This is a genomic window from Williamsia sp. Y853, from assembly GCF_056786495.1.
In genome coordinates, this window is sequence record NZ_JBXCJC010000001.1 from 396,918 (window position 1) to 454,588 (window position 57,671).

Annotated in this window: 51 protein-coding genes and 1 pseudogene (2 of these 52 cut by a window edge); 25 read left to right on the forward strand and 27 right to left on the reverse strand. The window is 63.3% G+C overall.

Annotation, left to right across the window (positions count from 1 at the left end; genetic code table 11):
• The 10 genes from AC1TPF_RS01985 to glf all read right to left on the reverse strand — a co-directional run.
• Window positions 1–370, reverse strand: partial view of an LLM class F420-dependent oxidoreductase gene (locus tag AC1TPF_RS01985; protein WP_482136770.1) — the 5' end (the start) only. Its footprint begins 626 nt before the window's first position; only the first 370 of its 996 coding nucleotides appear in the window; it begins with the start codon at window positions 368–370; the stop codon falls past the left edge of the window.
• 123 nt (window positions 371–493) lie between these two features.
• Window positions 494–1,468 carry a cutinase family protein gene (locus AC1TPF_RS01990; protein WP_482136769.1) on the reverse strand — a complete coding sequence of 325 codons (975 nt, stop codon included), beginning with the start codon at window positions 1,466–1,468 and terminating at the stop codon, window positions 494–496.
• Window positions 1,469–1,481: 13 nt separating this feature from the next.
• Window positions 1,482–2,021: a DUF732 domain-containing protein gene (locus tag AC1TPF_RS01995; protein WP_482136768.1), complete on the reverse strand. Its 540-nt coding sequence runs from the start codon at window positions 2,019–2,021 to the stop codon at window positions 1,482–1,484.
• 94 nt (window positions 2,022–2,115) lie between these two features.
• Entirely contained in the window at window positions 2,116–3,969 is a 1,854-nt protein-coding gene (locus AC1TPF_RS02000) for an alpha/beta hydrolase-fold protein (protein ID WP_482136767.1), read from the reverse strand.
• 223 nt (window positions 3,970–4,192) lie between these two features.
• Window positions 4,193–5,170 (reverse strand): alpha/beta hydrolase, encoded by a 978-nt coding sequence (locus AC1TPF_RS02005; RefSeq protein ID WP_482136766.1) that lies wholly within the window; start codon window positions 5,168–5,170, stop codon window positions 4,193–4,195.
• Window positions 5,171–5,566: 396 nt separating this feature from the next.
• Window positions 5,567–7,507, reverse strand: a complete 1,941-nt coding sequence (locus AC1TPF_RS02010) for an arabinofuranosyltransferase AftB family protein (RefSeq protein WP_482142422.1) — start codon at window positions 7,505–7,507, stop codon at window positions 5,567–5,569.
• Window positions 7,494–8,420, reverse strand: coding sequence for a decaprenyl-phosphate phosphoribosyltransferase (locus AC1TPF_RS02015; RefSeq protein ID WP_482136764.1), 927 nt, complete (start codon window positions 8,418–8,420; stop codon window positions 7,494–7,496). The genes AC1TPF_RS02010 and AC1TPF_RS02015 overlap by 14 nt, the downstream gene beginning before the upstream one ends.
• A complete protein-coding gene (locus AC1TPF_RS02020; RefSeq protein WP_482136763.1) occupies window positions 8,417–9,010 on the reverse strand; it encodes a phosphatase PAP2 family protein in 594 nt (197 codons plus the stop codon). Before AC1TPF_RS02020 ends, AC1TPF_RS02015 begins: the two co-directional genes overlap by 4 nt.
• Window positions 8,991–10,919, reverse strand: coding sequence for a glycosyltransferase (locus AC1TPF_RS02025; protein ID WP_482137310.1), 1,929 nt, complete (start codon window positions 10,917–10,919; stop codon window positions 8,991–8,993). The genes AC1TPF_RS02020 and AC1TPF_RS02025 overlap by 20 nt, the downstream gene beginning before the upstream one ends.
• Window positions 10,920–10,942: 23 nt before the next feature.
• Window positions 10,943–12,163, reverse strand: coding sequence for a UDP-galactopyranose mutase (gene glf, locus AC1TPF_RS02030; RefSeq protein WP_482136762.1), 1,221 nt, complete (start codon window positions 12,161–12,163; stop codon window positions 10,943–10,945).
• Window positions 12,164–12,332: 169 nt separating this feature from the next.
• On the opposite strand from glf, the gene AC1TPF_RS02035 reads away from it, so the two are divergent.
• The gene (locus tag AC1TPF_RS02035) at window positions 12,333–12,665 is read left to right on the forward strand and encodes a hypothetical protein (RefSeq protein ID WP_482142424.1); all 333 of its coding nucleotides are present in this window, start codon (window positions 12,333–12,335) and stop codon (window positions 12,663–12,665) included.
• 88 nt (window positions 12,666–12,753) lie between these two features.
• On the opposite strand, the gene AC1TPF_RS02040 is transcribed toward AC1TPF_RS02035, so the two are convergent.
• Complete coding sequence (locus AC1TPF_RS02040; RefSeq protein ID WP_482137309.1) at window positions 12,754–13,263, reverse strand: RNA polymerase sigma factor; 510 nt, start codon at window positions 13,261–13,263, stop codon at window positions 12,754–12,756.
• Between the two features lie 124 nt (window positions 13,264–13,387).
• On the opposite strand from AC1TPF_RS02040, the gene AC1TPF_RS02045 reads away from it, so the two are divergent.
• The 3 genes from AC1TPF_RS02045 (at window position 13,388) to AC1TPF_RS02055 (ending at window position 17,795) form a co-directional block, all read left to right on the forward strand.
• Entirely contained in the window at window positions 13,388–15,220 is a 1,833-nt protein-coding gene (locus AC1TPF_RS02045; protein WP_482136760.1) for a dynamin family protein, read from the forward strand.
• Window positions 15,217–16,650: a dynamin family protein gene (locus tag AC1TPF_RS02050; protein ID WP_482142425.1), complete on the forward strand. Its 1,434-nt coding sequence runs from the start codon at window positions 15,217–15,219 to the stop codon at window positions 16,648–16,650. Before AC1TPF_RS02045 ends, AC1TPF_RS02050 begins: the two co-directional genes overlap by 4 nt.
• Window positions 16,651–17,210: 560 nt before the next feature.
• The gene (locus AC1TPF_RS02055; RefSeq protein WP_482142427.1) at window positions 17,211–17,795 is read left to right on the forward strand and encodes a hypothetical protein; all 585 of its coding nucleotides are present in this window, start codon (window positions 17,211–17,213) and stop codon (window positions 17,793–17,795) included.
• 298 nt (window positions 17,796–18,093) lie between these two features.
• Here the strand turns inward: AC1TPF_RS02055 and AC1TPF_RS02060 are convergent, their stop codons facing one another.
• The 4 genes from AC1TPF_RS02060 to AC1TPF_RS02075 all read right to left on the reverse strand — a co-directional run bounded on the left by AC1TPF_RS02060 (window position 18,094) and on the right by AC1TPF_RS02075 (window position 20,354).
• Window positions 18,094–18,552: a hypothetical protein gene (locus tag AC1TPF_RS02060; RefSeq protein ID WP_482142429.1), complete on the reverse strand. Its 459-nt coding sequence runs from the start codon at window positions 18,550–18,552 to the stop codon at window positions 18,094–18,096.
• Between the two features lie 138 nt (window positions 18,553–18,690).
• On the reverse strand, window positions 18,691–19,062 hold the full coding sequence (locus AC1TPF_RS02065; RefSeq protein ID WP_482142430.1) for a PLDc N-terminal domain-containing protein: 372 nt from the start codon (window positions 19,060–19,062) through the stop codon (window positions 18,691–18,693).
• A gap of 52 nt (window positions 19,063–19,114) precedes the next feature.
• Window positions 19,115–19,522 (reverse strand): PLD nuclease N-terminal domain-containing protein, encoded by a 408-nt coding sequence (locus AC1TPF_RS02070; RefSeq protein ID WP_482136755.1) that lies wholly within the window; start codon window positions 19,520–19,522, stop codon window positions 19,115–19,117.
• 298 nt (window positions 19,523–19,820) lie between these two features.
• The gene (locus AC1TPF_RS02075) at window positions 19,821–20,354 is read right to left on the reverse strand and encodes a hypothetical protein (RefSeq protein ID WP_482142432.1); all 534 of its coding nucleotides are present in this window, start codon (window positions 20,352–20,354) and stop codon (window positions 19,821–19,823) included.
• A 242-nt stretch (window positions 20,355–20,596) separates the two neighbouring features.
• Between AC1TPF_RS02075 and AC1TPF_RS02080 the strand changes: the two genes are divergently transcribed.
• Window positions 20,597–20,914 (forward strand): hypothetical protein, encoded by a 318-nt coding sequence (locus tag AC1TPF_RS02080; RefSeq protein ID WP_482142433.1) that lies wholly within the window; start codon window positions 20,597–20,599, stop codon window positions 20,912–20,914.
• Entirely contained in the window at window positions 20,902–21,303 is a 402-nt protein-coding gene (locus AC1TPF_RS02085) for a hypothetical protein (RefSeq protein WP_482142435.1), read from the forward strand. The genes AC1TPF_RS02080 and AC1TPF_RS02085 overlap by 13 nt, the downstream gene beginning before the upstream one ends.
• Before the next feature lie 321 nt (window positions 21,304–21,624).
• Here AC1TPF_RS02085 and AC1TPF_RS02090 read toward each other — a convergent pair whose 3' ends face one another.
• Entirely contained in the window at window positions 21,625–22,335 is a 711-nt protein-coding gene (locus AC1TPF_RS02090; protein ID WP_482136751.1) for a winged helix-turn-helix transcriptional regulator, read from the reverse strand.
• A gap of 241 nt (window positions 22,336–22,576) precedes the next feature.
• On the opposite strand from AC1TPF_RS02090, the gene AC1TPF_RS02095 reads away from it, so the two are divergent.
• Both AC1TPF_RS02095 and AC1TPF_RS02100 read left to right on the forward strand, forming a co-directional pair.
• On the forward strand, window positions 22,577–23,665 hold the full coding sequence (locus AC1TPF_RS02095; RefSeq protein WP_482142436.1) for a class I SAM-dependent methyltransferase: 1,089 nt from the start codon (window positions 22,577–22,579) through the stop codon (window positions 23,663–23,665).
• A gap of 92 nt (window positions 23,666–23,757) precedes the next feature.
• Window positions 23,758–24,117, forward strand: coding sequence for a nuclear transport factor 2 family protein (locus AC1TPF_RS02100; RefSeq protein WP_482136749.1), 360 nt, complete (start codon window positions 23,758–23,760; stop codon window positions 24,115–24,117).
• A gap of 70 nt (window positions 24,118–24,187) precedes the next feature.
• Here AC1TPF_RS02100 and AC1TPF_RS02105 read toward each other — a convergent pair whose 3' ends face one another.
• On the reverse strand, window positions 24,188–24,934 hold the full coding sequence (locus AC1TPF_RS02105) for a TetR/AcrR family transcriptional regulator (RefSeq protein WP_482142438.1): 747 nt from the start codon (window positions 24,932–24,934) through the stop codon (window positions 24,188–24,190).
• A 91-nt stretch (window positions 24,935–25,025) separates the two neighbouring features.
• Between AC1TPF_RS02105 and AC1TPF_RS02110 the strand changes: the two genes are divergently transcribed.
• Together AC1TPF_RS02110 and AC1TPF_RS02115 are read left to right on the forward strand one after the other, a co-directional pair.
• Complete coding sequence (locus tag AC1TPF_RS02110) at window positions 25,026–26,522, forward strand: MFS transporter (RefSeq protein ID WP_482142440.1); 1,497 nt, start codon at window positions 25,026–25,028, stop codon at window positions 26,520–26,522.
• Between the two features lie 143 nt (window positions 26,523–26,665).
• Window positions 26,666–29,836 carry a multicopper oxidase family protein gene (locus AC1TPF_RS02115; RefSeq protein ID WP_482142442.1) on the forward strand — a complete coding sequence of 1,057 codons (3,171 nt, stop codon included), beginning with the start codon at window positions 26,666–26,668 and terminating at the stop codon, window positions 29,834–29,836.
• A gap of 43 nt (window positions 29,837–29,879) precedes the next feature.
• Here the strand turns inward: AC1TPF_RS02115 and AC1TPF_RS02120 are convergent, their stop codons facing one another.
• Together AC1TPF_RS02120 and add are read right to left on the reverse strand one after the other, a co-directional pair.
• Window positions 29,880–30,638 (reverse strand): GntR family transcriptional regulator, encoded by a 759-nt coding sequence (locus AC1TPF_RS02120; protein ID WP_482142444.1) that lies wholly within the window; start codon window positions 30,636–30,638, stop codon window positions 29,880–29,882.
• Window positions 30,639–30,659: 21 nt separating this feature from the next.
• Window positions 30,660–31,769, reverse strand: coding sequence for an adenosine deaminase (gene add, locus AC1TPF_RS02125; RefSeq protein ID WP_482136744.1), 1,110 nt, complete (start codon window positions 31,767–31,769; stop codon window positions 30,660–30,662).
• A 406-nt stretch (window positions 31,770–32,175) separates the two neighbouring features.
• On the opposite strand from add, the gene AC1TPF_RS02130 reads away from it, so the two are divergent.
• The 10 genes from AC1TPF_RS02130 to AC1TPF_RS02175 all read left to right on the forward strand — a co-directional run bounded on the left by AC1TPF_RS02130 (window position 32,176) and on the right by AC1TPF_RS02175 (window position 43,425).
• Window positions 32,176–33,189, forward strand: a complete 1,014-nt coding sequence (locus tag AC1TPF_RS02130) for a BMP family ABC transporter substrate-binding protein (protein WP_482142445.1) — start codon at window positions 32,176–32,178, stop codon at window positions 33,187–33,189.
• A 48-nt stretch (window positions 33,190–33,237) separates the two neighbouring features.
• On the forward strand, window positions 33,238–34,773 hold the full coding sequence (locus tag AC1TPF_RS02135) for an ABC transporter ATP-binding protein (RefSeq protein WP_482142447.1): 1,536 nt from the start codon (window positions 33,238–33,240) through the stop codon (window positions 34,771–34,773).
• Entirely contained in the window at window positions 34,766–35,863 is a 1,098-nt protein-coding gene (locus tag AC1TPF_RS02140) for an ABC transporter permease (protein ID WP_482136741.1), read from the forward strand. Before AC1TPF_RS02135 ends, AC1TPF_RS02140 begins: the two co-directional genes overlap by 8 nt.
• Entirely contained in the window at window positions 35,860–36,816 is a 957-nt protein-coding gene (locus tag AC1TPF_RS02145; protein ID WP_482142448.1) for an ABC transporter permease, read from the forward strand. Before AC1TPF_RS02140 ends, AC1TPF_RS02145 begins: the two co-directional genes overlap by 4 nt.
• The gene (locus tag AC1TPF_RS02150) at window positions 36,813–37,940 is read left to right on the forward strand and encodes an acyl-CoA dehydrogenase family protein (RefSeq protein WP_482136739.1); all 1,128 of its coding nucleotides are present in this window, start codon (window positions 36,813–36,815) and stop codon (window positions 37,938–37,940) included. The genes AC1TPF_RS02145 and AC1TPF_RS02150 overlap by 4 nt, the downstream gene beginning before the upstream one ends.
• Complete coding sequence (locus tag AC1TPF_RS02155; protein WP_482136738.1) at window positions 37,937–39,313, forward strand: LLM class flavin-dependent oxidoreductase; 1,377 nt, start codon at window positions 37,937–37,939, stop codon at window positions 39,311–39,313. Before AC1TPF_RS02150 ends, AC1TPF_RS02155 begins: the two co-directional genes overlap by 4 nt.
• A 31-nt stretch (window positions 39,314–39,344) precedes the next feature.
• Window positions 39,345–40,094 (forward strand): maleylpyruvate isomerase family mycothiol-dependent enzyme, encoded by a 750-nt coding sequence (locus AC1TPF_RS02160; protein ID WP_482136737.1) that lies wholly within the window; start codon window positions 39,345–39,347, stop codon window positions 40,092–40,094.
• A 144-nt stretch (window positions 40,095–40,238) separates the two neighbouring features.
• Entirely contained in the window at window positions 40,239–41,072 is an 834-nt protein-coding gene (locus tag AC1TPF_RS02165) for a VTC domain-containing protein (RefSeq protein WP_482142450.1), read from the forward strand.
• Window positions 41,069–41,746 carry a DUF4956 domain-containing protein gene (locus AC1TPF_RS02170; protein ID WP_482142452.1) on the forward strand — a complete coding sequence of 226 codons (678 nt, stop codon included), beginning with the start codon at window positions 41,069–41,071 and terminating at the stop codon, window positions 41,744–41,746. Before AC1TPF_RS02165 ends, AC1TPF_RS02170 begins: the two co-directional genes overlap by 4 nt.
• Entirely contained in the window at window positions 41,746–43,425 is a 1,680-nt protein-coding gene (locus AC1TPF_RS02175) for a CotH kinase family protein (protein WP_482142454.1), read from the forward strand. Before AC1TPF_RS02170 ends, AC1TPF_RS02175 begins: the two co-directional genes overlap by 1 nt.
• Here the strand turns inward: AC1TPF_RS02175 and AC1TPF_RS02180 are convergent.
• The 5 genes and pseudogenes from AC1TPF_RS02180 to AC1TPF_RS02200 form a co-directional block, all read right to left on the reverse strand.
• Window positions 43,418–43,873: a hypothetical protein gene (locus AC1TPF_RS02180; protein ID WP_482144096.1), complete on the reverse strand. Its 456-nt coding sequence runs from the start codon at window positions 43,871–43,873 to the stop codon at window positions 43,418–43,420. The two genes, AC1TPF_RS02175 and AC1TPF_RS02180, sit on opposite strands and share 8 nt — an antisense overlap.
• A 23-nt stretch (window positions 43,874–43,896) precedes the next feature.
• A pseudogene (locus AC1TPF_RS02185) lies at window positions 43,897–43,971 on the reverse strand (hypothetical protein); the annotation flags it as partial.
• Between the two features lie 129 nt (window positions 43,972–44,100).
• Window positions 44,101–45,069: an antibiotic biosynthesis monooxygenase gene (locus tag AC1TPF_RS02190; protein WP_482136732.1), complete on the reverse strand. Its 969-nt coding sequence runs from the start codon at window positions 45,067–45,069 to the stop codon at window positions 44,101–44,103.
• Between the two features lie 33 nt (window positions 45,070–45,102).
• Window positions 45,103–47,823 carry a molybdopterin-dependent oxidoreductase gene (locus AC1TPF_RS02195; RefSeq protein WP_482142455.1) on the reverse strand — a complete coding sequence of 907 codons (2,721 nt, stop codon included), beginning with the start codon at window positions 47,821–47,823 and terminating at the stop codon, window positions 45,103–45,105.
• Window positions 47,820–48,644, reverse strand: a complete 825-nt coding sequence (locus AC1TPF_RS02200; protein ID WP_482142457.1) for an FAD binding domain-containing protein — start codon at window positions 48,642–48,644, stop codon at window positions 47,820–47,822. Before AC1TPF_RS02200 ends, AC1TPF_RS02195 begins: the two co-directional genes overlap by 4 nt.
• Before the next feature lie 228 nt (window positions 48,645–48,872).
• Between AC1TPF_RS02200 and AC1TPF_RS02205 the strand changes: the two genes are divergently transcribed.
• From AC1TPF_RS02205 to AC1TPF_RS02220, 4 genes are all read left to right on the forward strand, one after another.
• The gene (locus AC1TPF_RS02205) at window positions 48,873–49,334 is read left to right on the forward strand and encodes an SgcJ/EcaC family oxidoreductase (RefSeq protein ID WP_482136729.1); all 462 of its coding nucleotides are present in this window, start codon (window positions 48,873–48,875) and stop codon (window positions 49,332–49,334) included.
• Between the two features lie 117 nt (window positions 49,335–49,451).
• Entirely contained in the window at window positions 49,452–49,856 is a 405-nt protein-coding gene (locus AC1TPF_RS02210; protein ID WP_482142458.1) for a hypothetical protein, read from the forward strand.
• 253 nt (window positions 49,857–50,109) lie between these two features.
• A complete protein-coding gene (locus tag AC1TPF_RS02215) occupies window positions 50,110–52,167 on the forward strand; it encodes an Hsp70 family protein (RefSeq protein ID WP_482142459.1) in 2,058 nt (685 codons plus the stop codon).
• Window positions 52,168–52,303: 136 nt separating this feature from the next.
• Window positions 52,304–53,278, forward strand: coding sequence for an FUSC family protein (locus tag AC1TPF_RS02220; protein WP_482142460.1), 975 nt, complete (start codon window positions 52,304–52,306; stop codon window positions 53,276–53,278).
• A 20-nt stretch (window positions 53,279–53,298) separates the two neighbouring features.
• Here the strand turns inward: AC1TPF_RS02220 and thiD are convergent, their stop codons facing one another.
• The 3 genes from thiD to AC1TPF_RS02235 form a co-directional block, all read right to left on the reverse strand.
• The gene (thiD, locus tag AC1TPF_RS02225; protein ID WP_482142462.1) at window positions 53,299–54,111 is read right to left on the reverse strand and encodes a bifunctional hydroxymethylpyrimidine kinase/phosphomethylpyrimidine kinase; all 813 of its coding nucleotides are present in this window, start codon (window positions 54,109–54,111) and stop codon (window positions 53,299–53,301) included.
• 69 nt (window positions 54,112–54,180) lie between these two features.
• Window positions 54,181–55,470 (reverse strand): APC family permease, encoded by a 1,290-nt coding sequence (locus tag AC1TPF_RS02230; protein WP_482143995.1) that lies wholly within the window; start codon window positions 55,468–55,470, stop codon window positions 54,181–54,183.
• 47 nt (window positions 55,471–55,517) lie between these two features.
• Window positions 55,518–57,152 carry a SpoIID/LytB domain-containing protein gene (locus AC1TPF_RS02235; RefSeq protein WP_482136723.1) on the reverse strand — a complete coding sequence of 545 codons (1,635 nt, stop codon included), beginning with the start codon at window positions 57,150–57,152 and terminating at the stop codon, window positions 55,518–55,520.
• Window positions 57,153–57,461: 309 nt separating this feature from the next.
• On the opposite strand from AC1TPF_RS02235, the gene AC1TPF_RS02240 reads away from it, so the two are divergent.
• Window positions 57,462–57,671, forward strand: the 5' end (the start) of a protein-coding gene (locus tag AC1TPF_RS02240) for an N-acetylmuramoyl-L-alanine amidase (RefSeq protein WP_482136722.1). The gene runs 1,785 nt beyond the window's last position; only the first 210 of its 1,995 coding nucleotides appear in the window; its start codon is at window positions 57,462–57,464; its stop codon lies beyond the right edge, outside the window.

The following is a 57,671-nucleotide window of genomic DNA, read 5'->3' on the forward strand; positions in this document are numbered from 1 at the left end:
ACTCGATGCCGGCCTTGTCGAACTCCTCTTTCATCCATCCCGCCCCGATACCGAGCTCGAGGCGACCCTTCGACAGCACGTCGATGGTGGTGGCCTCCTTGGCCAGCAGCGCGGGATGACGGTAGCCATTGGCCAGCACAGAGGTCGCGAGGCGGATCCGGTCGGTGGCCTGGCTCAGGGCACCAAGGGCCGCAAGCGGACCGACCTGGTTACCGAGGTGATCTGGCACCGCGAAGGTGTCGAAACCGTACTCCTCGGCGGTCTGCGCGAGTTTGACGAACTTACGGGCACCACCCTCGTCACGGTTGCCCTCGCCGCCTGCTCCGAATCGGAACTTGCGCAGACCGGAGTCCGCCGCAGCTGAAGTCATCTCTTCTCCTACCTATTACGCATTGCCCGCGGCCATCGGCTCAACCCGACGCCGCGCGGTTCGGCGTCACACGTTACTTCCGCAGCCAGGCGGTTCAAAATGGGCCGGACAGGGCAGGACGGGCTACTCGTGCTTGGGGAACGGCGCGTCGTCGATCACGCCGCGGGCCCAGTCGGTCATCCAGACCGTCGCGGGCTGACCGTCATCACTCCAGTACTGCGTTGTGTTGTACATCGCGTGTATCGGATTGTTGATGGCCCCCATCAACTTGTTGATGCCTTCGAGGGGGTTGGAAATCGTCGGCGCGTCACAGATCAGATCGCCGGGCGCGCACAGCGAGTACGTGCGATCGGTGAGTTCACCGAAACCACCGGGCCGTGGACCGGTCAGATCGATGCCGGGGATCGGCAGGATGTCGAGGGCGATCTCGGCCCCGACCCCGGACGGGTTGGGTCCGACGTTCTCCGCCTGGTTGGGCTGCCTGCGACCGTCGGCGATCAGGCCGACGCCGAGAACCATGTCCTGGGCGATGGGGCCATTGCCGTTGCCGATCTCGGAGGCGATGTCACCCACGATCACCGCACCCTGCGAAAAGCCCATCAGCACAAAGCTGGTCAACGGGCACTGCTCATTGACCTCCGCGATTTTCGCCCGGGTCTTCTGCGTACCCTCGGCGCGTGAGACGTTGTAGTCGGCCTGCCGGTCCTGCAGGTTCGTCGGATTCCGGAACTGCGCGACGTAAGGCACGGTGTAGACGTCCGCACGTGACGCATCGAATTCATTCGACAGCGGTCCAGAAACCTTGAGCATCAACGACTGCGGATTCGCGGTCGGGTTATAGGCGTCGTCGTCACTCGCCGACTCCCATGTGCCCGGGACCGAGATCACCTGCACATCGGGACAATCGGCCGGTTGCGCCGTGGGACGCGGCACCGAACTCGTCTGGGTCTTCGTCGGGCCTTCCGGCCCAACGGGTTCCGGCTTGAGCAGGTTGATGATCAGGATCACCACGAGGATGACCGCGATGATGCTCAGTATCGCCAGACCGAGGATGGCGAAGAGCAGCAGTTTGCCCCGCTTGCGTTTCTTGGGTGTCATCGAAGTCGGCCGGTCAGCAGAGCTTCGACTCGGCGGCCTTGATCACCTTGTCGGCGTCCGAGTTGGCCTTGGCCTCATCAGTCGTACCCGACCCGACGATCGGCACCACGAAGATCTTGACGCTCGCGGGCGGAGTCCCCTGCTTCTTGCCTTCACAGACGGTCTGGCCCGCACTGAGCGCCAGCGCGTTGTCGGGGTCGTTCGGGATCTGGACGCCCTGCTTCTTCAGTTCGGCCAGGTACGCCTGCGTCTTGTCGTCGGCGTCGACGCCGACGGGAACCTGCGCGGAAGCGGGTCCGGTTGCCGGCAGGCCCTCGGTGTCGTCGGGCTGTGCCTTGCTGGTCACCTGTGTCGACGTCACTGCTGACGACGGGGCACTCTCACTCGGTGAGGGCTCCGCACTGTTGGTGGCGCTGACCGGGCCGCTGGAGGTGCTCACCGCACTGGTGGGCGCCGAAGCGGTCGAGTCGTCGTCACCACATCCGGTGGCCAGCGCTGCTGTCATCAGCAGTGCTGCGCCCACGGTCACGGCCCGAATGATGTTGCCTGTCATGTCACTTCCTTCTCCGGCGCCCCTCGCGGGAGCGTCGTCTGTGCGGTCTGGTGCCCGAAGGCCTCCGCCAGGCTACCGAAACGATCTGAGGGAATTATTTGACCGTGACAACGCCGTTGACGTTCTCGATGGAACCACCCTCGAAACGCACCCTGGTCCCGCCGGTGATCGGCTCCTCGTCGCTGATCGGGTAGCCGAGCTTTCCGTTCTCGTAGCCGGCCTTGCCCCACGCATCGAAGATCGGTCCGGGTGCGATCGCGAAGGCACCCTTGGCCGGGGTCCAGTAGATGTTGCCACCGTCGAATGCGTTGAGCTTGCCGCCCGCCTTGAGACCGATCTCATTGGTGGTCGGGAAACCCAGCCAGCCACCTTCGTGACCGAGCGCAAGGTACTTGTCAAAGATCATGCCCTGCACCGAATGCGCGCCATTGGCCGGATTCCAGTAGTACGCACCGATCTGGAAGGCCTGCACGCGACCCTTGCCACCCGGGGTGTCGATCTCGTCACCGGTCGGGTACTTCAGCGGTCCGCGTTCATAGCCACTCTTGCCCCAGTCGGCGAGAATCGCGCCACCGACAGCATGGGCACCGGTCGTCCGGGTCCAGTAGATGTTGCCGTTCTGGAAGCGGTTGAAGCGACCCACCTTGTCCGGCGTGGCCAGTTCACCACTGGTCGGGAATCCGAGCCAGCCACCGGGACCACCTGCGGCCACATAGGCTCCGCCGATGCCGCCGCCCACAACCTGGGCGCCGGTCTTGGCCGACCAGATGATCCGGCCGCCACGGAAGTCCTGAGCGCGGCCACCGGGCACGTCGTATTCCGGGGTGAGGCATTCTCCGAGTGAAGACTTGTTCGCCTTGTACACCGGCGCGATCGCACCACTGGTGCTGCACGCCGGACGATCGGCGGCAAGTCCGAGAGCTCCGGCCGCCTGCGGCCATGCCTGTTCCATCTCGAACTGCCAGTACGGCCAGGTATGTGTTCCCGAGTCGCGGTAGACGGCTTGCGCACGGATACCGAGCTGGTTCAGACGGCTCGCGAACTGCTGCGAGGTCACTCGCGAGAGCACCTCGAGTCCCACACCCGCGTAGTTGGTGGCCAGGCCGGGGATCGTCGACAAGGTGTCGTACTGGCCGACGAGCCCGTTGCCCGACGACACGTAGAGACTTGTGTCGGCCAGTTTTTCGGCCAGCACGTACGGGTCATGTTCTTTCCAGGCCGGATTGGTCGGCGGCCCGAACATCTTGGAGGCGTCGTAGCCGCCTGCATCGTTCACCGCGAACTGGATGGCCTGCGGCATACCGAACGAGCTGAGCTGAAGGATGCCGGAGAACGACGCGGCGAACTTGAAGAAGCCGGGGTTGCGCGCAGCGAGCATCATCGCCGCCGAACCGCCCATGGACAGCCCTTCGACGCCCCTGACATCCGTCGAACGCCATTGCTTCTCGAGGATCGGCGGCAGCTCCTTCGTGAGGAAGGTCTCCCACTTGTAATTCTTGCCGTTGTTCGGCTCTTGCCAATCGGTATAGAAGCTGGACTCACCGCCGACGGGCAGGACGACGTTGACGTTCTTGTCCTTGTAGAAATCCTCGACGTTCGTGTTGATGATCCAGCCGTTCTGGTCTTCCTGCGCGCGCAGACCGTCCAGCATGTACATCTGCGGGAACGTGTTCGACGGCCGGTAGTTCCAGTCCCGCGCCAGCAGCAACTGCACCTGGATGTTGGTGCCCATCGCGGGCGAGTAGACCCACATCGCGACGCGGCGGTCGGAGTACCAGAAGGTGTTGGTGATCTTGACACCCGGAACTTCGACAGCGGGAGCGCTGTACACCGGCCCAGGAGCCGCATGGACAGGCGCGGCGGCCGCGGTCGATGTTCCCAGCACTGCGGACACTGCCACTGCGCCGGCGATCAGTCCCATTGCGCCGCGCACAAATCTCTGCCGCATGTACCTCTACTCCTCAAGTCACGATCAAAACCAGATCTCTGGCGGAACTCCGCTGCGCACCTGCTTCGCACACCGGGTCGAACTCCGTCTCGCTACGTCTCCGAATACCGGTGAGCAGAAAAAACAGAACGCCCTACGTGCTTCTTACACGTAGGACGTTCTGTTTTGAGGTTGCCACACCTGTTACTGGTGTGATTTTTGTGACCAGAGGGTCACAGGCGAACTATCCGCGGAACCATCCCTCGTTCAGTGCGCGCCACATCATGTCCTGCCAGTAGCCCCACGCGTGAGTGCCCTGGAGCGGGTAATCGGTGGTGAGCTTGACGCGGTTGACGAAGGCTTGGACCTCGAACGCACGGGTCTGCGCCAGCGCAAGCGTTTCGAGCGGCACGCCCTGCACGATGCTGACCAAATTCTCGTTGACGTTGTGCACACCCGGGATACCGGTACCGGAGCCGACGCGAACATTCAGACCTTGCATCTTGGTGATCTGCACGAACGGGTCGTTGTCGTACCAGCGGGTGCTCCACGGCGGACCCCACATGCTGTCGGCGTTCCACGGTCCGCCGTCGCCGTCGAGGAGTGCAACACGGATGGCCGACTTCATACCCGGCGCCGAGAGGTTCAGGTAGCCCGACATCGAGAAGGCGTGGGAGTAGTTCTGCTTGTTGTTCGCGGCGACGACCAGGGCCGCGTTGCCGCCCATCGAGATTCCGGCGATTGCGTACTTGCCCGAGGGCCCACGCAGTCCGCGCTCATCCATCCCGTTCACCAGCGAACGCGTGATCACGCAGTTCCACTTGTAGGCGTAATCCTGGCCATTGAAGTTGCTGGGCGCATTCCAGTCGCTGTAGAAGCTCGCGGCGCCACCGATGGGCATGACCACGTTGACGCCACGGTCGACCATGTTCTGAATATTGGTCTCGTGCTCCCAGCCACTGACGTCGTTGGTTGCGCGGAGGCCATCGAGCATGACAACGGTCTTGTAGTTGCCGGGCTTGGTCCACGACCGGACCTTCACTGCACCGGGCATACCGCATCCGTCCGCATACCACTGCGAAAAGCCTGATCCGGTGCCCCAGGCGGCGGCGGTTCCGGTACCGGCGACAACGCCGACTCCGGAGATGGTCGCCACTGCGGCGAAGGCAGCGACGAATCGCTTACCGAATCCCGCTCGCCCGAAAGGTCTGCGTACGCGCATCGAATGTAACTCTCTTTCTGTCCAGCACCGCAGCCATCGGCTGGGGTGCCTTGGAAATCAATCGGCCACGAGCACTCCGGTGGACCACCAGGCCCCTCAGCTGCTACACAGCTTGGCGACACATGGGTCTCGCACTCCGGCAACGAACGGAGCCTATTGGATAGGCCCCGGCCTGACAAACCCTACTGCTGGATTCATCGCGCCCCGAACTACCTCGCGACCTGCCAAAATTCAGGTTCTCCATCATTATCGCGCCAGCAAAACACGGCGTTACAGTTCCGAGACCTTGCGTTGGGTCACAATCGGGGCCCGCTCGCCCTACCTGCTTGGACGCTGATATTCACAGGTCACATTCAGGTAACGATTCGGCGAGCCCACAGTTTCTGATTGTCACGATCAGGGCACAGGGGGTGGAATCGGCAAATTACAGCGCTGGAGTTCGTACAACGGGTTCCGGTCGATCCGATATGACGTGAACCCGGCCGCCTGCCGAACGTTGTTCCGGAACCGCTCGAACGTCCACGGCGCCGAGTACGACGCGATCAGATCCTGCGTGGGCTTACACGTCAGCGCCACCTGCGCCTGCCGGACCCCGTCCTGACTGATGAAGGGCGGCAACACCGGGTACCGCGGGTAAGCGCCCGATTCGGCGACCACCCACTCCGGGTCCAGATCCTTGTCATGACCGATCCGGCCGTCCGGAAGACGGTCCGAATGGGCGGCGATCGGGTAGGCCAGGCCCATCTGGTCGATGACCCGCACATCGAGCGGCGCATTCATGCTGGTCATACCGAGGTTCAGGTAGTACACGGTCAACTGCTTGACCACGTTGTCCGGAGGTGGCACCGGCAGCGGATCGAAGTACCACTCGTTGTAGTTCGGCGAAGGCAACAGAACACCGCCGGTGTCCTGATGCTCGGCGATCGATTCGACCATCGCCCGGACTCTCGGATAGTTCAGATAGTCCTCGGCGGTGATGGGATGTTCGATACCGATGTTCTGTATGTAATAGCGCCGTTCGTCGACGATGCCACCGCGACCGATCTCCGTGCCGTTGGTCATGCCGGCTACGTGTGCGGTCGAGACGGCCCACACAACGGTGGTCACCCAGAGAACGGTCATCACGCCTGCACCGACCCAGCCGGCGATCTGGTCGCGGCCCAGCGCGGTCGGGATGACGATCGGGATGACCATCACCGGGAGCATCAGCAAGAACAGCGGCACCAACAGCACGCGCGCATGCATGAAGTCGCCGCCCTGGCGAACCCAGTAGAGCGCCTCAACCAACCCGGTGACGATGATCAGGGCGACCACGGCCGTCGGGGTCTGCAGGCTGCGGCTGACCCTGGCGATCCGGGCCCGCCATCCGCTGCGCTGGTCGTCAACGTCCGAACCGGCCGCGGAATCAACCTGCCGACTCCGCAGGTACCAGGCCGCTGCGGCTGCGATCACTGCAACGATGAGCGGCAGTAGTAATAGATACGGACTGAACATGTTGCCCAGGTATCGGAAGCCCTGGTCGAACTTCGAGCCGCTGGCATCCTTCGCCACCGCCGTGTTGGGGACCAGCAGGCCGTAGTAACCCATCCGGAAGATCTGGTAGGCGACCGGGACCACACCGGCGACAGCTGCGAATGCCAGTCGCATCCGCCATGTCATCGGCGCACAGACCACGAGCAGCAGTGCGCATCCACCGACAAGCGTCAGTTCCGGCCGGATCAGCGGTGCCAGACCTGCCGTGAATCCGAGCAACAGCGTGGTGATGGTCTGTTTCCGGTCAAGGCGTCCGGCCTGTGTCGCTCGCTGACTCCACGCGATCAACTGACACCACAGCAGGGCAGCCCAGAAGATACAGAGCGAGGTCTCCAGACCGCTGGTCGCGAAGTCGCGAGCCGGCGGCAATGCGATGTAGACGAGTGCACCGAGCGGGAGCAGCAACATCCAACCGCGGTTGACCGCGCCACGGCCCTTGTCGATGCGGTACAGGCGCCCGGTTCCGTACATGGCCAACGGGAGGGCGGCGACCGACAGGACGAGTGCGATCCACAGCACCACATACTCGGTCCGGGCGTCGGTCACCCAACTCCAGAACCAGATCAGGTAGGTCCACACAGTCGAGGTGTTCGCCTCGACCCGCTCCCCCTTGTTGAAGACCGGCCCGTTGCCTGCCAACAGGTTGCGGACCGTCCGGAGGACGATCAGTCCGTCGTCGGCGATCCAGCGACGCTGCCATGCTCCGTAACCGAAGATGGCGCCGACCACGACCGCACTGATGGACAGTGAGATCGTGGCCGGATTGATCCTGCGGCCCAAAACCGTTGGTTCAACTGATGGCATAGACCGCGACACCCACGCATACTAACCAGGCAATGGCCAGCAGCTGGAGAACACGGTCACCGAGCGCGATTTCTTCGGGTTCGCCCGCTTGACCACCGTCAACATCCACGGCGTAGCGAAGGATTGCGATGGTGAAAGGCACCATCGACAGGGCATACCAAACGTTGTCGTCGTGTCCGCTGTCCGCGTCGAAAGCCCACATGCCGTAACAGAGCACGACGGCGGTCGCCGACAACGTCCACACAAATCGCAGGTACGTCGTTGTGTAGTACTCGAGGCTCTTACGGATCTTGGCGCCGGTGCGCTCGACCAGCTGGAGCTCGGCGTACCGCTTGCCTGCCGCCATGAACAGCGATCCGAACGTCATGACCAACAGGAACCACTTGGACAGACCTTCGGGCAGTTCGGCAGCCACGCCACCGGCGATGGCGCGCAGCAGGAAGCCGGACGACACGATGCAGATGTCGATGACGGGCTCGTGCTTGAGCCCGAAGCAATAGCCGAGCTGGATCACCAGGTAGACGCTGATGACAACCGCGAGCTGCCAGTTCGCCAGGAACGAGATACCGATGGACGCCGCGCCCAGGACCGCGGCCAGCATGAATGCCAGTCGCACCGGAACCACTCCGGCCGCAATCGGACGGAACCGCTTGGTCGGGTGGTTTCGATCGGCTTCGACGTCAAGGGCGTCGTTGATCAGGTAGACACACGACGCAACCAGGCAGAACGCGACAAACGCGATCGCTGTCCGGCCCAGGACGTCGCCTTCGTCGACCGCGCCTGCGGCCAACGGTGCAGCCAGCACCAAAAGGTTCTTGATCCACTGCCGTGGCCTGACCGCCTTGACCAGGCCTGTTGCCAAATTCTTCGGCGGCCCACGCAACGCGCCGTGCTCGATCGGCTCCTCGCTCACTGCACTCCTCGGTTCTCAGTTCGGATCAGTCTTTCACCTGTGGTCAGCGCGGCCGCACAGGTGGCACCGATCAGTGCCCCACCGATCACATCGGTCGGATAATGAACGCCCAAGACCAGCCGCGACATCAGCATCGGCGGCACCAGTACCGCCGGAAGGGCAGCGACCGGAAGACCCGCCGCGCGGCCCAGCAGGATCGCGGCCGCGGTGGTCGATGTCGCATGACTCGACGGGAAACTCAACTTACTGGGGGTACCGACACCGATCTCGACCCGCGGGTCGTTCGGACGGCGGCGGCGAACCACCCGCTTGATCACGACGGAGGCGGCATGGGCACCAAACGCCCCGACCCCGGCGGCGATCCACTTGTCGCGTCCGGACTTGTCACCGCGCAGCTGCGCGATTGTCCCGCCGGCGGCGGCCAGAGCCAGCCAGCCCAGGGAGTGCTCACCGAAATGCGAGAGCCCCCGGGCAGCGGTCACCGCTCCCGGTTTGTTGATCAGCGCACGTTGGATGCCGACCAGAATCTTGGTCTCGCCACGCAATACACCGATGGGACTCAGCTCGACCTCAATCGATTCCGAAGACACGCTCCCAGCTTTCTTTACTGGTCAGGTCCGCATGCGCGGATCGGTAGGTTTCTCGCATCTCGGGGAAGCGAGCGCGGAGTTCCTTGATCAGGGCGGCTGATTCCTTGGCCAGCTCGATCATCTTGTCCCGGTCCCGCTGGCGGTACACGACTCCGCGACCATCGGCGGTGGTCACGGTGACGCCGTCAACCCGGCCGAGGCTGAACCAACGCGCTTGCAGCGGCGGGTAATTGGCCTGCGGGACCTCGTGATGGCGCGGATCGGCCGGGCGGAGGTTGTTCACAACCGCAGCGCCGAGTGACCGGATCTTCGAGATCGGGTTGGTCGGGATGTTCATCCCGAAACGTGTTGCCTCCCCGGTGGTCCGGGGCAGTTCGGTTGCCGAGGGAAGAACCACCGCATCGGGGTACTGCTTGCGCATGGCCGCGATCTTCGGCAGCGCCGTCGGCAGCAGGTCCCGAACATGGTCGGGTCCGGCCAGGAAGTCACGGATGGCTTCATTCTGGATGGCGACCGTCGAATACTCCAGGCACAAAAGATGTTTGGCCGTGGCCTTGGTCATCGACTTCAGGATGCCACTGATCGAACCCTCGTGGTGGATCGAGGCGACCACCAACCGGTTACGGAGGTGGAAGTACGCCTGCCAGTCGATGGCGTCGTCTTTGTCACTCCAGGCCATGTGCCAGATGGCAATACCCGGGATGGTGGCCGTCGGATAGCCGGCCTTACCCGCACGCAGCGCGTATTCCCAGTCGTCCCACTTGATGAACAGCGGCATCGGCAGGCCGATCTTCTCCGCGGTCTCACGCGGGATCATGCACATCCACCAGCCGTTGCCGTCGACGTCGATGCGCCGGTGCAGATTCTTGGAGTTCTCCCGGTCACGCAACGGGTACTCGGCAAAATCGTGGTCGTATTCGACGTACGGCGCACTGGTCCACATGAAGTTGCTGTGGTCGATGACCTCACCCATGCAGTGCAGGTGACTGCGGTCCTGCAGGTTGAGCATCTGCCCGCCGACGAGCATGGGTGACTTGGCGAATCGCGACAGCGCCAGCGCGCGCAGGATCGAATCCGGCTCGATGCTGATGTCGTCGTCCATGTAGAGGACGTACGGGCTGTCGGTCTGCTTGAGGGCCTCGTACATGATGCGTGAATAACCGCCCGAGCCACCGAGGTTGCCCTGCTTGAACATATGCAGCCGGTCGCCGAGCGCGGCGGCGGCCTCGGCGTAGCCTGGCTCTTCCTTGACCAGCTTCGTGCCCTGATCAGGCATCATGACCGCGTCGATGACCTCATCGACCAGCGGGTCGGAGGTCAACGCGCGCAGCGCATTCACTGCATCGGTGGGTCGGTTGAACGTCGGGATACCAATGGTCACCCGCTTGGTCTCCGGACCGGTCGGCGCATCGATCGGGGCGTACCAACCAGCGGCGCGCACCTCCACATCGGTGTCGGTGGTGATGTCGAACCAGATCCAGCCACCGTCTTCGAACGGCTCGAGGCCGACCTCGAATTCGATGACACCGTCACCGTTTTCGTCGATCGGAACCAGGTTGCCGTCGACCGCGATACGGGATCCATCGATCTTCGACCGATAAACGTCGACACGGCAGGCGCCGGTCACCTCGATCCGCAACACAACGGACTTCAGGATGCTCCAACGGCGCCAATACGACGCAGCGAAAGCATTGAAGTAGGTCAGGAAGCTCACCTCGGACTCGGCACCGAGCAGCACCGAGGTCCGGGTCGGCGCATGTGCGCGTCGAGCGTTGTTCTCGGACTCCACCAGGTAGAGCGACCGGACGTCCAGCGGTTCACCCTGTCGCGGGAGAATCACGCGTTGCAGCAAGGTTTTTGCCGCGTCGTGTGTCTGCGGGCTCTGTGACTGCTCGGCTTCCGTTGTCACTGTCCCTGTTGTTGTTGTCCCGGTCACTGTTCCACCTCTGTCGCCAGTGGCGCACCGGACTTCAGGTGCGGCGCAAGCGTGTTCTCGTACATCGTCAGGGCGCTGGCGATTGCCATGTGCATGTCGAGGTACTGATAGGTGCCCAAACGGCCACCGAACAGCACCTTCGACGAAGCCGTCTCGGCATTCGCCCGCGCGCGATAAGCATTGAGCTTCTCGCGATCCTCAGGTGTGTTGATCGGGTAGTACGGCTCGTCGTCGTTCTCGGCGAAACGGCTGTACTCGCGCATGATGACCGTCTTGTCGGTCGGGTACTCCCGCTCGGGATGGAAGTGCCGGAACTCGTGGATGCGGGTGTACGGCACGTCCGCATCGTTGTAGTTCATCACCGGTGTCCCCTGGAAATCTCCGGTATCGAGTACCTCGGTCTCGAAATCCAGTGTTCGCCAGCCGAGTTCACCATCGGCGTAGTCGAAGTAGCGGTCCAGCGGTCCGGTGTAGATCACGGGCGCGTCGGGGCTCTGTGCCCGCAACTCGTCCCGGACGTCGAACCAGTCGGTCTCCAGACGCACATCGATGAGGTCGCTCGCCGCCATGTTCTCGAGCCAGGCGGTGTAACCGTCGGTCGGCAGACCCTCATAGGTGTCGTTGAAGTAGCGGTTGTTGAAGTTGTAACGAACCGGGAGCCGGGCAATGTTCGCCGCAGGCAGCTCCTTGGGGTCGGTCTGCCACTGCTTGGCCGTGTAGTGCTTCACGAACGCCTCGTAGAGTGGGCGGCCGATCAGGCTGATGGCCTTCTCTTCGAGGTTCGTCGCCTTGGCGGTATCGATCTCACTGGACTGCTCGGCGATCAGAGCGCGTGCCTCGTCCGGCGTGAAGTAGCGGCCGAAGAACTGCGAGACCAGGCCAAGGCCCATCGGGAACTGGTAGGCCTGTCCCTGGTACATGGCGAAGACGCGGTGCTGATACCCGGTGAAGTCGGTGAACTTGTTGACGTAGTCCCACACCTTCTTGTTCGAGGTGTGGAAAAGGTGTGCGCCGTACTTGTGGATCTCGATCCCGGTGGTGGGTTCGGGTTCGGAATACGCATTGCCGCCGAGGTGGTGACGCCGGTCGATGACCAGGACGCGTTTGCCGAGCTCGGTGGCCACCCGTTCTGCAACAGTCAGTCCGTAGAATCCCGATCCGACCACAATGAGGTCATAGCCGGACGCGGCATCAGGGCTGGATTTGTGGGGGGTCACGGGTGTTCAGGGTAACCGAACCGTTGAGCTACTCCGATTCGCCGGGCACGTACACCGCCAAACACATCGTGACCGTGCGGGAACATTTCGGGGTCGGCGGGACTCCTATCACTGACAAACCGGCGACCCATCTTTTCGGCGGACGCACCCTCGACCCAGGAGAAGTACCGTGACCAGCCCAGATGACCAGCTCGACGGGATCTTTTCCCAGATCGCGGCGCAGGACCAGGTTGATCCGGCGGTCTTCGATCAGACCCTCGAAGCCGCATTCGACTACACCGGATCCGGCTTCGACGACCTGATTCCAGAGACCGAAAGCACACTGCCGGACGATCCCGAGGACGCCACCGACGACCTGTTTGTCGGCGATACCACCGATGACTTCGACAGTGACGACACCGACGACACCGACGACACCGACGACGCCGACCCGTCCGACTTCACGGACCACACGGACTACTCAGACCACACGGACACGACCGGAGACGACCTACTCACCTGACCCGACCCCCCGATGATGTGCCCTTTTGGCGAGCGAAAGCCCAGGTGGTGGCCGCCAAAAGGGCACATCATCGGGGTGCGGCAGGGGGTCAGGAGAGGGTTTCGAGGAGTTTGGAACGGGCCCGGTTGATCCGGCTCTTGACGGTTTGCACACCAACGCCCTGCTGGTCGGCGATCTCCTGATAGGACAGATCACCGAATTCACGCAGGACGATGGCCTCGCGGAACTCCAGCGGTAACAGTGCCAAGGCCGCGCGCACGCGGTCGACATCGGCCACCTGGGCATCGACGCGCGGTGCCGAGGATTCGAACTCGGGAGGTCCGTCCGCCGACGTGTCGAGCCGCTTGCGGACGACGGCCAGCGCCGCGTTGGCAGCGATCCGGTACATCCAGCTGGTGAACTTCGAATCGCCGCGGAATTTGCCGATGTTCTGCCAGCCGGCGATCAGCGCATCCTGCAGCGCATCCTCGGCGTCGTACTTGTTGGCGGTGATCCGCAGGCAGACCGCCCAGATCTGATCCCGGTTCCGGGTGACCAGCTCACCAAAGGCCGCTTGATCGCCCTCTTGGCTGCGCAAAACCAGGTCGCGCTCGCTCATGTCAGTCACTTGAACAATGTCGCAGACCAGGGTGGATGCGGCAGAGTCATTTGTGGAGAAACCGTCCCTTCGACTGACCCTGCCCCGCCGTTGCCCCTGCCCCACTGATGATCTGGGAGTGATCGTGACCACTCGTGCCAACGCCGATGCGATCGAGGCGCTGGGCGCCGCCACCGAGGCGCTGCGGAAGTACGGACAGCCCAAGGCGGCCGACCTCGCCCAATCGCGCTTTCACGCCGCCGATTCCGGTGGTGCTGTGGTGTTCGTCGGCGAGGTGAAACGCGGCAAGAGCACCCTGGTCAACGCGTTGCTCGGACGACCTCTGGCTCCGGTCGGTGTCGACATCACCACCAGCGCCAGTGTCTGGTTCACACCGCCGGATGAGACCCTCGCGGCCGGCTCGGCGCTTTTGGACTTCCCCGACGCCAACCGCGTGATCCCGCTGGCCGAATTGCCCGACTGGGTGACGATGGGCGGGCGGTATGTCCAGGATCCCACCATCGAGGCCCTGCCCACCGAAGCCGTGGTGGCCGCCGATCCCCTGCATCTGCCCGGGATGACGCTGGTCGACACCCCGGGGGCCGGTGGTCTCGACCCCCGGCACGCCCGGCTTGCTCTGACCGCCGCTCGCCGGGCCGGGGCCATCGTGATGGTCTGCGACAGCGCCGCGCCACTGACCGCGCCCGAGGTCGAGTTCTTGCGGACTGCCACCGAGACCTCCGGGTCGGTGGTCGTCGCGATGACCAAGATCGACAAGAACCGCCGCCATTGGCGCACCATCGCCGAGGAGAATCGCTCGATCGTGCGCAGCGAGCTCGGCCGGACCGCCACCGTGATCGGGGTGTCGGGCACTCGGGCATTGGCGGCTCTCGAACAGGACCCCGCACACCGTGAGGAGATTCTCGCCGCCTCCGGGATCGGAGCCCTGCGCGATGCAATCAACGAATTGCTCGAGTTCGGCGAGATCTCCCCGATGCTCGACGGACTGCAGGTGTGCCGCAGCGGCATGCACCGGATGAAGGCCCGTCTTGACACCGAAATCGCACTGGTTCAAGGTGATTCGTCTGCGCTAGATGATCTGAACAAGAAGAAGGCGCGGCTCAAGGAGCTTCGCGACCACGGCACCGAATGGGATCAGCACCTGTCCCGCGACATCACGCTGGCCCGGCAACGGGCGACCGCCCAGTTGGACGGCGACCTGAACCGGATCAAAGAGGACTGGACCGGTCGCATCAACGGTGAGGGCTGGCGGGTGCTGCGCAAGCAGCCCCAGGTCTTCACCGCCGCAATCACCTCCGATCTGCAGGCCGCCGGTGCCCGGTCCTTCGACACCTTCGCCTCGGCGTTGCACGACGTGGTGGCACAACTGTTCGGCAACGACGAACAGTGGGAGGACATCATGAACTCGGTGGCCGCCACGTTGGTGGCCGAGGACATCAATTCGCCTGAGGTGCAGAAGAAGTGGAAAGATGTGGTGGACCCCAGCGCGATGATGATGGGGTTCATGGGGGCCAATCTGCTGACCGGCGGCATGGTCGGCGGCGCCATCTTCGGAAGTCTTGCGATGGCCGCGGTGTTGCCGATCGGGCTGGTCGCCGGCGGCGTCTGGTTGTCGGTCAATCTGGGGTACCGCGCGATGCGCAACGGCCGTCAGCATCTGATCACCTGGCTTCGGGAAACGTTGGGACTCACCAGCAAATCGACCCTGCGGGTGATCGACCGAACCGTCGCCACCGCGCGCCCAGAAATCGTGGTGGCGTACCGACGGCACCTCCGCGGCCAGACCGAGGAGATCAGCGAACAGATCAGCGCCGGCGCAGAGGCCGCCAAGGAGGACAAGGCGACCCGGGACAAGCGCGTGCGCGGACTCACGCGCCGCCAGACCGAGATCGTCTCGCTCATCGAACAACTCGACGCCGCGATCGGCGGACTCAAGAAGGCGAGCGCACCCCTGTGACGCGGCCACCGGTCCGGCGTACCCGGCCCCATGCCCTGCGTGACCAGCTGACCGGTGCCCTCGCCCACATCGCACAGATCGACCGGCCACTGGCGCAGGCCACTGCACGCATCCGTGATGACCTGTGGGCTCCGCCCCGGGTGGTGGTCGTCGGGCGGGTCAAGGCCGGGAAATCAACGCTTGTCAATGCACTGATCGGCGACCGGGTTGCCGATACCGCCGCCACCGAATGCACCAAAGTTGTTGCTGTTTACCAGGATGGCGCGCCTTCGCGGGCCGAGGTCGTCACCGTCGGAGGAGTCCGCCGCAGCGCTCCGTTGTCTGACGGCCGGGTCACCGAACTCGGAGTTGCCGCCGAAGACGTGGCCTACCTCAACCGCTACCTCCCGAGCCGGTTGCTGCAGAGCATGATCCTGATCGACACCCCGGGTCTGGCGACCATCACCACCGGCAACGAGCAGGCCACCCGCCGGGCGTTGATCGACGGCTTCGGACAGACCCGCGAGGCATCGGTCAACGCCGATGCGGCGATCTTCCTGTTCGACGCCACACCCCGGGCCGACGAGGTGCAGTTCTTGCACGACCTCGGCTTCTCCGCAGTCAACACGATCGGGGTGCTGGCCAAGGCAGATACCCTCGGCGAGGGCGCCTTTGGCGATGTCGATCCGATCGAAGAAGCGCAGAAACAGTCCCATGCGATCGCGGCATCGTTGACTGCCGGTCTCCTCACCGTGCAACCGGTGGCGGGCCTTCTGGCCCAGACCGCGCAAACCGGTCAGTTCACCGAATCCGACGCCGATGCCCTGGCCGCGCTCGCCGGTCTCTCCGACCTGCAACTGGAGCGCTGGCTCGAATCCCCGACACCATCGATCGGCACCGACGCGCAACGCGACCGATTGCTGGACCTGTTGGGCGAGTACGGCCTCCGGCACGCACGCGGCGTGGCCACCCGCGGCGCGCACGCTGTCAACGCCTGGCTGCAACAACATTCGAGGGTCGACGAGCTGCGCGCCAACATCGACGTCAATCTGACCCGATCGGTGCTGATCAGCCGGGCGGTGGCCGCCTGCACCCAGGTCGAGCACCTGGCCCTGACCCATCCTGCGGGCGGACAGATCAGGTCGATCCTGCGCCAGGTGCGCCGAAGTCCCCAGGCCCACACGATGACCGAGTTCAAAGCACTGGGGTCTCTGACGCAGACCGATCCGGAATCCCCCTGGGTGGGCGAGCTTCGGCAAGTCCTGGTCGGCTCCGGGATCGGTGGCCGTGTCGGGCTGCCGCCGCACGCCGACCGCGACGCGATCGCATCCGAACTGGACCGGCGGCTGCAGCGGGTGCACGCGGCCGGACTGCTCGGCGGCTCGGCGGCCGAGGAGGAGGCCGTTGCCGTTCTGCTGCATACCTATTCGATGATGCGCCGGGCGATCTAGATGGCCGAGAACAGGGTTTTCTCGTCCTTCATAACGACGAACACATACGCCGGCCGCGCCCCAACAAACAGCCACCGGCATAGGCGGTTCCGGCGCGCCGAGCGATGGACCACCCGGCGGCCAGGCACCTACCGGCACACCCCCGGCCGCGGGCGGTTAACTCCTGCTGCGTAAACATCTGCGGCACAATCTGTTTCTTCACCAGTGACGAAACAGAACCTGGATCATTGTCCTGCCTGGACCTCAGTCTCAGTTCCTCCTCGATCATTTGCAGATAGAATGTTGGGTTCGCGTGCGACTATCGCTAGATGCGACGTCGGCGGCATAACAGTGACAGGATCGCCCAATTCGGACGATGGCGCGATCTACTCGGTTTGATCGTACTTGTCGGGTTCGGTCCGTCAGTTCTTGAATCGGTGACCTCTGATTCGTCGGCGTGGAACTGGTTCAAGACGGCCCTGTGGGTGGTCGCGATCATCTGGTTCGCGTGCTCAGCAGTGGCAACCTGGCGAACTCGACACCAGGCGTCCCGGGGCGGGACCCAGCGCCGGAGACGACCAATGAACACAACCCGTCAACGAGACACCCGCCGCTCACCGGCCCTCCTGGTCGTAACCGCAACCAGCGTGGTCGTGCTCGCTGGCGTAGCGAGCTGTTCAGGCAATTCCCCTGACGCCAGCGATCAGTACGGCATCGTCAGCTCAACCGCCGCAAACGTTCCATCGGCCACTGCGGCGAGGCCATGGCAATGCCCGGCTACTCCAGACGATGATCGATGGCCGGTCTCGACACACACCAGCGCTGAGGTCATAGTTGCTCCCACCCCGACCACCGCGATCGAATGCGTCTACCAACAGCCACACAATCAGCCGGCCACCCTTTTCGGCGCACCGGTCACTTACACCGGCACCGCACTCACCGACCTCATCACATCGTTCAACACCGGAACAGAACCTAACCACGCCATGAGCTGCCCCCTGCTGGTCAACCAGCCCGAATACACCCTCAAATACAACTTCATCTACCCCGACGGAAAATCGGCGATCATCGACGGCAGTGGCTACTGCCCCGCCGTTGTCACCAACGGCACCCTCACCAAACAACCAGCAATACCCTCATCAAGTGCCCCCGAACCAAGACCCTAAGCCGCACTCACACCAGAACGGCGACTGCACTAGATGCGGCCCGACATAGTCGGGCTCGTCGGGTCACTCGCATTGTGCAGCAACATTTTTCGTAACAACTGGTGGCAGCGTTTCGCGATTCTCCTGCAATGCAGGGCTTCCGGCCAGTCAGGTGAGCAGTGGCGTCGTGGCTGCTGTGAAGTTCCTGCGGAACAACGTGCCCATTCTGCGACAGCTTCAGGCGGTTGACTTCATCACCATCCGACACAGTGCAAGGCAACCCTAGGACGTCGAGACACGTGGGGTTGCTTGCCGTGGGTCAGGTTTGGACTGCCCACACCGTGAGCAGGAGCCCGGCGTCCACATTCTCGTCGTAACTGATGCTCAGCTGGTCACCGCCGTGGGCGGTAGCTGTGTACACCTGCCTACTGCGTTCAAGGTTCGGCCGACGCACCTCTTCCTGGAACGGGCCGTCGTTGATCCTCACCAGGGATCGGTCGAGCTCCTTAGTGACGCCGGACCCTGCCAACAGGGCATCGCGCGTAGCCCGTGATGCGGTGCGCACCATAATTTCTCCAGAGGAGTCCGGGAAACTCGAATGCCATTCACACGAGATCACCTGGTCGTCGTCGGAAAGAACCAGTCCCAATTCGCTCGCATACGGGACAGCGGTATCGCACGGGTCGGGATGCAACACGCGTAACACAGTGATCGCCCCGGCGACCAGAAGAACAACGACAACTGCTGCGCCGCCGAGCCATAGCCACACCCTGCGCACCCGCGACACCTTGGTCTACACCCGCCACATCGTACGGACCGCGGCCCCGTAGTCAGTCGGTCGCCAACCGTGGCGAGAAAATCTCACGACCGCCACCGATGCCCCTGTCCTCGCGGTCTCCCCGTCCCAGCACACAGGTCACTGCCCGCCCTCCTGTTGGCGCCGCCGCCGCTCCAGTTCGCCTTGTCGACGTTGCGCCTCGGCCCGTTCGCGCACTTGCCGCAAAAACTCGGCATCGGCCGCAGGGTCTTGCGGTTCAAAACGACCCGGCTCGTCATACTCGGGAAACCCCAAAGCTGTCGCACGGCCTGAGCCGCGCGGCCGACCGTAAGCCCCGCCCGAAACCGGTCGCCCGGCAACAAACCACACGATCGAACCCACCAGCGGCAGCACGATCACCAACAGCAACCACCCCCACCGCGGCAAACCGCGCACCCCGGCTTCACTGCCGATGATGTCGACCAATGCCGCGATCATCACCACCAACACAATCAAACCCAGATACGGCATCGCTCCCCCTCATGGACAATTTTCAATTCAGCGATCAGATGACCCCGTCTTGTCAGGACTGCCGACGCCGACGCTCGACTTCAGCCTCACGACGCTGCAGCTCCGCACGCTCACGACACCGCTGCAAGAACTCCGCATCAGCGACCGGATCCTGCGGCACAAACCTGCCCGGCCGGTCATACTCCGGGAATCGCGCCATATCCGCCGTCGAGCGCCGCGCACTGCGGCCACCCCGCCTACGGGGATGACCAAAGATGAACCACGCCAACGGTCCGACCAGCGGAATGAGCACCACCACCAGGAACCATCCTGACCGCGGCAACAACCGGACCCCGACATCATCGCGGCACAACACATCAATCAATGCCGCGGCCAACGCCAGCACAATCAATGTCGCGATCACCACCGCATACGGCATGGCAGGAGTACCGATCATCATCAGATATGACCCCACCGACATCCCCTCACATCACCCCAGACAAACCGCCATAGTTTCACGGACTAAGCGAAACGAATAGACACGGTTCGATGGACACAACGAGCCCGCATTCACCGGTGGGACCGTCCGAGTAAAAGGTTGATCCGACCGTTGCCGGTGTTAGTTGCCGATCGCAAATAGGAAGCGCCGGTTGCTTATTGACCCGTCTGCTCCCGCGGGCCCCGAACAGAACGCCTGCTCCCCTCGCGCCCGATAAGCCGCCCTTACGTCAACCAAAGCGGGGGCAGTCCCCGTCCAAAACTTTCCCCGGGAAGAACGCCTAGTCGTCTGCTCGGCGTCGGCGAAGGATCGCTACAGCCGCCCACCAAATCACTCCGACGGTGATGACGCTGACAAGAGCTACTAGCGGCACCGGGACTACCTCCGAAGTCTTCGTCCCTCTATTGATTCCGACGTCCGGCGCAGATGCATTCGGGGGTTGTGGTGTCCCGTAGACGCTTTCGAGGTTCATCCGCGTATCCGTCTGTTCGGTCGAACCAAGGCACAGGTTGCTTTCCCAAACAGCGCTAGCGCCCTCGGGGCCGGATACGTAGAGCAGGTACTCGCGTCCGACCTCGTAGCTGACTCCGCAACCAGCGCCCTGCGACGCCGTGCCGACGGTGGTGACGTGTCCAACCTTGCCCTTGAAGACCTCGGACACGGCGAACTCGTAAATGTCATCGGCCCCGGCCGACACCTTGTCCGTGGCTCGCGCCGTGAAGACAGCGGCCGCGCGCGAAGCGGCCTCTTCTGCTGTGAAACCGCGGCAACTGCACGCACAGGCCGTGCCGGCCATAGCAATTGAGACCGCCATTGCAATGAATAGTCCACACAGTGTGACAGCGATGAGCCAGGTACGAGTCCACATGGGGCGATTCGAGCGGTCAAGAAGAATCGTCGATCCGGTCGTCATTGTGTCAGCCAATCACTTGGGCTCAGTGCGTCAAAGGCAACCCGACAGACTGCCCCCCCCCCGGAGTGAACACCGACTATCGCGGGGAATACCGCAGGGTTCGAATATTGCACCTGTACCAGTCCACAGATCAGGGTTACTGCATGCGCCCGAACATCATGATCGACGAGGACTTCTTCGACGACCGCGAAGTAGAAAACCGTGTCTACTCGCCGACGCAACGCCGGACGACGCAACAGCATCGGGGATTGATCGAACACTTCGGCCAGCCCACGGAAGCGTGGTCGCATCGCGCACTTCATGCGTGCCTGGAATGCCTCGCCAGCAATACGTGGTCGGAGGCATGGTGCGTCGGAGTAGTCAATGCCTGGGTCGAGGACGAATCAGCCTTCTGCGAAAACTCAGGCCCGACGCGACTGGTATCCACTGGTGGGGATCACTCCGCGAATTGCTTCCGTTGAAAAACGTCGACGAGCAGGCGGACAGCCATCGGCTTAGCCCAGAGCTGATCCGTTCACTCACCAAGGCGCAGGACGTCCGTGAGCTATCAGCCATGAACGTCACGGATCTGATCTTCGATGAGATGCGTGCCGTCAACGATTGGGTTTCCATCGCGGATGTACTCAAGGTGATGGGGACAGCCTCATTCATGGCCGGCCGAGACGACGTTCGGCGCATTCTGGATTGTGTCGATGCCGGCGACCAGCTTCGGCTGGGTCGGGTCAGTAATAGATTTGACGAGATCTCCAAGCCGATACCCGTTGCAGCACTGGTGGATCGCATATTCGGTGAGAGCGGTCCGTCTGACAGATCGGCGGCCATGATGGAGTTGTTCATCGCCGAAATTTGATGTCTGTGCGTCGGACTTGTTGTGACGTCGTCGCCGTCGTGGTTGATTCCAGGGCAGCTGGTGCGCCACCTACGATCGGGGCGGCGCAGGTGTCACGTTGTCACGAGTAAACCCTGCCACTTTCAACCATCAGAACCGCGCCACTTACCGCTGAAAGTCACAACCGTGCTGGGTCGATCCGTGTTCCATTACTCATGTCACAAATCACGGGCCCAAACCATGAATGCCGTTGAGTTATGGAACATTCCACGCCGTTGACCGGAACAGGTTCCGTTACCGGCTCGATGGACCGCACCCTGCCGAACCGGGGAGTGGGGACTGTCAGGCGGGGAGGGCGTCGCGGAGCCTGCGTTGTTGTCCGCGCTGCAGACCGTCGATATAGGGCGTGGTGTCGAACCAGGTGGGGAAGGCCTTGGCGAGCCGGCTGGGTCCGAGGAAGCGGGCGTGGCCGTTGGTGATGAGGTCGCGAAATGGTACTAGACCGACGAGCCAGCGTTGCATGTGAGCGGTGTCGGCTTCGAGGGCGAGGTCCACGGTCAGCCCTTGATCGTCCTTGCAGACGGTGATTGCCGGGCGTTCGATGTCCAGCCAGCCTTCGGCACCGCCGGCTCCGGTGAGGACGAGGTGTACGACGGTGCGGGTCTGGGGAAGCTTGGCGGGGACGGCGAATTGGTGGGTGCGCCAGATCAGAGAGAGGCCGTCGCAGTCGTCGTCGGTGGGGTCGCCGAAGATCCATTCTGCGGCCCAATGTCCCATTGCCCATATGATCGGTGTGAGTGCCTGGCCTGCGGCGGTCAACTCATATAACCCCGGGCGTCCGGGTTGGTTGGCCTTGTGGGTCACCAGGCCGCGCCGTTCGAGCTCGCGCAGCCGCTGTGCGAGCAAGTTGCGGCTCACCCTGGGTATGCCGCGATGGATGTCGTTGAACCCGTGAGCGCCGATCATGAGCTCACGGATGACCAATGGGGTCCAATGATCACCCAGGACATCGACCCCGCAGGCGATCGGGCAGTACTCCTTACGTCTCATCATTTGCCCATTGTCCCCCCGCCCATCGTCACTGGGTAGTACGAATCTTGTACCGCCCCACGTGCCCGCGCACCCCGTACTGGCGCGTGTTCCCTCGCTTTTGCGTCGTTCGTGGACCGCCAGGAGGCGATGCCCGGCAGTACGACCTCTCCACTCGTTGCGGTGCCAGAGCTCACTGCATTCTCGTTCCTACAGACGTGCACTCGGGTCCATCCGGGACCTGCACCAACGAGCGGAGACACCAATGACCACAACCGAGACCACGACGGAGAAATCCACCCTCGACGATGCGAAGCTCGAGGCGTTCGTCGGACAGGCAGTCACCGACATGGGCGCGGCCATCTCAGGGCTGTTGCTACACATCGGCGATCGGCTGGGGCTCTACAAGGCGATGGCCGGCAGCGGCCCGATCACCTCCGCCGAGCTGGCCCAGCGCACCAGCACCGCTGAACGCTACGTGCGCGAATGGCTGGGCAATCAGGCCGCTGGCGGCTACGTCGTCTACGACCCGGCTGAACACACCTACCAGTTGCCTGCTGAGCAGGCCATGGTGTTAGCGAATGAGGACAGCCCGGTGTTTCTCGCCGGCGCGTTCGAGACGATCGCCGCCTGCTACGCCGACCACGACGTGTTCGTCGACGCGTTCCGCACCGGTGCCGGCGTGGGCTGGCATGCACATGATGAGCGGTTATTCTCGGGGGTGGTGCGGCTGTTTCGCCCAGGATATGCCGCCTATCTGGTAGACGGGTGGCTGTCAGCGCTGGACGGGGTGGTCGACAAGCTGCGGGCAGGCGCGAGCGTGGCCGATGTCGGGTGCGGGCGGGGCGCTTCGTCGATCATCATGGCCCAGGCATTCGAGCGTTCGACCTTTGTCGGCTTCGACATCCACGAGCCGTCGATCCGGGCCGCCCGTCAGGCCGCGGCCGACGCCTGCGTGCACCATCGGACGAAGTTCAACGTCGCGACAGCGAAAGACCTGCCCGGCGAGAGCTACGACCTGGTGTGCTTGTTCGACGCCCTGCACGACATGGGCGACCCGGTCGGCGCCGCGCGGCGCATCCGGGAGGCACTGGCCCCGGACGGCACCCTGCTGCTCGTGGAGCCGAACGCTGGCGACGCACTCGAAGACAACCTCAACCCAGTCGGGCGGACCTTCTACGGCCTGTCCACTGTGATCTGCATCCCGGGTTCGCTGGCGCAGGAAGTCGCGCTGGGACTGGGTGCGCAAGCCGGGCAACGGCAACTGACTGCCGTGCTGCACGAGGCCGGGTTCAGCCAGGTACGCCGGGCAACCGAGACCCCCTTCAACATCATCCTGGAGGCCAAGCCGTAGGGCGTCACACCCAGCGGCGAGGACACAGAACAGCCAAATAGGACCCACAGCAGCCTTACTACCAACAATCGAAACAACGCAGGAGATATGTCATGAACACTGAGTCGTCTGTTACCGAAACCATTGTCCGAAATCACCTGGAAGCCTTCCTGGAGCAGAAGGGCATTGCCGCCATAGTGAATGAATACGATGAAAATGCCCGGTTCTACACCGAAGCCGACGTCTACCACGGAAAGCAAGAGATCGGTGGCTTCTTCGCGAACTTCGTCGATTCGTTCCCTGCCGGGGGCCTTGATCGCTTCGCCCTCCGGAGCCTGCGAGTCGATGGAAGCATCGCCTACGTCACGTGGAGCGTTGGCAGTGAGATCCCCCTCGGTACTGACACTTTCGTCGTGGACAACGGCAAGATCGTTTCACAAACCTTCGCCATGTACGCCGTACGGCCCCAATGACATCGGCGGCCAATCTGGCCCCACCTGAGCCTGGCTCCATCCGATGGTTCGATTCAGGGACATCAACATGTCACCGGTTGCGGGTAGATGAAGCGACCCTTCTGACTTTGTGACCCTCAGATGGACTTCCGATCTGATGGACAGCAAATATCTCTGACAACTGCTCCGGCGTCAGCGCCGGACTCTCCAGTGGTGTCAGGCTGGTTCGTGATGCTCGGATACCGTCGATGATCATGCCCATCGTCCGGCGCCACAGGTCCGGGTTGTGTGACCTCGCGAACTGAGCGGTGGCCTGAATCGAAAAAGCCAGCACCGGAAGATCGGTGGCCTCGAAATCCGCGCGCAGTTCACCGGCCTGCTTCGCCCGCAGGACAAGGTGGTCGGCGGCAGCGTTGATGGTGGCCTGGGCCTCGGTGATGTGTTCGGCCAGCTCGATGCTGGCACCCGACGTCTGTGGAATCGATGGCGCACCGGCGAACACGAGATCCCTCATGACGCGATCGTCGGCCATCATCGTCGCACTGGAATACAGAAAGTGGAGTAGCCCCTCCCAGGGATCGGCGAGCGCCTCGGCTTCACCGACCATGGCCGCCACATCTCCGAGTCGCGCTGCGTAGAGCTCCTCGATGAGCCCTTCTTTGCTCTCGAACCGTCGATAGATCGTGCCAACGCCGACACCGGCGTGACTGGCCACGTCGGCCAACTTCGCACCGAGCCCTTGGGCCGCGAACACCTCCCGAGCGGCCACGAGGATGCGTTGGTGGTTCTCCCTCGCATCGGCCCGCAGCACGTCGGACGTGTCCCCTGTCTCAGCCATGGCTACAGCATAGCGCTAAGTGGAATCACCGGTTCCGTTCTGATACGATTAGCGGAATTGCCTATTCCGTTTCTGTCGTTTGAAAGAGAACATGTCTACAACCCAAACTTCGCCGTCGCGAGAATCGACCGGCTCCAATCATCGCTGGCTGATCCTCGCCGTGCTCGCGGTCGCCCAGCTGATGGTCGTCCTGGACGCCACCATCGTGAACATCGCGCTTCCCGAAGCCCAAGAAGACCTGGGTTTCAGTGATGGCGATCGGCAATGGGTGATCACTGCGTACTCGCTCGCCTTCGGCAGCCTGCTGTTGATCGGCGGTCGGATCAACGACCTGTTCGGTCGCAAGAACTCCTTCATCGTCGGGCTGATCGGCTTCGCAGCGGCATCGGCTCTCGGCGGCTGGGGACCGAACTTCGAGGTCCTGGTCGGCGCACGTGCATTGCAGGGTGTCTTCGGCGCCTTGCTGGCGCCCGCAGCGCTCTCACTGCTCGCCGTGACGTTCGCCGGATCGCCGGATCGCGGTAAGGCCTTCGGCATCTTCGGGGCCGTCGCCGGCGCCGGCGCCGGCATCGGCCTCCTTCTGGGAGGTGTTCTCACCGAGTACATCTCGTGGAACTGGTGCCTGTACGTCAACGTAATCTTCGCGGTGATCGCCCTGATCGGCGCAATCGTGCTGCTACCCAAGCACATCAAGGCACCCACCCGGACGCCGATCGACTGGGCCGGAACCATACTGGTCACCGTCGGCCTCTTCCTCATCGTCTACGGATTCGCCAATTCCGAGACCAAGGGCTGGACCGACAGTTTGACGCTGCTCCCCCTTGTCATCGGACTCGTGGTTCTCCTTGCCTTCGCCTGGGTTCAGACCAAGGTTGCGCATCCACTACTACCCCTGCGAATCCTGGTCGACCGCATGCGCGGCGCGTCCTACCTCGTCATGCTCATCTCCTCGATCGGCATGTTTGCGGTCTTCCTGTTCTTGACCTTCTACCTGCAGAAGACCCTCGCATTCAGTCCGGTCGAGACCGGTCTGGCCTTCCTCCCGATGGTCCTGTCCATCGCCATCACAGCGGCGATCTCCGGTTCGGTGCTCATCACCCGGTTGAGCCCCAAAGTGATGGTCGCGGTCGGCCTTACGGTCGGTGCGCTCGGCATGGCGTACTTGACCAACATCGAGGTCGACAGTTCCTACGTCACCAGCGTGGTCCCCGGTCTGATCATGATCGGCATCGGCCTGGGCTCCGTGTTCGCCAACGCCATCAGCCTGGCGACCTACGGTGTCGCGGCCAGTGACTCCGGAGTCGCCTCGGCCACGATCAACACCGCGCAACAGGTGGGTGGATCCATCGGCGTGGCACTGCTGAGCAGCTTCGCCGCAACCGCGGCCGAGAACTACGTCAGCAGCCATAGCCCATCGGGCCCCGACGGTATGCAGGCCATCGTGGACGGCGCGTCCATGGCCAGCTATCACACCGCATTCTGGTGGGCTGCCGGGTTCTTCGCGCTCGGCGCACTGGTCGCCGGTGTCCTCTATCCCAACAAGATCCCGGAGATCGACCCGAACGCCGAACCCGTCATCGCACACTGATGCCCTGACGCGTTGAACAACAAAGCCGCCGGACCCGAGAGCATCGGGTCCGGCGTTTTTGTTCTCCGATCGACAATACGTCGCTCTATTGATAATTCACACTGTGGAGATCTCGGGTAACACGTAAGGTTCGCTCATCGTCGATGGTGAGGACCACAGTGTTTGTGTCGCGCAAGAGATCTGTCGCCATTTCGGTGATCATGTTGTCGATCGTTCTGATCTTCACCGGGTGTTCGTCATCGAAAACCGAAGCCGGCCCCGGCGCCAACCATGGATCCGGTGGCAGCCCCGTTCCCTACCGCGAACCGGTGAAACTGACTGCTGCGGGCGGTGTTCTCGAAGTACGCCTCTCAGCACACCAGGGCGCCATCCCCCTCGACACCGCATCAGGCCCGGTCGACGGCTTTCTCGTCTACGGCTACGACGTGATCAAGGGCTCGCCGTCGAACGGCAAGATGTCCGCCTCCGACCTCTACCCTGCCCCGACCCTGCGCGTCGATCCCGGCGAGACGCTGATCGTCCACTACGACAACGATCTTCAGGACCTGACGATCGCCGACTACTTCGATCCGTCGTATACCGCCAAGGGTGAGGAGGTGCCGACCTACCCGGCGGCACAGGAATCCACGCCACTGAACCTGCACACCCACGGGCTGCACGTGAGCCCGGAAGGTAACGCCGACAACGTATTACTCGACATCCCGGCCGGTATGGGCAACACCTACACATACAAGGTTCCCGATGACATGCCGAACGGGATGTACTGGTATCACAGCCACCGGCACCAGCTGACCGCACAGCAGACGTACATGGGTCTGGCCGGACTACTCGAAATCGGCCGTCCGGACGGCGATCTCCCGATCGTGACCCAGAACGACATCCCCATCCGGGACATGGCGCTGCAGTACAACTTCGTCTTCGATCGCGCAGGCAAAGGAAATCAGCTGAACGCGCCGAACTGGCCGCAGTTCGTGAGCACATTGACACCCCCCACGGACTCCGAGCTTGCCGACGGCACCTACCGGCCCGTCCTTGCGCCGGTGAACTTCTCCGAGACCACCGAGGGTGCGCAGTACTTCACCAACTGGTACTCCGGCCCGCTGTCCCCGGACAACCACCGCGGGCAGAACCAGATGGTCCCGCAGAACCTGCAGTCGTTCACCGGCGAGAAGACCACCATCCCGGCGAATCCGGCTCTTCCCGACAACGAGCGTGATGTCCAGTTCACCGTCAACGGTCAGTTCCAGCCCGAGCTGAAGATCAAACCGGGCCAGACAGAGATCTGGGTTGTTGCCAATATCAGCGACTTCGCCTATATGCCATTGCAATTGACGGAGACCGCGACCGGCAATCATCCGAAGTTCACCATCGTCGGGCAGGACGGTAATCCGTACACCGAGGTCCACGGTCCGGTCGACGGCGATGGCACGCGCCTGGTGGTCCCACCGGCCTCCCGGTACGCGATCGCCGTGACCATGCCGGCCACGGGTGATCTGGTGCTCGAGATGCCCCCGCTCGAGAACGCGAAACCCGTGATCAACCACGGCGTGCTGTACACCAACAACGGAACCGACAACCCGCCTGTGGAATTGGGCACGGTCACCCTCGATCCGCAGTACATCAGCTACGCCGACGGGTTCTTCACCTTCCCGACGCAAACACTGATCCAGGCGACACCCGATCGCGGAACGGGTCAGAGCACCGACTTCACCATCGGCCAGCAGCTCGACGCCTACACGTCGTTCGTCGACACCGCCTCGATGCCGGTCGACGTGCATCGCGAACTCGTGGTCAGTGGCGGGTTCGGCAACGACCTGGCCAGCAACAGCGATCCGAAGTCGTTCACATACGAGTTCGACTCCAACCTCTTCCCCAACATCCCGTTGATCCAGCCGCGACTGAACTCCGTCGAGGAGTGGAAGGTCGTCAATCTGAACAACGACGAGCATCCGATGCATATCCACGTCAACGACTTCCAGGTGATGGAGATCGTCGATCCGGTCTCAGGCGTGACCACCGGCGTCCAGCCGTGGGGTATAGACAACATCAACGTTCCGGCACCGGTGACCGACGACCAGGAGAACCCTCTGGTCCCTGCATCGGTCACGTTGCGCAGCACGTTCACCGACTACATCGGCAGCTACGTGATCCATTGTCACCGCCTCAACCACGAGGACAACGGACTGATGGCGATTATCAACGTGATCCCCGAGGAATCGACCTACGCTGTGGCCGTGGGTGGTTCACCGACCGGTTCGGCGAAGGTACAGATCATGAACGGTGACGGCGACAAGCCGGTCGCGACGCTCACCCCGTTCGACGGGTACAAAGGATCGCCAACCGTGGCGATGGCGGACGTCAACGGTGACATGATCCTCGATCTGATCGCCGGCACCGGAGCGGGTGTGGCCCCAGAGGTGGTGGCGTACAGCGGCGCCGGACCGTCACCTTTCACCGAGGAGCTGACCAGGTTCGCTCCGTTCGACGACGACTTCCGCGGTGGGGTCAACGTGGCGGGCGTCGATGTCGACGGGAATGCCCTGAAGGACAACATCATCGTGGGTTCCGGTCCGGGTATCGAATCGCAGGTGAAGATATTCTCGTCGGATCTCCCCTCGGACAAGAACACCGCGCCGAAGGAGTGGTCGAGTTTCACCCCGTATCCCGGTTCGCAGACCGGCGTGAGTGTGGCAACCGGCATGGTCGATGCGACCTCCGGCCGGGACAGTATCGTGACCGCGCCCGGCGTCGGTGACGCGCCGCTGATCAAGACCTACCGGTACGACCTGTACACACCCACGGCCAACGCCCAGCGGAACGAAACAGAAGCTCACACAGGTCACTCCGACGATTCCACCGCTGCCAGCACGCCGACCGTGACGTCAGAGTTCCTCGCATTCGATCCGGCCTACACCGGCGGTGTGTCACTGTCGACGGGCTGGGTTGCCGGCGCAGAGGGCGGCGCGAAGAGCATCATCGCAGGCATGAGCACCGGCGCCGGCACGGTGAAGGTGTTCTCGAGCGGTTCACGCCTCGACGGCGCACCGGCCATGTACTTGGCGAGCCCGGGCCACCACGACGGCCCGATCGAGTTCACGGTGATCGCCTCATTTGCACCGTTCACCGCAGGCGGCGTGCACGTTGCGACCACCAGTACCACCACCGGTGCAGATCTTCTTGTTGCCGGCCCCTCAGGAGAGGTACGCAAATACATTCTGGCGCGGCCGAATCCGGACGCAACCACGTTGAGCCCCACGCTGTTGACCACGCTGCCGCCCACATCGTCCGGGGTACCGGCGCTCGGTGGCCGCTAGAGGAGGCGAGGCCGCGGGACATCAGAGGCGAACCCCCGTTCTGCTATCCGGCGGCCCACGGGGGACGAACGGTACGGAGCAGGGAATACGTCACGAATTCGGGATGGTGATGCTCGAACGCGTAGAACAACCGGCGGCCACTGGCACCGACACCGATGAGTTCCAGTGTCATCACGGCTGATCCGACCGGCATCTCCAGCAGCTCGGCCAGTTCTTCGTCGAGGGCCACCGCGCCCGGTGTCGCAACCTCCCAGACCAACGATTCGCCCCAGGCCTCGGTGACCGCGGTGAACACCGAGTCGTTCAGTTCGCGCTCCGCCGCGTCGGGCATGAGCAGATATCCGGACGCCAGCATCGCCGGCTTGCCGTCGGCCCGCCAGCGCTTGACCATCTTCAACGCCGGTGCACCCGGTTCCACATCGAGCAGCGTTGCGACGTTCTCGGGCAACGGTTCGAGTCGCGAAACCCTCACCTCGACCTCTGATCGATACCCCATGAGCTTCAACAGCTCGGTGTGCTCGAACTGATCCTCGAGGCGCACGTTCATCCGGAGTCCCACCGGGTCGACCGTGGTCGCCGCCCCCTGCCGCCGTCGCAGCACGCCTTGGCGTTCGAGTTCGGACAGCGCCCGCCGCAGCTGCTGGCGGGTGCAGTTCAATCGCGCGATCAGATCCAACTCGCCCGGTAACGGATTGTTGGCTGCGGACGCCTCACGTACATAACGCAACAACTCGCGGTTGACGCGCGAATCCTCGGTCTCCCCGGCCACCGCGAATCCGCCGGGTCCGTGCCTGCTGTTCATCGCGTCTCCTGTGGATGGCAGTTACGTGGACGGCAGGGGCGAGAAGCCCTGCGCCAGCTCGAATTGATCAATCTGTTGAGCCAGTGCGGTTTTGGTGTCGTCGTCGGCGAAGGATGCAGCCACCGACGCCCGGGCGAAGCCGATCAGATCCGACTCGTCGAGACCAAACGTCGCCGCGCATACCGCCCAGTCCCCCTCCAGCGTCGAACCCAGCAAACCCGGATCGTCGGTATTGATGGTGACATTCACACCTGCGTCCCGAAGTCGGATCAGCGGATGCTGCGACCAATCGTCGTAGATGCCCAGGATGACATTGGATCGAGGACAGATTCCAAGCGGGATCTGCGTCTCGATCAGGTGCTCGACCAACCGCTGGTCCTCGATGGCCCGGACACCGTGATCAACCCGCTCGGTCTGCAGGAGGTTCACCGCATCCCACACCCCTTCCGGCCCACTCGATTCACCCGCATGCACGGTGCGATGGAGCCCGGAGCGACCCGCGAGCGCGAATGCGTCGGCGAACTTTGCGCTGACCCGCCCCGATCTCCGCTCGTCACCGTCGACTGAGATCGCCAGAACATGCCTCGGCCGCGACCGGGCAATCCACTCGACCAGCTCGACAGCATCGGTCGCCGATTGTGAACGCAGCAATGAGACACACAGCCGGATCTGGGCGAGCCCATCCTGATGTGCCTCGTCGAGTCCGGCCGCGAACGCATCGAACAGCTCGGGCAAGCGGTCCCGCCAGGCGCTCCAGTGGCAGGGGTTGATGATGACGTCGGAGTATGCGATCCCGGATGCCGTCTGCCGCGCCGCGAACCGATACGCATGTCGGGCAGCCTGTTCGGAGGTCCGGATCAATCCGCAACCCCAGTCGAGGAACTCCAGAAACGGTGTCAGTCCGACCTCGGCCGCATGTGTGCCGTCGCCGACGTCGAAACCCTCACCGATCTTCTGCAGAAGGGTTGCCGCCGGACGTGGCAACGGCTCACCGGCGGCCTTCACCAGATCCATCAGGTCGACGAGTTCGAAGCCGCCTTCGAGGTGGACGTGCACTTCCGCCTTGGGCAGCGAACGGATCCAGCCTTCGTCGATACGCGGTGCGGAGGCAGAGACGGAGTCGACACTCATGTGACACACATTCCTTAGGAGTTTTGAGGAGGTATGCCCAACCGGGGGCATTCACACTGCGCTGCAGCGGCGGGATCTTGTTGATAAGTTATCACCACCTCGGTCCCGAAGCTCCATAACGGGCGCACGACCACTTCAGCACCACCGCACGTCCGCAACCCGGACCACCGCGCACAGTTGCTCGCCCGATGCTCGAAATAGATTGATAGAACACATCTTTAGCGAACCACCACAGAGTCGTGGTGTGGCGACACTCCGTACCACCCAGAACCGACCCCCGTCAAACTTGAGACCGGTTTTACGCGTCGCGGTTTTGTTTCTTTTCTGGGACGGATCGCGTGAACATACTTATCAACAAGTTGAGCGCAGCTCTCAACACTGGGTCCTACGCCAAGAAAGCCGCATCATGAAACTTCGTAAGAGTCTCGCCGTCCTACTTGCCATACCGCTGGTGACCACGTTTGCCGCCTGCTCATCCGACTCCGGGGCCGACACCGATTCGGGCAAACCCAAGGTCGCAATCGTGCTGGGCGGCTTGGCCAACGACGGCGGCTTCAGCCAGTACGCCGCGGATGCCGGCACCACACTCGAGGACGAGGGCGCGATCTCGCTGCAGATCCGCGAGTCGGTCACCACCTCTTCCGATGCCGAAGCGGCCTTCCGCCAATACGCCTCACAGGGCTACGACCTCATCATCGGTTGGGGCCTGGACTTCGCGAACTCCATCTTCACCGTTGCCGCCGAACTCCCCGAAGCCCATTTTGTGGCCACCGGTTCGGCCGACATCCTCGACAAGGCCACTCCCAACGTCGAGACCTGGACGTACGCCAGTGACCAGCAGGGATACCTCACCGGGTGGATCGCCGGAAAGACCGACCTGTCACCGGTCGGCGTCGTCGAAGGACAGCTCGCCCCCTTCAACGAGATCACCTACAAGGCGGTCAGCGTCGGTCTCGACGTGACGAATCCGGCAGCCGTCGAATTGCCCCCGATCTTCACCGGCAGCTGGACCGACACCGCCCTGGCCAACCAGGCGACGAAGGCCCAGATCGCCTCCGGCGCAAACCTCATCGTCACCGGAGCCGAGACATACACACCCGGCGTGCTGTCGGCGGCCAAGGCGGCCAACGTGGCAACACTGGGCGCATCGAGTGCATCGTCATCGGACGCACAGGCGGTCAACATCGGACTGGTGAAGCTCGACTTCACCCCCACACTGCGGGAGATCGTGGAACAGCTGAACAACAACACCTTCGGCGACCACGCGTACACCTCCACCATCGCCAACAAGGGCCTGATCTACGCCGATGGCAACAAGCCCACGGCTGCGCCCAACCTGCCCGATGACATCGCCGAGCAGGTCAATGAGCTTGCCACACAGCTTGCCTCGGGCGCGGTCACGATCCCGCCGATCAGCTGACCTGAGGCGAACACAGATCAATCGACGAGACGGTACGGGATTCGGCAGATGGTGAAACAACTTTCGTTGCATGGTGTTTCCAAGAGCTTCGGCGCCGCGCAGGCGCTGGACAACGTGGACCTCACCATCGCCCCTGGGACCATCCATGCTCTCATCGGTGAAAACGGTGCCGGCAAGTCGACGGCACTGAAGATCCTGGCCGGTCTCGAACAACCGACCTCCGGGTCGGTTGTTCGAGACGGTCTGCCAGTTGTGCTCCCGAACCGGACCGCTGCGATCCGTGCCGGAATCGGTCTGGTCGCACAGCAACTGAGCCTCAATCCAGAATTGACACTGGCCGAGAACCTCATCTTGAACCAGTCCGAGCGCATCGCCTCGCGCTCTCGGGCCACCACAGCGCTCGACCGGGTGGCCACCGAGGCCGGACTGGTGCTCCGCACCAACACCCCGGTCCGCAACCTGGGCTTCGCGCAGCGCCAACTCGGCGAGCTGGCGATCGCACTGGCCCAGGGCGCCGATATCCTCTTGCTCGACGAACCCACCTCGGCACTGGGCCCCCACGAGACCGAAACTCTTTTCGCGCGACTCAAACTTCTTGCGGCAAACGGTGTTTCGATTCTCCTGATCACCCATCGGTTGGCCGACGCGCGCTCTGTCGCCGATGACGTCACCGCACTCTCGCGTGGCCGCGTCACCCTTGCCGCAGCCATGTCCGGCGCCACCGACGACGATCTCGTCACCGCGATGGTCGGGTCGGCGCCGGATGCGATCGTGCCGAGTCCGTTCGCCGGAGGCGAGCAGCGACTGATTCTCGACCGGGTCAGCATCAACTCGCCCGGTCAGGTTTCCCTCGACTCGGTCAGCTTCGCCGTCCGGCGCGGCGAGATCGTCGGTGTACTGGGTGTTGCAGGCAACGGCCAGAGCTTGCTCGCCGGCGCCGCAGTCGGCATGGTTCCCATCTCCAGCGGTTCGATCACCGTCGACGGCAACGACATCGCCGGGCACCCGGGCCGTGCGCACGAGGCCGACGTCGCCTACGTCCCAGAGGTTCGTGCCGACTTCCTCCTACCCGACTCCCCCATCACCCATTCCTCGGTGTTGCGCCGACTCGGTGGCAGCACCGGTGGCCCCAGGCCATTTCGCCGGTTCGGGATGATGGACTGGAGGTCGATCCGGGCGTTTACATTCGACCTCTGCAAGCGCCACGACGTCCGGCCGTTGGACATCGGCATCCATGCAGGTGCCCTGTCCGGCGGAAACCAGCAGAAGCTGCTGGTCGGGCGGGAACTCGACGGGCATCAGTCCACCGACGCCCCGGCCGTGGCGGTACTGCACGGCCCGACACAGGGCCTTGATCTGGGTGCGGCGGCCGCAATTCGCGGTGAGGTACGCAATGCCGCGGCCAAGGGCACGGCGATCCTGCTGGTGTCGGCCGATCTCGACGAAGTCCGCGAACTGTCTCACCGAATCCTGGTGATGGCCAAAGGCCGGATCGTCGATCAGTTCGACACCGCCGACTTCGACATCGGGCGTTTCGGCCGTGCGGCAGCCGGTCTCACCAGCGGGAGTCAGATCAATGTCTGAGCTCCTGCGCCGGTACGCCGGCACCCGCGGACTGGTACTGGCCGGGCTCTATCTGGTTGCCGGACTTGCCATTGTCGCCGTGATGATCGCAAGTACCGGCGGCACATTGGATGTTGCGCTCTCGGGCTGGTTCACCGGTGCATTCGGTAGTGGCTACAACCTCACGCAAACGCTGTCCGACGCGACGCCCCTGGCACTGGTTGCCCTCGGTGCGTCCATCGCACTTCGCGCGGGGATCATCACGGTCGGCGCGGAGGGCCAGCTGATCCTGGGCGCCACGCTCTCGGCAGCAGTCGCCTTTGCGCTGGGCACGTCGGTGCCGTCGCTGGTGGCGTTGACACTCGGCGCCATCGCAGGCGGAATCGGCGGCGCACTGTGGTCGTTGATCCCTGCCATCGCCAAGGTGCGTTGGGGTGTCAACGAGATCCTGTCCACGCTGCTGGCGAACTATCTGGCCGCGTTCCTGCTGACCTATCTGTTGCGCAACCAACTGCGCGACGAACAGACTGCGGCCAGCCCACAGAGTGCGGTACTTCCGAAACCGTCTCTGATCCCGCAACTTCCGGTCGATGGCCGTATCCACGTCGGCATCGTGATCGTTGTGATCATCATTCTGGGCGCCTGGTGGTGGACGCGGACACCATCTGCCTTCCTGTTCGATGTCTACGGCAAGCGGCCCCTCCTGGCATCCCGACTGGGCCTGACCCCGATGCGCGCCATCCTGTCCGCGATGCTGATCTCCGGGCTGTGCGCGGGTATGGCCGGCTGGATGCAGGTCGCCGGTGTCACCACCCGGCTGGAACCGAACGTCGCCGGCGGCATCGGCTTCGCGGGACTGGCCGTGGCCGTACTCGGACGGGGCAATCCGATCGGAATCGCCGTGGCAGCAGTGGTTTACGCAGCGCTGGGCACCGGCGCGGCAGGTGTACAGATGGCCACCGGAACCACGCCGACCGCCATCGGAACCGTCAGCCAGGGCATCCTGCTGTTGACCGCGGCGCTGGCCTTGGCCGCGATCAAACTGCTGCCGCGCACATCTGCACCAGAACCCCGCACCGACTCTCAGAAGATCGGAGTAACCGCCGGATGAACACCCTCGACTTCTGGACAATCGTCATCGCGGGGGCACTGGCACTGTGCTCACCGATCATTCTTGCCGGACTCGGCGAGATCTTCCTCGAACGAACCGGCGGCTTCAACGTCGGTATCGAGGGAATGATGCTGATCGGCGCGGTCTTCGGTGTCCTCGGATCAAGTGTCGGTGGTGTCTGGTTCGGTGTGCTGTCCGGAATCGCGCTGGGTGCACTGTCGGGTCTTCTACTCGGCCTTGCCTCGTCGGTGGCCGGAGCCGACATCATCATCGTCGGAATCGCCATCGGGCTCATCGGTTCGGGACTGAGCATCTTCCTGTACCAGTCGATCAACCCCTCCGGTTCCACCAATACCGCGGTCGATACCCAGCCGGTGCTCAATATCCCACTCCTGGACGAGATCCCACTGATCGGTACCGGACTCGCCCAGGCCGGGGTGTTCTTCTATCTGACGTTGGCCCTCGTCGTGGTGTCCTGGTTTGTGTTGACGAGGACCCGATTCGGGCTACGCGTGCGCTCGGTGGGAGACGACCCGGCTGTGGCGATCACTCGCGGCATCTCACCGGCCCGTTACCGACTCGCCGCAGCGGTGATCGCCGGCGCGTTCGCCGGACTCGGTGGGGCCGTGGTGTCCCTGTCGAGCATCGGCATCTTCTCGCCGGGTATGACCGGCGGCGCGGGATTCATCGCATTGGCCGTGGTGATCATCGGACGCCGCAACCCCTTTGGCCTGGTTGCCGGCGCCCTGCTGTTCGCATTCTTCAACAGCCTCGCCCTGCTCGCCCAGACCCGCAACCTCGGCCTGCCCGTCGAACTGTTCCAGTCCCTGCCGTATCTCGCCACGTTTGTCGTTCTGTGTGTGGTGTCGCGCCGCATGCACCTCGGACGTGGCCGAACGCCGCGAGCGGCCACCGCTCCGGCAACAATTCGTCCGAAAGAAGGAGCCCGATGACCACCCCGCAACTGTCCGCGCGTGAAGAAGAACATGCGCTGATCGAGTCGATCGCCGAACTGGCAACCGGTTTCGCAAAAACGGCACCCGACTACGACGATCGCGCCGAGATCGCGATCGGCAATCTCGACGCACTGCACGCTGCCGGATTGAACACGGCGGTCCTTCCCCAACACCTGGGCGGATCGGGCCTGAGCTACCTGGGCTTCGGTAAGGTCGTGCGACTGCTGGCCAAGGCCGACCCGTCGACCGCAACCATCTGGACGATGCACTCCGGGGCCGGCGTCGGCTTGTCCGAGCTCACCCGTGAGGTCGCCGGCTCCTTCTTCGCCGATGAGTTCCTGGCGGGCAAGCGATTTGCCAACGCATTGTCCGAACCCACCAGCGGAAACCGCTTCCTCAATCCCACGCAGGAAGCCGAGGCGGCGCCCGGTGGCTGGATCCTCAACGGCGCGAAGCGTTTTGTCTCCGGCAGCGAGATCGCCGATTACCTACTGGTCAATGCGTTGGTCGAGGGTGCTCCCACCTTCTTCGGCGTGATCCCGGACGAGACGGTCACCATCATCCCGATCTGGGACACACTCGGGCTGCGTGCCACCCGGAGTCAGCTGCTCTCGTTCGAGAACACCCTGATGCGTCAGGAGTATCGTGGCCGCGCCCCCGGATTCGGTGACTTTGCGATCATTCCGGCCGGGCTGCCCGCCATCTCCCTGGGTATCGCCGATGCGGCGCTGGAAGCGATCATCGAACACGCATCGTCACGTGTGATCCTGAACAAGCCTCTCTCCCATCAGCAGTGGGTTCAGCACGAGGTCGCCGACGCCCACATCCGGCTCGAAGGCGCACATGCGCTCTACGAGCGAGGCCTGCAGGAAGCCGACAACGGCGATCCCGCGTTCTTCGGTGATCTCACCCGCGCCAAATACCTCGCCAACAAGGTCGCGGTGGATGTGGCGCAGCTCGCGGTGCGGATCGGCGGTGCCACCGGCTATCTCAAGAAGTCGCCGATCCAGCGTCATCTGCGTGATGCCCAGGCCGGTCAGTTGATGGCGTACTCGACCGAAGTCCTTGCCGGGCTTGTCGGCCGTGAGGTGCTCGGTGTGAAAGAGGAACAGTCGCAATGACCCAGCGCCCGCGGATGATCTTCAACGCGTTCAACATCTTTTCCGTCTCCCACCACGATCAGGGGATGTGGGCCTGGCCGGGTAGCAAACAGCTCGACTACAACTCGATCGACTACTGGGTCGAGTGCGCCAGGCTTCTCGAGCGTGGCTGCTTCGACACTCTCTTCTTCGCCGACGTGCTCGCCCCCTACGAATCGTTCTCCGGATCCCGCGAGACCGCCGTTCGCAGTGGTATGCAGTTTCCCATCAACGATCCCGGGGAATTGATCCCGGCACTCGCGTACGCCACCGATGAGCTGGGATTTGTTCTCACCCAGAACATTTTGCAAGAGCCGCCGTATTCGTTCGCCCGTAAGATGTCGACCCTCGATCACCTCACCAGGGGCCGCATCGGATGGAACATCGTGACAACGTTCCTGGCAGGCGCCGGCCGCAATCTGGGGTTGTCCGGGCTTCCCGAACACGAGGATCGCTACGCCCGCGCCGACGACTTCATCGACGTCGTCTACAAATTGTGGGAGGCCAGTTGGGAGGACGATGCGGTCATCCGTGACATCGCCACCCAGCAGTACGCCGACCCGGCCAAGGTCCACGAGATCAACCACGTCGGGCCCTTCTACGACGTCGTCGGGCCACACCTGTGTGAACCGTCGCCGCAGCGGACACCGTTCCTCATCCAGGCCGGTGTCTCCCCACGTGGACGCGACTTCGCGGGCCGAAATGCGGAGGGACTGTTCATCAATGCGCTCAGTCCCGATGAGGCGGCACCGATCGTCTCCGATGTGCGGGCCGCCGCGCGGCGTCACGGGCGGAACCCCGGCGATGTCAAGCTGCTCGGGATCCTCGGCTTCGTCGTCGGCAGTACCGAGGAGGAGGCCAATCGGCTACAGGAAGAGATCACCGACTTCCAGAGCATCGAGGCAAATCTCGCCAAACAGAGTGTCTTCCTCGGCTATGACTTCGGACAACTCGACCCGCACGAACCCATCGGGGAGATCGCCAAACGCCCCGAAGGAAGGGAAGGCATCGTCGCGAAACTGATCTCGATGGCGCCGAACCAATCGATGACCATCGGCGAATTGGTCCGCTGGTTCGGCAACATGCGTGAGGTCGGCACACCCGAGCAGATCGCCGACCGCATCGAGGCCTGGCAGGATGCCGGAGTCGACGGCATGAACGTGCAGTACGTCGTGTCGCCGGGTTCCTTCGAGGACTTCGTCGAGCACGTGTCGCCGGTACTGCGCAAACGCGGGATCATGCAGGAGAGCTATTCACCGGGCACACTCCGCGAGAAGATCTTCCCCGGTAAGGGCCCCTACCTGCCCGACGAACATCGGGCCCGGCAGTTCCGGCGTTCGGCGTTTGGTGGATGACCTCCTCCGGCCGAAGCGGTACTGTCCGAAGGTGGACTACTCCGATGCGCTTGTGGAAGAAAACCGCCTGTTCGGCGAACTGATCCGGCAGGCAGATCCGGCCCATCCTGTGCCGACGTGTCCGGAATGGACCGTCCAGCAACTGTTTCGCCATGTCGGCCGCGGCGATCGATGGGCCGCTGCGATCGTCGCCGAACGACGCGAGCAACCACTCGATCCGCGATCGGTCAGCGGTGGAAAGCCGCCGGCCGATCCGGATCAGGCGATCGACTGGCTGCACGACGGAGCCCAGAAGTTGATCGACGCGGTCTCGGAGACCGGCCCGGACACCCCGGTCTGGACCTTCCTCGGCCCGCGTCCGTCAGCGTGGTGGATCCGTCGCCGTCTCCACGAGGCGACGGTCCACCGGGCCGATGCCGCACTGGCACTGGGTCTTCCCTACGAGCTGAGCCCAGCTCTTGCCGCCGATGGAATATCCGAATGGCTCGACCTCCTGGCCCAGTCTGGTTCTGGCAGGCCCGCCCCACTCGACGCCGGGTCCACCCTGCACCTGCACGCCTTCGAAGACAGCCTCGGCAGCGCCGGCGAATGGTCGATCAGCCGCGGTGACGATGCGATCATCTGGGACAACAGCCATACCAAGGCCGGGGCCGCAGCACGCGGACGCGCGTCGGATCTCTTGCTGGCACTGACCCGTCGTCTATCGGCTGCTGAAGCAAACGCCGAGGTCCTGGGCGATCAGCAGATCTGGGAGACCTGGCTCGAGCGCACCGCGTTCTGAATTCGTCTCGGCGACAATTGATCCTCAACTGACAGGAAACTGACAGGAAACCACGGACCGTCCCTCAAGGTTCATCAGTTCTACTGTTCCCGTTCGCCTGGAGTTCATCCCGGCGTATCGGAACGGAAGAGGTGACGAACCGGGGTGAGTACCCAGGGATATCAGCAAACGGCGAGCAGATCGCATGCGTTCAACCGCTACGAGATCAAATACTTCGTCGATGAGCTGAAGGTTCCACAGCTGCGCGAAGAACTTTCCGCCCGCATGGACTCCGATCCGTACTCGCCCGTCGGCGGGTACCCGGTGACGTCGTTGTATTACGACACCTCGGATCTGCGGTTCTACTGGGAGAAGATCGAGGGACTGAAGTTCCGGCGCAAATTGCGCATGCGTCTCTACGGGGATCCGGCACAGTGCACCGACACCACCGAGGTGCATGTCGAGATCAAGCAACGCGTCAACAGGGTCACCCAGAAACGCCGGATCTCGATGCCATACGGCACCGCACTGCGATGGCTGAACGAGCGCCAAGACATCGAGTGCGACCCCGCGCACAGACCATTTGTCAACGAGGTCACCACGCTGATCGGCAATCTCGACCTGCGACCGATCGTCACCACCGGCTATCTGCGTGAAGCATTCGTCGGCAACGACGCAGACCTCGGGCTTCGAGTGACCATCGACCACAGGGTCCACGGCCGTGACCGCGATTTCGACTTCGCCTGCGCTTCGGAAAACAAGTTCACCATTCCACCCAAACTGGCGGTCGTGGAACTCAAGGCGAACGAACGTGTGCCCTACTGGGCCACCGATCTCACCGCCCGGCTGAACATGTCGGTCATCCGCGTGTCGAAGTACTGCCAATCCGTAGAAGCATTCGGGATGGCTCCGCGATCCCAGATGGGTGCAGCAGAACTTGTTGTGCCACAAGAATCCAAGAGCTGTGCGAATATGTCCGATTTGAGGAAGAGTTTGTGAATATCGATCTGCAAGATCTCAGTGGAACGTTCAACACGTTTGACGTCATTTGCTCAATGGCGTTGTCGTTTGTGCTGTCGGCGACGGTGGCCTGGGTCTACCGCTACACCCACAAGAACGTCTCGTACAGTCAGTCATTTGTGCAGACACTGGTGATGTGCGGCATGATCATCGCCCTCATCATGCTGGTTGTCGGCTCCAACATCGCGCGCGCATTCGCTCTGGTCGGAGCACTGTCGGTGATCCGATTCCGCAACGCCGTCAAGGAAACCCGAGACGTGGGATTCATTTTCCTTGTGATGGCGATCGGTATGTGCACCGGAACCCGCTTCTACCTTCTCGCCATCGCGGCAACCGTGGCGATCTGCCTCGTGCTCGTGATCATGTACAAGTTCAACTGGTACAAGCTCGACGTCCAGCGCCAGGTGGTCAAGGTCCAGGTTCCGCCGGAGCAGGAGTACGCGAAACTGATCGAAGACGCGATGGTCAGCTACTGCCTCGAATTCGAGCTGGTGTCAACGGAATCCACCAGAGCCGGCGCCCTGAATGAGCTGTACTACACCGCGCGCTTGAAGAAGGGGAAGCAGCCGGCCGAGCTCATCGCCGCACTGAGGGACGTCAACTCCGGCCAACGAGTCACCGTTCTGACCGGATACGACCAGACGGATATCTGATGGCCGACGATCCGGATCCGGCGGTCCCTGAGCCCTGTCCGCCCAAAAAGAGGCTGCGCCACCAGATTCCGGTCAGCATGCGCCAGCACTGGAAGATCGTGGCGATCTTTGTGGCGTTTGTCGTCGTGATGGCAACGGTGTTCGGCACCACCCGGATCCGTCCGTACATCACCGGAGATCAAGCGATCGTCGCATCGGAGATCACCGAGAACATCACCGGCACCGTCGATCTGTTCGACGACTCGGAAGATCACGAGGTATCCGTCGACTTCACCGACGCCGAGTACCAAGACATGATCACCGCGTACAGCGATGACGGCGAGAAGAAATGGATCAATGCGACGGTGACGATCGACGGCACCGTGATCTCGGATGCCTCGATACGTCTCAAGGGCAACTCCACATTGATAGGTCTACGTGGAGACGGGGATCGACGGGGTGCCGGCGGCGAGGGCGCCCAAGCTCCCCAGGGTATGGAACCTCCCGAAGGCTTCGAGCCACCGGAAGGCATGGAACTCCCGGAAGGCATGGAACTCCCCGAGGGCATGCAGCCGCCGACGGATGGGCAGATGCCGGGCGGCGGAATGGGCGGCATGATGGGCGGCGCCATGGGGTCCGTCAGCGCAGCTGATCCCAGCTCACTTCCGCTGTTGATCAGTTTCGACGAGAACGCCAAAGGCCGCGCCTACCAAGGGCTCACGGAGATCTCCGTGCGTCCGGGATCACCCGTGATCAACGAGGCGATGGCCCTGTCACTGACCGACGAGACCGGACAGGCATCGCAGCGTTACGCCTACAGTGTCTACCGCGTCAACGGCGGCGAGAGTTCGACGCGTCTACTGCTCGAACATCCCGACTCCGCGTACGCCGACACCCTCTTCGACTCCCCCGGCTATCTGTACAAGGCCGACGCGAACTCGAAGATGGCGTACGTCGACGATGACCAGGCGTCGTACACCAGCCAGTTCAAGTTGCTCAACGCATCGGGAACCGGCGACGTGGAGCCGATCATCAATTTTCTGCGATGGCTCGACAACGCCGACGACGAGGAGTTCGACGAGCACCTCGGTGACTGGGTGGACGTCGATTCGTTTGCGCAGTACGTGGCCACCCAGAATCTGCTGGTCAACTCCGACGACATGAGCGGCCCGGGCCAGAACTACTACCTCTGGTACGACCTGGAAACCGAGAAGATCGCGGTTGTCGCGTGGGACCTCAACCTGGCCATGAACGGCCAGACCACTGCCGGTCCCGACGACACCGTGTCAATGGGTGGCGGCGGTGGTGGGGGCCCCCGACCCGGAGCAACCGCGACGGACGGGCAGGTGCAGCAACGCCCCGACAACACCGGCACCCGGCAGGCAGCGCCTGAGGGCCAGGACAAGTCCCAATCCGACACCAAAGGTCAGGTCGGTCCAGGTGGTGGAGGTATGGGCGGTGGTAACCCGCTGAAGACCCGGTTCCTCGCGTCGGATGCGTTCACCGAGGTCTATGAGTCCGCGTACTGGGATCTGTACGACCAGATCTACGCGAGTGGTCTGGCCGAGGGACAACTCGACGCCCTGGCGCAGTCCATTCCCACCAGCGACGGTTTGACCGCAGACGATCTGACGGCCGACATCGACAGCATGCGGACCTGGATCACGGCCCGCAACGCCAACCTGGCTGCGCTCAGATGATCCCGACCTCGGCCAGCAGCGTTCGCGTCTGCTCGATCGAGGACAACTGATCAAGGTCCACGTCTGCCCCCGCCACCGAATCCAGCGGGGGCAGATCGTATTTCGACTCAATGCCGGCGATCACCGGGTATTCGGCAGTCTGGTTCGCGAAATACGTCTGCGCCTGGGCTGAAAGCAACTGCCGGACAAATGCGAATGCCGCTTCTTTGTTCTGCGATGACGCCAGGACCCCGACTCCGGCAACGTTGACCAGTGCACCGGGATCGCCTGCCGAGAAGTTGTGGAGAGCGACCGCGGACTGGGCGATCCCACCTTGTCCATGAACGTGTACCAGGAGAAGTGGTTCGTCAGCCCCACCGCGATATCGCCTCTGTTCACCGCTGCCATCATCGCGTCGGTGACCTCGAAGGAACTGCTTTCCGGGGCGTATCCGATCTGCCCCTTCCATCGTGGATCGAGCAGACCGTCGATCCCGCCCGGTAGGTCCGAATCCATGACTTTGGTGGAGTTGTAGGCGAGGGCACGCTGACGTGCCGTGGTGGCCACCCATGTTCCATCAGCCGGCGAGCGTCAGGCAGGCGCCGAACGCAAGAACAGTTCTCCTGAACGTCATGAGCACCTCACTGCCGACAAACGGATATCGTGAGCAACTCTAACGGACGGGCGGATAACGACTCAGGGCAACGACCAGAGCACAACGGTGACCAGGTAGAAGACCACCACCCACAATGCCGTCACGGCGGCGACGATGCCCCAGCCCCACGAATTGGTCCACCGGGCAGTACGTTCCGGCCGTGGCCAGAGCCATACCTTCAGGAGTTTGTTCACGTAATAGGGCATCGTGAAATAGCTCATCAGGAAGCTCGAGAGGAGGTTGCCGATCAGCAACCCGAGCCACAACGGCATCTCGAGCGGTGACAATGCCAGCGACAAGAGCACCACCGTCGGATACAGACCCACCCAAACCGCGATGGACGTCTTGAAGCCCGACGGGGGCGCCGCCTCATTTCCCTTGTCGTCGAAGGCAAACCAGCTGCCGAAGGAATTGTCGATGGTCCGCAGTTCGAAATCACTGAACCGCTCACCTTCCGCCAACAGCTCGCGGCGCTCGGCGGAGGTCAGCCAAGCATCGAGATCTGCGGCGTTGTCGTACCGGTACAGCGCGGTCCATTCGTCCTGCAGACCTTCGATCGGCCGGAACAACTCGGATCCGCGGAACCCGTCGAACTTCGTCTCGGCCTTCTCCAGGCGGCTCTGCCAGGCCAAGAAGTCGTCCACGAGTTCAGGTTTGACCCGATGGGTCACAACCACCGTCACCAGCGGGTCCGCTGCCTGCGCGCCACCGCTGATCACCTGCTGGGTGGCGGGTCCGTCGACGTAGTCGCGCCCGCGATCCAGGAGTTCCTGACGAGTCACACTGTTGATCCAGGCCTGCAGATTGGCGACGGAGTCGAAGCGGTAGACGACCACCCAGTCCGGCTGACGGTCGGTGGGCTGCGCAACTTCCGCCGCGACGAACCCCGGATAGACCGAGGCCGCGGCATTCATGCTGTCCTGCCAGATCGAATACGCCGATTCAGCTCCGGGCCGCACCTTCTGGCCGATGATGACCGTCGCTACGGTGTTGATCGTTTCGGCGCTCATCGCCATCTCCTAAAGAGGTTCGTCGAATGTGAATCAGGCTGGTGCCGCGGTCGATCGGGACGCCCCGAGACGGTGGAAGATCCGATCCGGGGTGAGCGGAAGCTCTCTGTACCGGACGCCGGTCGCGTCGAAGACAGCATTGGCCAGCGCCGGGGCCACCGGGTTGATACAGCACTCCGCCATCCCTTTGGACCGCATCGGGCCCACCGAATCGTGCGACTGAACCAAGATCACCTCGGTACGCGGCACGTCGGCAAACGTGGGGATGCGGTAGTTACGCAGGTTCGGGTTCATCATCGTGCCGGTCTCATCGACGTGGTAGTCCTCGGTGAGCACGAATCCGAGCCCTTGCGCCACACCACCTTCCACCTGACCGCGAACCTGGGCCGGGTTGATCACCACGCCCGGATCAGCCGCCTGCACGCTGTACAGGATGCGGATCTCGCCAGTGATCCGGTGAACCGCAACCCGGAATCCGTGGGTGTTCGACGTGACGCTGCGCGGTGATCCATACGCCTTTCGGGCCTCCGTGAACTTGATCCCGCGCCGCGCCCCGACCTCGACGATCTCGGCAAGCGTCAGTCGGGTACCACCACAGAGAACACCGTCGTCGTCCATCGCGCAGCCGGCGAGCGGTTCACCGGTATGCGATGCCGCGAATGCCAGGATCCGGTCCCGAAGTGCGTTGGATGCGTTCAGAACCGCGTTGCCTGCGACGAAGAGGCCGGCGCTGGCAAAAGCACCCGTGTCGAAACCTGTTCGGTCCGTGTCGGATTGGATCAGCCGCACTCGTGACGGCGTGGTGCCCAACTGGTTTGCGCAGATCTGGACGTGCGCGGTCGAGGTACCCTCACCGAACTCGACCGTTCCGACGGCCAACTCGTAGACGAGGTCGTCGCCCAGGGTCGCCCACGCCTCCGAGATGTGCTCGGTCGGCGGCGCGGTCTCATGGATCGAACTCGCGGTTCCGACCCCGATCAGCCAGTCATCACCCAGCGGCACACCATTATTGTTGCGCGCCAACGCCGCATCGACCAGATCGATGCATTCACCAAGGCCGTCTTCACTGAACATCACATCGTCCGGACCGTCTTCGAATGCGATGAGAGCATCGCCCGGACGGATGATGTTCCGGCGCCGAACGTCCATCGGGTCCATGTCCAACAGGACCGCCAGCTCGTTCATCGCGGATTCGACCGCAAAAGCCGGTTGCGTCATCCCGTACCCACGCAGCGCACCACTGGGCACCGTGTTGGTGTAGACCGAATAGGCGTCGTATTTCTTGTTGGCGCAACGGTAGAGCATCACCGCGGCGCTGCCCGCGAACAAGGTCTCACCACCGTGGTTACCGTACGCACCGGTGTTCGAGACGTTGCGGACCTGGAATGCGGTGAGCGTTCCATCCGCCTTGGCACCGAGCTTGACCGTCAGCTTCATCGGGTGTCGCGGGGATGCCGTGGTGAACTCTTCGGTCCGGGTGTATTCGAGCGATACCGGCGCACCGGTGTCCATCGTTGCCAATGACACCAGGTCCTCGGCGATCACCTCCTGTTTGCCACCGAAGCCGCCGCCGACCCGTTTACAGAACACCCGTAGCTGGTCAGGACGCAGATCGAACAGGTGCGCGAGCTTGACCTTGGCAATGGACGGAGACTGTGAACTGGTCCGGACATTCAGGCGACCGTCCTGCATCCACGCAATCGATCCGTGGGTTTCCAGATGCGCGTGCTGCACCCGGGGTGAGGCGTACGTCCGCTCGTGGATCACATCGGCCTCGGCGAACCCGGCCTCGACATCACCGACGTGCCCGTGGATCTCGAGCAGGATGTTGTGTTCTGGGTCCTGAACGAAGGGGTCGGACGAACCGTGCAGCGCAGGCGCACCCTGCGACATCGCGTCTTCGGGATCGAAGACCGCGGGCAGCAGATCGTATTCGACCACCACCTGACGGCAACCCTCCTCGGCGGCACCGACGGTCTCGGCGAGTACGGCCACAACCCGTTGCCCAACGAACCGGACGACGTTGTCGAGGATGTAGGTGTCATCCGGATCGACGAGGTGGTCGGTGTGGATGGCGGTGGTGAACAGTTTCCGGGGAACGTCCTCCCACGTGTACACACGGTGCACGCCGGGCACGGCGAGGGCCGCGGACTTGTCGATGGACACGATCCGGGCATGAGCGTGGGGCGAATGAAGCACCTTGAGGTGCAGCATTCCCTCCATCTCGACATCCATCGTGTATTCGGCGCGGCCGGTGACGATATCCACGGCAGCCGGTGCCCCCACGCTGGTTCCGACGGCCTGGCCCGGCTTTGCCTCCTCGATCTCCGAGACGCCGTTGACGGCGTCTTCGATCGCCCGATAACCCGTGCAGCGGCAGAGGTTTCCCTTCAGCGCACGCGGCAGGTCCTGTTTCTGCGCATCGGTGAACGCCGCCGCCGTCATGATCATGCCCGCCGTACAGAAGCCGCACTGAAAACCCGGTGCCGCACAGAAGTTCTTCTGCATCGGATGGAGGTCTTCGGGAGTGCCAAGGCCCTCGATGGTGGTGACCTCATGGTCGTCGGCCCGGAACGCCGGTGTGATGCAGCTGTGGATCGGACTGCCGTCGAGCCACACGGTGCAAGCACCACAGTCACCGCCGTCGCAACCCTTCTTGACTCCGTGATGGCCCAGATCACGCATGAAGGTGCGTAGACACTGACCCGGATCCGGCTGTTGCTCAAAGGATTTACCGTTCACCGTGTACGTCATGCCACACCGCCTGCCAATTCGATCCGGATCTCTTCGGCGAAGTGGTTCGCCAGGTGCCGCCGATGATCGGGCTTGCCGTTCGGGTCGTCGAACCAGAGCTCGCTCGGCAGCGCATCGATGGTGGCGCGCAAGGTGGCGGCGTCGGGGGTCGTGTCGAACGCCAGCCGGACCGGCCTGGTGGTTCCGGCGGTGATGGTCAGCAGCAGATCGGTGGTGCCCGGTGTCTGTGTCCCGACCATGAAGATCGTGGAACGGCCCATCTTGGTCAGGGTGAACCGACGGACGGCATACCGTTTGCGCAACGCATACGCCGGAATGGTGATGCGGCGCAGGATCTCACCGGATGCCAGTACGTTCTCATGGTTTCCGGTGACGAACTCGGCCGCATCAACCGTCCGCTCACCACCGTCGGCCGCCCACAGGGTGTAGGTTGCCTCCAGCGCAACGGTCATCGTGATCATCGGACCTGCAGGCAGGGACATGACGACGTTGCCGCCGACTGTTGCCGCGTTCCAGACCTTGAACGACGACAAGAACGCTTCACAGCTGGTCGCCAACAACGGCCCGGCCACCCAACCATTCGGGGGCACAAAGGCATACAGATCGCGTATCGTGCAGGTGGCGCCGATCTGCAGGCCGTCGACATCGGATACGAGCGGCTGCCAACCCAACGAGGTGAGATCAACCAGCCGACGTAGATGCGGCTGGTCGTCGGAGAACAACCACGTTCCACCAGCAAGCCAGGCATCGCCGGTGCGCCAGATCTCCCCCGGTCGCTGCGGTGGGCGCCGGACAACGTCCGTGACAGTGTTGATGTCCATGAAGGACTCCCTCTGGGCAGGTGATGCGCAGGGATGCCATTGCGCCGGTGTAAATGTACGCGACCAACAACTCTGATGTGCACCAAAGAACATTTCGGGCAACTTGCGGATCATCAAGCGCCCGTTACCGATACGCGTTTTTAGCCGCGTAACGTCGGTCCAGCTCATCCGTTCGCACTACACACGTTAGCTTGACTTAAAGCACACTTGAACTCCTAGTGTCATCGTATGACTGAATCGAACCTGCCTACGGACACCACCCGACCGACTCTGCACCGAGCCGACGACAACGACGAGGTGGCAACCGCGGTTGCGCTCCTCGTCGATCGGCTACAAAACGCAACGAATGCCGATCAATACGACTCGCTGTTCGCCTCAGATGTGCTCTGGGGAAGCCCGAAAGGCCAAGTACTCCAGGGATACTCACTTCTCAACACGATTCATCGGTCCCTGATGGGCGGCAAGGTACCCGCAGCACCGACGTCCGAATTTCAGGCAGTTCAGAGCATTTCCCCCGCACCCGGGGTGGTGGTGACACACATCCGGAGGCAGGCGTTGTCCGCGGATGGCGAGCCCGACACCACCGGATTTTCGGAGATGGCCATGTATGTACTGGTGAACAAGGACGACCAGTGGTGGCTCGCGGCCGGCCAGAACACCCCTGTCAGCGATGTACTACCGAACCAGTAGATCGATACCCGGAAACCTCTTTCGCATCCACCGGAACATTCGGCGCGTTCGGACTCTCCTATCAACAACACCGCAAGCGAGACCATCGCGAGCACCCACACCAACAAGGAGAACCACATGTCCGACAACAGCATGCCCGAGATCAGCGAAGACGCCACCGTCCTGGAGGTCTTCGACGTCGACAACGACGGCGTGACCGAATCCGCCCTCGTGGACGTCGACGGCGATGGCGTCGGCGACGTCATGGTCCAGGACTACGACCAGGACGGCACCGCAGAGACCCTCGCCTTCGACACCGACGGCGACCAGCACTTCGAGACCGCGGTCTCCGACTCCGACCAGGACGGGATCGCCGACACCGTGTTCCTCGACGAGAACGCCGACGGCGAACACGACATCGCATTTGTCGACGACGATCAGGACGGCGAGATCGACAGCGCCTATGTCCACGAGACCGGCACCGACGAATGGACCGAAATCGATCCCGACAGCGTCGAGACCCCCGACACCAGCGCCCTCTGAGTCGGCGACAACCAACATCAGAGGAACCCGACGTCCGATTCCGACGGCGACGGGTTCAGCGAGACCAGCGCATCCGACCTCGACCAGGACGGCATACCGGACGGCTTCAAAATCCTGTAGCCGACGCTGTCTCAACCGTCGTCTGGCAGTACGACATTCACCCACAGGACAATCGGCTGCCGCCAACGCCTATATGCCTTACGTTGGCGGTGGCCGACTCCGATGGCCAACTCACTTCGAAAGGAACCCACCGATGTCGAATCAATGGTGGCTGGCGATCGACTTCGGTACGTCGAATACCGCCGCGGCCGGATACGAACCCGGTTCGGGTGCCCCGTCGGTGGTGCCGCTCTCCCACAACAGCGACATCATGTCGTCGTCGGTATACGCGGATTCGTACCGCAATGTGCTGGTCGGCGAGGCCGCCGTCAACCAGGCCGCAGGCAATCCCGCCGCGTTCATCACGCACCCGAAACGGCACATCAATGCCGGCACGGTTCCGGTCGGAAATCTTGATCTGCCACTGGAGAACCTCATTGCTGCCGTGCTGAATTCGGCAATGAATCGAGCGGTGGAACGCCGCGGCGGTACCCGGCCCAGCCGGTTGATCCTCACGCACCCCGTGGCCTGGTCACCCGAAGAGATCGATGTTCTGACCCGGGCGGCCGAGTTGATCGGATTCGACCGTTCCGCGATCACTCTGATCTCCGAACCCCGCGCCGCGATCGCGCATTACACCCGGGCCATCCCTTCAGGGGAAGCCGCAGGCAAGACGATTGCGGTAGTCGACTACGGGGGCGGCACATGCGATGTCGCCGTGGTCAAGATCGGTGATGCGACGTCCACACCCGGTTCGATCGACCTGATCGCGCACGACGGAAGCAACGGCCTCGGCGGCAAGAACCTCGACGCCATGATCCGGCGGTGGGTCGACAAACAGCTCACCTCACGCGCACCCGAACTCCTGGAGTATCTGCGGACAGCGGCAAACCTGTCGACCAAGCGCGCCGTCGACGACAACATCCGACGCGCCAAGGAGCTGCTGTCCGAATCGCCGCGCGCGGTCATCAACATCAGTGCAGGCGGGCACGAGGCCATCCTCGAACTGACACGCGGCGAGTTCGAGCAGCTCATCGCCGCCAACGTCGACTCGGTTGTCGACCTCACCCGGCGGACACTGGCTCGCGCCGGTGCCGGCGGTGACGTCCAGATCTACCTGACGGGCGGATCCTCACGGGTGCCACTGGTCCAGCAGCGCCTCGGTGAACTCGGCACGGTGGCAACACTCGACAACCCGAAGACGGTGGTCGCACTCGGAGCCCTCGAAGCCCTCGTCGCCGAGTCGGATTCGGCCGGTGCCGCGGGCGCACCGCTGCCGACGCCACCGATCGTCGGTGTTCCGTTGTCCAAACCCGCAACCCCGGAAACGCCGTCCGGTCCACCGCCACCGAGTGCACCGGGCTGGGGCACACCGAGTTGGGGCTCGACCGAGGCACCGGCACCGGCACCGGGTGGCGAATATGTGCCCACCGCCCAATACAGCACGAATCCCCAATATGGTTCGGACCCCCAGTACGGTTCGGATCCCCAGTACAGCTCGAACCCCCCGCCGAGTTATGCCGCCGCCTACGGCTCGCCGCCAGAGCAGCCGGTCCCCAACCCGAACCGCAAGCGCAATCTCACGATAGGTGCGATCGCTGCGGTTGTGGTTGTGCTGGTCGCTGCCATTCTCGGAGTGGCCATCGCCAGTTCCGGCGGGGACAACGACCCCAAAGCCGGGCCGGCAAGCTCGTCGACCACATCGACGGCGAGCACCACCTCGACCAAATCCACGACCACCACCAAACGCCAGGAACCCACGACAAACGCTTCCACAACACCTGGCGCCCTTGGTGCAGACGACCAGGGGCTGGTCGACGCCAACCCGGATCTGTTCGACGCCGACACCTGCCAGACGGTGGACCGTCCGGACTATGCCGTCGCCGCGATCATCTGCGCGCCGGCCCGTGGCGTACTCACCGAAGGCACCACGGGAGCACCACCGAGCGCCATCGCCCTGTTCGACGCAGGTACCTCCGACATCAAGGCCATCGCCGACACCGCGTATGCGGAGAGCAACACCTCCGAGTTGTTCACCCAGACAATCGACGGCGACCCGGTGTACGCCTACTTCGACACCTTCGACGACAACACCGTTGCGTACATCATCTACTCAGAAGTCAACGGAACCATCACCTGGTGGGTCACCGACAGCACCGACCAGGAAGCCTTCGCCGCGTGGTTGCGCTCGGCCCAGATCTGCCTGTGCTGAACCGAGTTCGTCCGGGTGGGAAATGGTTCCTCAACCAGCGCGCCTACCTGACCGGACCCTGCTAGCGTTTTGACAAGGCACATCCGGCCGCCCCGATATCCCTGAGCCGGATCAGCTGCGAAAGGCGTTGTGGCCCATGCCCGAGAGACCGCTCTTCGCATGGAGCCGTATCGGGGCGGGCCTCGGCGCGGTGGCCGCCGTACCCGCTGTGGCGGTCGCGTTCTCTGACCTCGCCGCGGCCGCCGCCCTCGGTGTAGGTGTACTACCTGCCGCCGTGGTCGGAATCCCACCACGACGCAGACAACGCCTCGTTCTGCTGATCTCCGGTCTGCTCATCGGCGTACCGATGATGGCCGGTTCACTGGTGGCCCCATACCCGGTGCTTGCCGTGCCGGTGATCTTCGGGCTGGCGCTGGGCGCGGTGCTCCTGGCAGGTGTCGCCCGGTTCGCCCGGCTCGGGCTACTGATGATGACCCTCGCGGTACCGATGGTCGGCGTCGGCCTCAGCTACGACGGTCTCGGCGAATCGGCAAGACTGACTGCGCTTTTCGTCGCCGGTTCCGCCTTTGTCTGGCTGGTCTCCCTGGTGCTGCCACAGCGGGAACCCGAGGCTCGGGACGCTCCACCCGAGGGACCGGGGATGGCATACGGACTGCGATTGGGCGCAGCCGGAGCGGTCGCGGCTGCGATCGGTTTTGCACTCGACTTCGACCATGTCGGATGGGCCTGCGCCGCAGCGCTGATGGTGATGCGTCCGGCGCGAGGCGTTCAGATCTCCCGCATGGTCGGACGTCTGGCATCGGTTATCGCCGGCGGCGCACTGGCCGTACTGCTGATCGAAACCTCGCCACCCACGGTCGTTTACGCAGTCGCCTTTGGACTGACGCTGACACTGACGGCTGCCACAGCAGGCTCGAGGTTCTACATTCTGCCCGCATTCACGACGTTCTTTGTGATCATGCTGCTGGGATTATCCAATCCCGACAGCGCGCCCTCCCGGCTGTTCGAACGGCTCGGCGAAACCGCACTCGGTGTGGCGATCGCGCTGTTCTTCGGGATTCTGCTGCCGGCATTGATGTTTCGGGCACCGGACGGCGAGCGATCAGACTGACCGCCATGTTCAGCGCACGATCACGCGATCCCGATTGACGGTTGGGGCATGTTCGTGGCGATCCTGCCCACGATCCCGGCCCTGGTGAACTCCTTGGCCACCCGAACCGCGTCGAGCACGTCCGCTCCCTTGGCGAGTTCGGCCGTGATCGCGGCGGCAAATGTGCAGCCGGCGCCGGCAACTCGCTCTTCACCGATCTTCGGTGCCCGGAACTCAGTGAAATCAACACCGTCGTAGACGACGTCGACGGCATCGGTGCCCGGTAGTTCCATTCCGCCCTTGACCACGACGTATCGGGGTCCGAGGTCGGCGATACGCCGAGCTGCCTCTTTGAGGTCGTCCACACTCTCGACGCTCTCCATGCCGGCAAGGGTGCGCGCCTCGAAGAGATTCGGTGTGACCACCGTGGCCAGCGGGAGGATCTCACTGCGAAGACCGTTGTCCGTGTCGAGGGCAGCGCCCGGTTCTTGCCCTTTGCAGATCAGGACCGGATCGACCACGATGTGCCGCCAGGTCTGCTTCGCGAGCGCGTCGGCGACCACGGCGATCGTCTGCGGCGTCCCGAGCATGCCGATCTTCACCACATCGAGATCGTGCGCGCTGGTGGCAGCTTCGATCTGATCGACGATGACGTCGGGATCCACCGCAACGAAGCGATGCGCCCATCCGGACTTCGGGTCGAACGAGACGATGCAGGTGATGGTCCCGACGCCGTACGTCCCGAGCTGCCGGAAGGTACGCAGGTCAGCCTGTAACCCGGCGCCGCCGGTGGCCTCCGACCCTGCGATCACGTACGAAATATGCGGCGCCGTTCCGTCAGCTTCTGGACGCATGGGGTCATCTCCTTGTTCTTGGTACGTGGACCATTGTCCCAGCTGCCCGAACTCGCGATGACTCCGCCGTCAACGGGCGATCACACGTCGCAGTCCGTAGACCGCAGCGCCGCATGCCAGGACCACAAGCCCGGCAATGACCGACGCGGCCGGTAGTGAGGCCGCCAGGACAACACATCCGACCAACCCGAGCACGGGTACCACCCGCGGTGGCCGGCCCTCGTCCTTCCGCAGAGTTGCCGCGGAGAGGTTGGCGATCGCGTAATAGATCAGGACCGCGAACGACGAAAACCCGATCGCCTCACGTAGATCCGCGGTCGCGGCCAGTACCGCCACCACCAGCCCGATCACCAGTTCTGCGCGGTACGGGACCCCCGTCGCCGCGCGGACCGCGGCCAGCGAATGCGGCAGATGTCGATCACGCGCCATCGCCATGCTCGTCCGCGAGACGCCGAGCAGAACCGCGAGCATCGACCCGAGGGCAGCCACCACCGCTCCGACCCGGACCACCGACTCGAGCCCGGGGGCGCCGGCTGCCGTCACCGCATCGACCAGTGGCGCAGCCGACCCGGCCATGTTGTCGGCGCCCAGAACACTGAGCACCGCCACCGCGACCACCAGATAGACAAGCAAGGTGATCCCCAGTGCCGTGGGGATCGCCCGCGGAATGGTCCTGGCGGGATCGCGCACCTCCTCACCCAGCGTGGCGATCCGCGCGTATCCCGCGAACGCGAAGAACAGCAAGCCGGCTGCCTGAAGTACACCGGTGACGGTGACATCGGTGAACGGGTCGAGCCGATCGGGTTGCGAGGCGTCCGATGAGAGGGTGGTGACCACCACGGCCGCAAGGACGGCCAGAACCACCGCCACGATCAGCCGCGTGACCAGCGCCGACTTCGCAACACCCAGACAATTCACGGCGGTCAGGAGCACGACGGCAGCGACCGCGACGGCATGGGCGTACTGCGGCCACAGATAGAAACCGACCGTCAGCGCCATCGCGGCACACGAGGCGGTCTTCCCGACCACGAATCCCCAGCCCGCGAGGTAGCCCCAGAAGGCGCCGAGTCTTTCGCGGCCGTAGACGTACGTCCCACCCGACACCGGGTAGAGGGCGGCGAGCCGCGCCGACGACGTCGCATTGCAGTAGGCGATGACCGCGGCGATCGCCAGACCGATGATCAGCCCGGACCCGGCCGCCGCGGCGGCAGGCGCCAATGCGGCGAAAATACCGGCGCCGATCATCGATCCGAGCCCGATTGTCACGGCGTCGAATACGCCAAGTCTGCGATGGAGTTGCCCGGCGGCGGCCGGACCGGGTTCGCTCACGCGCCCAGTATCCCCGCCTGGCCCCGACATCCGCCCGATAGAGGGGCCCCGAGGCAACATTGCCCTCGGGGGTTCACTCACGGGGATGAAGTTGGGGCGAACCCTTCGGCAAGAGCGCTCAGCGCATCCTCGACCGGCAATCCCAAGACGGTTTCGCCGCCCTGAAGCAGGTAATTCACCAAGGCCACACCGGCCAGCGCATGCGCGCCGCTTTCCGGGCTGAAGAACACGGCACCGTTCTGGAACTGCTGCACCGCACCGGTTCCCGTGACAGTGGGTTCGACCGGTCCGAGGGCTGCTCCGAGTAGTCCTGCGGGACCGCCCAATTCGGAAAACTTCGTCCCGATGGCGGCCTCTGCCAGTGCCAGCAATTGACCGAGCAGTTCGTCGGTACCGGTGGAGGAATCAGGGGTTCCCGGCGTGCCCGGGGTTGTCGGAAGCGTTGGGATGGCCGGTAACGCCGGCGCGGCCGGTGTGCCGCCGACGCCCGAGGGCGGTGCGATGATCGCGGGCGGGCTCACCTGTCCCTGCACGGAGAAGAACGACGACTTCAGCTGCAGTCGCGTGCGAACCTCCTGCGCGGGAACGTCGACGCTGCCTCCGGTACCGCTGATCCGGATGGTGGCGGCCCGGCCGGACTCTGCACCCATGCCGTAGGCCTCGATCACGTCGAAGCCGGTCAGGGATCCGACGCCGAATTCGCCTGCGATGCTCGCCGAACTGACCGAGGCGGTCCACTCGTGGTGCGGTGAGATCGCGTCACCCTCATCGATCACGGCCGGAAAGTCGCGTCCGTCGGTCGCGCCGCCGGTGGAGGAGGAGAATTCGGTGAACGCCGGTTTTCCGTCCTTGAGCAGGATCTCTCCGGCGGTGGCGTCGACCGCGATGTTGGAGCGGGGGTCTTCGGCACCGAATCCGCCGTAGACCTGAGAGTTCATGGTGTCGTCGATCGGCTTGCTGATATCCATCGAAGCCAGTGCGTAGGTGCGGGCGGCAACGGCCTGCGCCTTGAGCGCCTCGGCGCCACCCTCATCGGCCCAGGTCACGATGCTCTCTTTGGGCACAACACCTTTGACGTAGTCGTCGAGCGGAACGACGTTGATCACGTTGCCGCCATCAAAACCGAGCGAACCACGGACTGTCTGATCGGAGCCGCACATCCGGAGCAGTTCCGCTGGCGGGCGTCCCGGGCCCGGGGTGATCGGTGAGACCAGGGACCGCGAAAGTTCGACGGACTGGACCACCGGACCACCACAGCCGGTGGTGATGGTGGCGGTGGAACCCGACAGACTCACGGCCTGCCCGGGTGCCACCGCCACATCACCAACCCTCATTCCGGCGTCCGCGAAGACATTGACCGACGACTCGCCTGTGAGAATTACCGAGACGTCGACGTTGTCCACCTTCCCCGCGGTGGTGCCGCCGTAATAGTGACTCAAGATCTGAGTCGAGGTCCAACCCTGTTTGGCATAACCAAACGCGCCCCACTGGCCCATGCCGCGGCCGTGCCCGTTACCGTGCCCGACCAGCGTCACCTCGCCACCGACCGCAAGCGAAACATCTGCTTCGACAACCCGCGGAACCACCCATCCGGCAGCTCCGACGGCCATCAACAGGGCCACCCCGGCCACTGCCGGCCGCCGCAACCGGGCACCGTACGCAGCCCGGCCCCCAATGGGTCGAGTGGTGTACAGGCCTGGGATACGCGGCATGGCTGTCCCTTCGCAACAGTTTCGCCCACTGCGGCTTCACACACACGCATCAGCACGCAATGTGACTAGTGGGACTGAAGTGACACTAGTTGCTATTTCCGAGCCACAGAAGTCACAGGACATAACAACAGCATCACGAGTTTCACGCCACGCCGGTCTAGGTCGTGGACTTCGGGCCGCACAAAAGACACGATTTGCCGGTCTAACAAGTCGAAGGGGAAGTCGACGTTGCGCAGGACGCCCCCTTTGGCGTGCTCTCACACGTCGGTGATCACCAGCTCGACCAGTGCGACAAACAAGGAGAACTACGTGCGCTATCGCCGCCCCAAACCCTCGATCGTCCTGGGCACTGTTGCCGCCGTCGTCGTCGCAAGCCCGGTCGCCATCCTGGTCGGAGGCAGTGCGCCGAACTTCGCTGTTGATCCCAGTGATGTGCCAACCGCGCAGTCGGTCACCCCGACGACCATCAACCAGGTCAGCCTGAACGACGTTCCGACGCTTGTTCTCAACCTGGTGAAG

What these genes read in the sequence shown, in the direction of transcription:
- AC1TPF_RS01990 (WP_482136769.1), bottom strand. Translation starts at nt 1,468, where the DNA reads ATGACACCCAAGAAACGCAAGCGGGGCAAACTGCTGCTCTTCGCCATC.
- AC1TPF_RS01995 (WP_482136768.1), bottom strand. Translation starts at nt 2,021, where the DNA reads ATGACAGGCAACATCATTCGGGCCGTGACCGTGGGCGCAGCACTGCTG.
- AC1TPF_RS02000 (WP_482136767.1), bottom strand. Translation starts at nt 3,969, where the DNA reads ATGCGGCAGAGATTTGTGCGCGGCGCAATGGGACTGATCGCCGGCGCA.
- AC1TPF_RS02005 (WP_482136766.1), bottom strand. Translation starts at nt 5,170, where the DNA reads ATGCGCGTACGCAGACCTTTCGGGCGAGCGGGATTCGGTAAGCGATTC.
- AC1TPF_RS02010 (WP_482142422.1), bottom strand. Translation starts at nt 7,507, where the DNA reads ATGCCATCAGTTGAACCAACGGTTTTGGGCCGCAGGATCAATCCGGCC.
- AC1TPF_RS02040 (WP_482137309.1), bottom strand. Translation starts at nt 13,263, where the DNA reads ATGAGCGAGCGCGACCTGGTTTTGCGCAGCCAAGAGGGCGATCAAGCG.
- AC1TPF_RS02055 (WP_482142427.1), top strand. Translation starts at nt 17,211, where the DNA reads ATGAACACAACCCGTCAACGAGACACCCGCCGCTCACCGGCCCTCCTG.
- AC1TPF_RS02065 (WP_482142430.1), bottom strand. Translation starts at nt 19,062, where the DNA reads ATGCCGTATCTGGGTTTGATTGTGTTGGTGGTGATGATCGCGGCATTG.
- AC1TPF_RS02070 (WP_482136755.1), bottom strand. Translation starts at nt 19,522, where the DNA reads ATGTCGGTGGGGTCATATCTGATGATGATCGGTACTCCTGCCATGCCG.
- AC1TPF_RS02075 (WP_482142432.1), bottom strand. Translation starts at nt 20,354, where the DNA reads ATGGCGGTCTCAATTGCTATGGCCGGCACGGCCTGTGCGTGCAGTTGC.
- AC1TPF_RS02080 (WP_482142433.1), top strand. Translation starts at nt 20,597, where the DNA reads ATGCGCCCGAACATCATGATCGACGAGGACTTCTTCGACGACCGCGAA.
- AC1TPF_RS02090 (WP_482136751.1), bottom strand. Translation starts at nt 22,335, where the DNA reads ATGATGAGACGTAAGGAGTACTGCCCGATCGCCTGCGGGGTCGATGTC.
- AC1TPF_RS02095 (WP_482142436.1), top strand. Translation starts at nt 22,577, where the DNA reads ATGACCACAACCGAGACCACGACGGAGAAATCCACCCTCGACGATGCG.
- AC1TPF_RS02100 (WP_482136749.1), top strand. Translation starts at nt 23,758, where the DNA reads ATGAACACTGAGTCGTCTGTTACCGAAACCATTGTCCGAAATCACCTG.
- AC1TPF_RS02105 (WP_482142438.1), bottom strand. Translation starts at nt 24,934, where the DNA reads ATGGCTGAGACAGGGGACACGTCCGACGTGCTGCGGGCCGATGCGAGG.
- AC1TPF_RS02110 (WP_482142440.1), top strand. Translation starts at nt 25,026, where the DNA reads ATGTCTACAACCCAAACTTCGCCGTCGCGAGAATCGACCGGCTCCAAT.
- AC1TPF_RS02115 (WP_482142442.1), top strand. Translation starts at nt 26,666, where the DNA reads ATGGTGAGGACCACAGTGTTTGTGTCGCGCAAGAGATCTGTCGCCATT.
- AC1TPF_RS02120 (WP_482142444.1), bottom strand. Translation starts at nt 30,638, where the DNA reads ATGAACAGCAGGCACGGACCCGGCGGATTCGCGGTGGCCGGGGAGACC.
- add (WP_482136744.1), bottom strand. Translation starts at nt 31,769, where the DNA reads ATGAGTGTCGACTCCGTCTCTGCCTCCGCACCGCGTATCGACGAAGGC.
- AC1TPF_RS02130 (WP_482142445.1), top strand. Translation starts at nt 32,176, where the DNA reads ATGAAACTTCGTAAGAGTCTCGCCGTCCTACTTGCCATACCGCTGGTG.
- AC1TPF_RS02135 (WP_482142447.1), top strand. Translation starts at nt 33,238, where the DNA reads ATGGTGAAACAACTTTCGTTGCATGGTGTTTCCAAGAGCTTCGGCGCC.
- AC1TPF_RS02140 (WP_482136741.1), top strand. Translation starts at nt 34,766, where the DNA reads ATGTCTGAGCTCCTGCGCCGGTACGCCGGCACCCGCGGACTGGTACTG.
- AC1TPF_RS02145 (WP_482142448.1), top strand. Translation starts at nt 35,860, where the DNA reads ATGAACACCCTCGACTTCTGGACAATCGTCATCGCGGGGGCACTGGCA.
- AC1TPF_RS02150 (WP_482136739.1), top strand. Translation starts at nt 36,813, where the DNA reads ATGACCACCCCGCAACTGTCCGCGCGTGAAGAAGAACATGCGCTGATC.
- AC1TPF_RS02155 (WP_482136738.1), top strand. Translation starts at nt 37,937, where the DNA reads ATGACCCAGCGCCCGCGGATGATCTTCAACGCGTTCAACATCTTTTCC.
- AC1TPF_RS02175 (WP_482142454.1), top strand. Translation starts at nt 41,746, where the DNA reads ATGGCCGACGATCCGGATCCGGCGGTCCCTGAGCCCTGTCCGCCCAAA.
- AC1TPF_RS02180 (WP_482144096.1), bottom strand. Translation starts at nt 43,873, where the DNA reads ATGGAAGGGGCAGATCGGATACGCCCCGGAAAGCAGTTCCTTCGAGGT.
- AC1TPF_RS02190 (WP_482136732.1), bottom strand. Translation starts at nt 45,069, where the DNA reads ATGAGCGCCGAAACGATCAACACCGTAGCGACGGTCATCATCGGCCAG.
- AC1TPF_RS02195 (WP_482142455.1), bottom strand. Translation starts at nt 47,823, where the DNA reads ATGACGTACACGGTGAACGGTAAATCCTTTGAGCAACAGCCGGATCCG.
- AC1TPF_RS02200 (WP_482142457.1), bottom strand. Translation starts at nt 48,644, where the DNA reads ATGGACATCAACACTGTCACGGACGTTGTCCGGCGCCCACCGCAGCGA.
- AC1TPF_RS02205 (WP_482136729.1), top strand. Translation starts at nt 48,873, where the DNA reads ATGACTGAATCGAACCTGCCTACGGACACCACCCGACCGACTCTGCAC.
- AC1TPF_RS02210 (WP_482142458.1), top strand. Translation starts at nt 49,452, where the DNA reads ATGTCCGACAACAGCATGCCCGAGATCAGCGAAGACGCCACCGTCCTG.
- AC1TPF_RS02215 (WP_482142459.1), top strand. Translation starts at nt 50,110, where the DNA reads ATGTCGAATCAATGGTGGCTGGCGATCGACTTCGGTACGTCGAATACC.
- AC1TPF_RS02220 (WP_482142460.1), top strand. Translation starts at nt 52,304, where the DNA reads ATGCCCGAGAGACCGCTCTTCGCATGGAGCCGTATCGGGGCGGGCCTC.
- thiD (WP_482142462.1), bottom strand. Translation starts at nt 54,111, where the DNA reads ATGCGTCCAGAAGCTGACGGAACGGCGCCGCATATTTCGTACGTGATC.
- AC1TPF_RS02230 (WP_482143995.1), bottom strand. Translation starts at nt 55,470, where the DNA reads ATGTCGGGGCCAGGCGGGGATACTGGGCGCGTGAGCGAACCCGGTCCG.
- AC1TPF_RS02235 (WP_482136723.1), bottom strand. Translation starts at nt 57,152, where the DNA reads ATGCCGCGTATCCCAGGCCTGTACACCACTCGACCCATTGGGGGCCGG.